Source organism: Paenibacillus plantarum (genome assembly GCF_013141695.1).
GTDB lineage: Bacteria > Bacillota > Bacilli > Paenibacillales > NBRC-103111 > Paenibacillus_E > Paenibacillus_E plantarum.
This window is the reverse complement of the sequence record NZ_WHNY01000004.1, coordinates 115,343-173,013: the sequence shown is the minus strand read 5'-3', so window position 1 is coordinate 173,013 and position 57,671 is coordinate 115,343. Positions and strand designations below refer to the sequence as shown.

Genomic DNA, 57,671 nt, shown 5'->3' with positions numbered 1-57,671 from the left:
ATTATATATCCACCAAAGAGGGAAATCGTCTGGTCAGTTATGGCGTGGAAGGACGGCATTATACGTTAAATGGCGAAAAAGTAGTTCCGACAGATCTATTAGCTAAAGAGGGGGCTTATACTTGGCTCTACCAAGTGACTGGTCGTCCTGAAGCGGAATACTTGCAAACGAAATTTCCAACGCAAGCCCCATTAATTGACTTTGTGCAAAAACAGCCGAGAATGACAGCGTACAATGGTCTTCTAAACCCGCCAGCGGACTTTATGACTGCGGATGCCACTCGATTTATTAAAGAAGAATTGTCTAAATTTATTTACGGTAAAACCTCGTTGGACAAATATGATGAATTCTTGAAGAATTTGGAAACGAAATTCAAATATAATCTGTATTTGGATGGGGCACAAAAACGCTTAAAAGAACTTGGTTATATAAACTAATCCAACAATTTCCAAACGGAGGGGAGAACCTTGTTTCTTCTCTCCGTGCTTGTTCATCGTACATAGAAATTGGAGAGTGGAGAGATTGATAGTAAAAAAACAGGAACAATACGACGTAGTTGTCTGCGGCGGTGGTTTGGCTGGTTTTTGTGCGGCCGTCTCGGCAGCTAGGCACGGAGCCCAAACTTGCATCATTCAGGATCGTCCTGTATTTGGTGGCAACAGTTCCTCGGAGGTGTGCGTGACACCGCATGGAGCGGCTGCTTTTCATGCTTATGCGCGAGAAACCGGCATCATTTCAGAATTGCTCATCGAAGAGCGTGCGCGCAACCACGCACCCATTCTTGAGAATGGCTGGACGAATAGCGTTTGGGATATGACGATGTATGATATGGCGATGAGTACGCCGAATTTGTCATTTCACTTAAATACGTCTATTGTCTCCGTGTTAAAAAGCAGTGATCGTACCATCAGCGCTGTTGTGGCACGGGTGGCTAATGCAGAAACGGAAATTACGATCGAAGGCAAAATTTTCGTCGATTGTACTGGTGACGGTATTGTTGCCGATCAGGCTGGCTGCGAATGGCGGTGGGGTTCTGAGGGCTTTGAAGAATTTAACGAACCGCATGCTCCGCTTAAGGCAAGCAAAGATACAATGGGAAATTCCATTCATTTCAGGGCCAAGGATATGGGGCGGCCGGTTCCGTTCCAGGCGCCGGAATGGGCGGTCAAGCATGAAGATCCGGATTACTTCTACAAGCAGGGCAGGCCTTTTCAAAGTCTGCATGGGGGATACTGGTGGATCGAGATCGGCGTACCGTGGAATACCATCTACGATTCCGAGAATATTCGACACGAATTGACGCGTCATACGCTTGGCATATGGGACTGGATTAAAAACAAGGATCCGGAGATGAAAGAAAAAGCGGCCAATTATGCGCTGGACTGGGTCGGACAGGTGCCAGGTAAAAGGGAGAGCCGCCGAATTATCGGGCAATATTTCATGACTGAACACGATCCGGCTAACAAAACGGTATTTCCAGATGAGATCGCCTTCGGTGGTTGGTTCATTGACTTGCATACACCAGGCGGTTTACTTGCTCCGACAGCAGAACCCGCGAGTGCGGAGGGATACGCGGAAACGAGTGAATATGCGATTAAAAGCTATTGCGGGCCGTATGGTATTCCGCTTCGGATCATGATTGCTAAGGATATCGATAATCTGATGATGGCGGGACGCAACGTAAGTGTGACGCATGCCGCATTGGGGACGGTTCGTGTCATGTCGACGACGGCACTTATTGGGCAGGCAGTTGGAACCTCGGCAGCCATTGCTTTGCAAAAAGGTTTAGCGCTTGCTGACCTGCCGAGTCAGGCAATTCGTGAAGTCAAGCAAACGTTATTGCGCGACGGCTGCTTCCTGCTGAATACGGAGAATGAGGACGAGCTAGACCTCGCACGCAACGCGAGCGTTACAGCTAGCAGCCAAGCGGTTTGTCGAGGCTCTGAAGTGAACAAGGAGTTGCTCCAATCAGGTGAACTGGGGCATCATAAAGAGATTCTCCACCAGCGAAAGGGTCAATGGATTGCGATTTCGGAGGGAGTCTTGAATCGGGTTTCTGTTTGTGTGACGAATATGAGCGACACGCCTCAAATCGTTGAAGCCCAAATTATCCCAGTTGATCATATTTGGGATTACCGTTGCGAAGCGAACCCGCCGATAGCCACAACAGAACTGCACATCATGCCAGGGAAATATCAATGGATTGATTGGGATGTGCAGCTGAGTAAAGCAGATGGGCTGAAGTCAGGAAGCTATGTTCGCTTGGACTTACTTGCGAATCCACAAATTGCATGGCATTGCGGGGACGGGATTGTGCCAGGTCATACATGTGCGTTTGAAATGGGCCAAGGAAAGATGCGTCGGGATTGGAACGGGCCGACACGCAGCTTCCGAGTTGACCCTCCGCAGTACGCGTACAGTCCTAAGCACGTTATCAACGGAGTAACGCGTCCTTATCGTTATACGAACTTATGGCGTTCTGATACGAGTGAACCGCTTCCTCAGTGGCTTGAACTGAAATGGGAAGAGCAACAATCTATTGGACAGATTGAGCTAACGTTTCCAGGTAATATCCTTTGGGAATATCATGGGTATGCTCCATTCCATCGCGATCCGCAGTGCCCGAAAGATTACAGCCTTGAGGCATTTGTAAACGGTGCGTGGGAGCAAGTGCTTGAGGTAAAGGGGAATTATCAGCGGCATCGCAAACACGAATTGAGCCAACAGATAAGGACAGATAAGCTGAGAATTGTCATTCACGCGACGAATGGCGACCCTAGCGCCGCCGTTTACGAGATTAGATGTTACGAATCCTAAAACAGAAGCCACATAGGGTTTCCGTTTGAACAAATTGGAGAAATGAAGAACATGGCGATTTTGGATATGCCGTTAGAGCAGTTACGCCAGTATGCAGGGCGAGACCCGAAACCGCAGATTTTGAGGAGTTCTGGCGTCAAGCGCAGGGCGAAATGAAATCTACCTCAGCGAATGTTGCACTGGTAGAGAGTAAATTTCAGGTTCCGTTTGCGGATTGTTTTGATTTATATTTTACCGGTGTGCGCGGGGTGAGAATTCATGCGAAGTATGTACGTCCGAAACATCATACGCATCCGCATCCGGCTGGCATCGTCATGGACATGCCAGAAGTCGATGCCAATCGAGTCGGGGTCACCGGAGGTTCGCAAGGCGGAGGGATTACCTTAGCCTGCGCAGCGCTGGAACCGCGAATTAAGAAGCTTGCACTTGTCTATCCTTTTTTATGCGACTACAAGCGGGTATGGGAGATGGATCTTGCCAAAGATGCGTATAACGAGCTTCGAACGTTTTTTCGTCATTTTGATCCTCAACATCGGAAGGAAGAGGAAATCTTCACGAAGCTTGGTTACATCGATATACAGTATTTAGCATCACGCATCCAAGGAGATGTGCTGATGGGCGTTGGCTTAATGGACAGCACCTGTCCACCTTCGACTCAGTTTGCTGCCTACAACAAGATAATCGCGAGTAAGCAACTTGAAATTTATCCTGACTTCGGACATGAGGGATTGCCTGGATTGAACGATACCATTCTCAAGTTTATGCTGCAGCTTTAATCTAATGTAATTAATCGCTCTTTTGTTTCTAGACCAAACAAGGTCAACCCCGAAAGTGGGGGGGCCTTGTTTTTTTACTGCTTGCTTATGTGAAATTCTGACAAATTTAGATATTGATGACCTCCCGAATGAGTCACGAAGGAGGATTGGCCAACATTCCACCAACAGAGGGAATCGAATTACGAAAGTTGATGAATGGGATCCCAATCGATATTTCATCTTTTCTGGAAATTTCCCTAACACTCGTGGATGTGGTCTATACTCACCACAAACAGGATACGGTAATCGGGAATTTGAACCCGGCAGTTGTTCAAATTCAGTTTGATAGAAAGCTTGTCGAGCTCATCGATATTCGAATAACCGATTACGCTTCCCTTTCTCCAGAACAAACGGGTAGGATCAATCGTACCCCTGAGAGACGTAGTGACTTGTATTCTTTTATCCATAAATGAATATTGACATGTGTTATAACACGTGTTATTTTGTTCTGGAGAAGGTGATTGAATGGCAAAGCGCGTAACCAGTTTTGACGTAGCTAGACGTGCAGGGGTGTCCAGAAGCATTGTGTCAGCGGTTCTTAACAACACGCCCGGTATCGGAGTCGGCGACGAGAAGCGAAAAGCGGTTCTGGACGCAATTGAGGAGCTGAACTATCGGGTTGATGCGCAGGCAAAGGGAATGAGAACCGGCCGAAGTTACTGTATCGGTGTGCATGGGGATTTAAGCAACCCGATGTTTACACAAATGCTGCAGGGGCTTCAGGAAGCTTGCAAAGAGAGAGGGTACCACGTCCTTCTGTGTGGTGTAGAAAACCGAACTGAGCTGATCGAGCTGTTCATGCACAAGCGAATTGACGGCATCGTGACCAAAGACACGACGGGCTACGCTGATGAGAGTTGGGAGAAGGAGCTGAATGATCAGCAAGTTCCCTTCATTTCGGTTGAAGGATACCCAGAGAGCCCGAATACGACCTCGATTCTTATGGATTATAGACAAAGTGTGCATGACGCGTTGAATGCCATGTGGGCGCTAACTAAACTGCATCCAGTTTATCTGGGGGTTTATAGCGGGTCTGAGTATAAGCCGAATTGGGGAGACCGTGAACGACTGCAAGGTTATCAGGAGTGGATGAGCCAACACGGTTTCGAGGCTTCTATAGAATTGCGCCAGGAAGAGTCTTGGCTTTATACGCCTAAGGATTGGGAGAAGTGGCTGGAGATGCTGCCTAAGCCTGTTTCTATCCTTTCCAATTGGTCGAGAGGGGCTATTTATATATACCGTGCCGCCAATAAGCTAGGTCTGCGCATCGGTGAAGATGTGCATATTATGGCAGCAGATAACACAGAAAGCGTTAATGCTTTCTTGGTTCCCGCACTAAGTGCTGTAGAGGTTCCCTACTCAGATATGGGCCGAGCAGCAGCAAGCCGAATTATCACGTACATCGAGGGGAAGCAAGCGATAGATAGCAAGGAAAAGCAATGGGTACCAGCAAAGCTATCGATGAGGGATAGTGTAATGACAGGTAGGAGCAGGTAGTCCTACCCTTTTTTATCATCTTACATAACACGTGTTATAGGGGGAATAGGCATGTTTTGGATCATGGAAAAGCTGGAGGCAAGACTAAACGAGTTAAGCGGTTACAGGTATCGTGGGGAAAAAACGCTGACACATATTCGCAAGCAGGTAGATCATGAGGGAATAGTGGGAGCTTACCCTTCATGTGAGGGGCAGTGGGAAGAAGTGAGCCTAGGAGATCGTTGGACCGGACGTGATTACTACGTTTGGCTAACGATCGATATTGAGATTCCTTCCGCGTGGGAAGGTCGTAATGTGCTTGGACGATTTAATTTCGGTCAGACTGGAGGAGGCCACAACAGCGGTTTTGAGTCCTTGCTATTTGTGAACGGCAAGCCCTATCAAGGTGTGGATTCCAATCACGAGGAAGTGTTCTTCACTCCCGATTTGATTGGAACGAAGGTAAGCCTTCAATTCCGGCTTTGGTCCGGTTTGAATGGTTATGCTCCTGATGCTCCTATAGAACATACACTGCGCCTCGCGCGTATAGGTTGGTTGGATGAAGCAACTGATGATCTTTTCTTTACTGCTCGCGCAGCTTTAGATACGGTGAGGGGACTAAAAGAGAATTCGCCGGACTATCACGATTTATCGAAGGCGCTAGATCGTGCCTTTCTGCGGATTGATTGGTCCTATCCGGGCTCTGAGGATTTCTATACCTCAATCTCAGAAGCAAGAGATACATTGCAAAGTGAACTAGCGCAGTTAACGAATCGGCACCCCGTAACAGTGCAATGCATAGGTCACACGCATATTGACGTAGCTTGGCTATGGCGCCTAAAGCATACACGTGAAAAGGCTGCTAGATCGTTCTCGACCGTACTCCGTCTGATGGAGCAATACCCGGAATATGTTTTTTTGCAAACCCAGCCGCAGCTTTATGACTATATAAAAACGGATTATCCAGAAATTTACGAACAAATCCGAATGAGGGTGAAAGAGGGACGCTGGGAGGCCGGAGGTGCGATGTGGCTTGAGGCCGATTGCAACCTAACGTCGGGCGAATCAATCGTCAGACAGATGATGTACGGGATGCGTTTCTTCAAAGAAGAATTCGGTGTTGATTGCAAATATTTGTGGCTTCCAGATGTATTCGGTTATAGCTGGGCGCTGCCACAAATTTTGAAGAAATTTGGCATCGATATGTTCATGACGACCAAAATCAGCTGGAACCAATACAATCGAATGCCCCATGACACCTTCCAATGGAGAGGAATTGATGGCAGTGAGGTACTCACTCATTTCATTACAACACCTGACCCAGGTGGTAGTGAGGGTGCCTTCTTCTATACATACAACGGAAAGGTGACGCCTCATTCTGTACAAGGGATTTGGGAAGCTTATCGCAATAAGGAACTTAATCAATCGTTACTGCTTTCCTACGGTTATGGGGATGGTGGAGGCGGCGTGAACCGCGAAATGCTCGAAATGCGACGTAGACTTGAGAATATGCCGGGTGTACCGAAGGTGACGACAGGGCGGGCGGATGCTTATTTTGAACAATTAAAAGAGACGGTCAATCAGACAGATCAATATGTGCACACATGGGATGGAGAGCTTTACTTGGAGCTGCATCGCGGGACTTACACGAGCCAAGCATACAATAAGCGGGCGAATCGCAAGCTGGAGCTTCTATACCGAGAGACAGAATGGTTAAGTGCTTTGAACAGCGTGCTTCGTTCCGATTGGACGGAATATGGACAATCAGATCTTGCCGAAGGTTGGAAAATTATTTTGCGTAATCAGTTTCATGATATTATCCCAGGTTCTTCCATTCGTGAGGTGTATGAAGATTGCAGGCTGGAATATGCGGAAGCATTCGAGCTTGGTCATCGTGTATGGCATCGTGCAGCAGAAGCCATGGCTGATCCAAAGAGTGAACTTGACGGTATCAAGAGCTACTTGGTATTCAACAGCGCCCTTTGGGATCGTGATGGGGTTGTATCTCTGTCAAGCGATTCATTGCCCGCGACGGGTTTATGGACCGACCAAGAAGGCGTGAAGCTCAACGCAACCCATTCGGGTGATCAGTGGTTGATCCCTGTTAGACAAATTCCGTCTATGGGTTACTCTACCATTTATTATTCGACGAGCCCTGCTGCTCTTCAAGATGATCATAAAGATATTTTCGAACATGGTGATGACTGGATGTCGACTCCTTTTTACAAGCTTGAGTGGAATTCCGCCGGTCACCTCACACGGATTTATGACAAGCGTGAGAACCGTGAAGTGCTCGCTGAAGGAGAAGCCGGCAATGTGTTTCAAGTGTTCGAGGATAAGCCGAAGGGGCGTCATGAAGCTTGGGATATTGATTTGTTTTATCAGCAAAAAATGCGCGTGATCGGAGATCTCCAATCGGTTCGTCTAGTCGAAAGCGGCCCGTTTCGTGCTATCCTTTGTTTCGAGTGGCTTTATGGGAGATCGACCATTACACAACAGATGATCGTATATGCCGACAGCCGAAGAATCGACTTCGATACGAAGGTAGATTGGCAGGAGCGACGTCAGCTGCTTAAAGTAGCCTTCCCTGTGAAGGTGCGCAGTACGGAAGCCACCTTTGACATTCAATTTGGTAACGTGAAGCGGCCAACGCATTGGAATACGAGCTGGGATTACGCGCGTTATGAGACAGTGGGCCAACAGTGGGCTGATTTGTCAGAACGCGGTTATGGAGTCAGTTTGCTTAATGATTGTAAATATGGCTATGACATTAAAGACCATGTTATGCGCTTAACGCTAATTAAATCGGCGATGGTTCCAGACCCAACGGCAGATTTAGGTGAGCATTTGTTCACCTATGCCTTATTTCCGCATCGAGGAGATTGGCTTGAAGGCGGCACCGCCCAGGCTGCTTGGGATTTAAATAATCCGCTTCGGGTTGCGCCAGGAACTGCTCATTCCAGGGAGGCTTTGTCCCTGTTCAAAGCTAAGGGTGGACATGTGATGGTGGACGCTGTGAAGAAGGCAGAGGACCAAGATGTACTGATCCTGCGTCTTCATGAATATTCGGGTGCGCGCAATGAGATTGTTCTGGAAAGCGCAATGAAGATCATTTCTTGGCAAGAATGCGACCTGATGGAGCGGCCAATAGAGGAGCCTAACTATGGGGAAGAGCTTCGTTTTGAAATTAAACCTTACGAAATTAAAACATTTATTATTGTAGTCCTTTGATGAATATATGTGAGATAAACCCTTGAAACCGAGGGATCGGATAGTAGCCTGTCATAGTGAATACTTACATATGTCAAAGAGCTTCTACACGGCAGAACAATCTGCCTGTAGAAGCTCTTTCTTTTCTCCAGAATCCCCTTACAAAGGATAACAAATGATCGTGTTATACCTTGTTTTCTCATCTGCGATGTTCTCATAAACATGGGGCTGATCGGCGGAAAAGTGAATGGCGTCTCCGGCCTTCAACTCGTAGGTTTCATCCTGAATACGGAGTCGAAGTGCACCGCTGATCATCAAAATGTATTCTTCCACGCCATCATAATGAGCTTCTGAGGCATGGGTACAGCCGACTTCAATTTCAACGGTGTAGATTTCAAATTGTTTTTTCTGCTCAAAGGGAACGATAGGGAATGCTCGATATTTCCCATCCTCCTCTAGAAAAGGTTCTATTTCATCGAGCTGGATATGGGTCACCTTGGGGACATTGTCCTCGATGAGCGAAGTAAAGGAGATGTGAAGTCCATTTACGATTTTCCACAATATCGAAATTGTTGGATTGGAATCACCGCGCTCGATCTGACCGAGCATCGCCTTGCTGACGCCTGTTAATTCTGCGACCTGATCCAGACTGAGTGATCTTGTTTTGCGTATATTTTGAAGGTTTTTTCCGATCTTCTTATGAATTTGCTCCTGATCCATTGATTTCTCCTCTTCCTACAAGTACCTCAAGTATAAACCCAATTTAGCATAGTTGCGAAATATTTTCAAACAGATATGTACAATATACCATCCGTATGTATAATATATTGTATATGCAAGATAACGCACAAAAAGTCATTATAGTAAACTTTATTCTTATTAATAAGGGGGCATACAACATGAGAGAGACGATGATCGGACTTGTAAAAGAGGTTCGTGGACCTGGTGCGGTTTTACGTGAAGTTCCGATACCACGCTGTGGGCCTGACGAAGTGCTGGTTAAAGTAAAAGCTACCTCGATTTGCGGGACAGATGTCCATATCTATAAATGGGATGATTGGGCGGAAAGCGCAGTCGTAACACCGAATGTATTCGGTCATGAATTCGCTGGCGTGGTCGAAGAGATAGGATGCCAAGTGACCAATGTGAAAGTCGGAGATCATGTATCAGCAGAAGGCCATATCGTATGCGGTGTATGTAAGGCTTGCCGAACCGGCAACGCCCATGTCTGCCCGAATACGGTTAGCTTCGGGATTACAGCGCCAGGCTGTTTTACGGAATATGCGGTCGTTAAGGCATCGAACGTCATTCACAACAGGCCGGATATGCCGTTCGAGCTGGCCTGTTTGCAAGACCCGTTAGGAAATGCGGTGCAGACCGTATTGTCGGGAGAAATCGTGGGGAAGTCGGTCGTCGTCATCGGAACTGGGCCCATCGGGTTGATGGCGGTTGCCGTTGCCAAAGCGAGCGGCGCAGGCGTTGTGATCGCTGTTGACATTAATCCGTATCGCTTGTCACTTGCGAAGCAGATGGGTGCTGACTATACCATTAATAGCCGAGAGGAATCTATGGTAGCAGCTATTCGAGCCTATACCGATGGTGAAGGTGCTGAAGTTGTTCTAGAAATGTCAGGATTTCCCGATGCGATTCGTGGAGGTTTTGAAGCAGCGGCTTCTGCCGCACGAGTATCCTTACTCGGTATTCCTACACAAGAAGTGCCGCTTGATTTATCACGCCATATTATTTTCAAAGGCTTACGTATTGAAGGGATTACCGGTCGGCGTATGTACCAGACTTGGTATCAGTTGAAAGGTTTGCTAGATCAGAAACGAATCGATTTGAAACCGCTTATCACTCACACATTCTCACTGCAAGATTATGAGAAAGCCTTTGAACTGATGATATCAGGGCAATGCGGTAAAATCGTTTTTTTACATGACACGGAAATGAAATTACCCTTAATGAAGGAGTGTGCGATTCATGGCTAATTGGAACACATTGGAGAAAGAACTGGAGCAATTGCAAAAGGAGGGCCGTTACCGTCCACTGACCGTATGGGAGAGTGGTTCTGGTGCATGGATGACATTGAAGGGGCGTTCGGTACTGCAAATGTCCTCTAACAATTATTTAGGACTTACCGATCATCCTGACATGAAGGAAGCAGCTATTCGTGCGGTTGAGAAATATGGGGTTGGCAGCGGATCGGTACGAACAATCACGGGGACGCTTGATATCCATGATCAACTTGAACATGAGCTTGCCAAATTTAAGGGAACCGAAGCGGCGCTTGTATTTCAATCCGGCTTTACGGCGAACCAAGGTGTTCTAGCTTCGCTGCTTGGACCTGATGATGTCGTAATTAGTGACGAGTTAAATCACGCCAGCATTATTGACGGGATTCGGTTAACGAAAGCGCAGCGGAAAGTATTTGCCCATAAAGACATGGATCAATTGGAAGCAGCGTTAAAAGAGAGTGCTGGATTTCAGAAGCGTATTGTTGTGACGGACGGCGTTTTTAGCATGGATGGAGATATCGCCCCGCTGCCAACTATTGTGGCACTTGCTGAGAAATATGATGCCTTTGTCTATGTAGACGATGCCCATGCGAGCGGTGTACTTGGTAAGAACGGTAAGGGATCGACGGATCATTTTGGTTTACACGGTCGCGTGCACATTCAGATCGGCACCCTTTCGAAGGCGGTTGGTGCTGTTGGGGGATACGTAGCTTGTGAGCAAGTGGTCAAAGACTACCTGATCCATAAAGCGCGTCCTTTCTTGTTCAGTACATCTCAAACACCGGCGGTAGCAGCTACTTGTCTCTCGGCCATTCAAGTATTGCAACAAAGCAGCGATCTCATCGCTAAGCTTTGGGAGAACGCTGCCTATTTCCGCTCGAAGGTGCAAGCACTCGGCTTCGACACAGGAGCAAGCGAGACGCCAATTATTCCTGTTATCGTGGGGAATCCGGCAAAGACGATGCAGTTTTCTGATTTGCTCCTGCAAGAAGGTGTCTATGCCCAAGGAATCGTCTATCCGACGGTAGCCATGGACAAAGGTCGCGTGCGTTTCATTGTCACGGCTCAGCATACACGGGAAGATCTTGATTTCGCGCTGCATGCGCTGCATAAAGCGGGGAAACAGCTCAATCTTTCCATGAATTAAGCTGTGGAGACCTTTTTGAAGTAAAAAGTGGACAGTTGAACAGATTAGTATAGTATTTTACATGAAAAACTTCAGTTCTTTCTACAAATTGTGAAGTATACGGGAGAATGGCGGTTCGACTACTATGAAATTAGGTAACCAGTCGTCCTGTGTTATATTCCATTTTGAAAGAAAGAAGGGATTCAATTTTGGCCTATATCTTATCCCAAATGAACCAAATGGGCATTCCACCGCTGTTGAATGGAATTGCGAGTGATGAACAATGGGCAGAAAAACTGTCTGGCATTCGTCGAACCTGGCTTTCGTACATTGGTGAACTGCCTGCCAGGGTACCTGTCCGAGTGCAAGTCAATTCCCAGAGCAAGCAATCAAGCCATACTAGGCTTCATGTCGAATATGATACGGTTTATGGGGATAAAATTACCGCGTACCTGCTTATTCCAGATGACCATGGATCCAATCGTTCGATGAAAGAGGGATACCCGGCTGTTCTTGCGCTCCATTCGACACATGAGCAAGGGAAAGAATTTATTGCCCTTTCTACTGGCGGGAAAAATCGCTTGTATGCTCTCGAATTGGTGGAGCGCGGCTATGTGGTGCTGGTCCCCGATGCACTGACAGCCGGTGAACGGATTTATCCGAGCAGAGCGGCATTTGATAGTACTCCTTTTTATGAAGAGTATCCGGAGTGGTCAACAGTAGCCAAGAATATAACAGATCACATGCAAGGCATTGATGTACTATGCGCGTTGGATTATGTGAATCCGCGCGCTATCGGAGCGATCGGACATTCGTTTGGCGCTTATAACGCTTATTTTCTGGCAGGTATAGATGATCGGATTAAAGCAGTTGTATCCAGCTGCGGGTTCAGTCCGTTTACTGGCGATCCGCATCCGGAGCATTGGGGCTTTCGGTCTTATCCTTACACGCATATCCCGAAAGTTTCTGCGGATTTGCAGCAGGATCGGATTCCCTTTGAATTTCACGAGATTGTGGCTTTGTGCGCCCCGACGCCGTTTTTCAGCTACGCGGGACAGGACGATCATATATTTCCGCATTGGAAATCGGTTGGGGAAGGGAAGCTGGAGCTTTCGAAGCTTTACCGATGGTTGGGCAAAGAAGACTGCTTTCAGTCCTATATGGGGACGGGCGGACATGATTTTCCAAAGGAGCTACGGATGTTAGCCTACCGGTTCCTTGATCAATGGTTGATGAAGGAAGGCGAGTAACGGATGAAACCGCTCAAGATTGTCATGCTTCAGGATGTCGCCTATACGGAGCGTATTTTTAAGCCTGAACATGTGAAGCAAATTCAGCGTCATGGCACTTTAAGTATCAATTCCCGTAAAGGTCCGCCTACGCCGGAAGAAGTCGCGGAGCTGATCGAGGGAGCGGATATCGCCATCACTTCATGGGACTGTCCGCCTTTCGAGGCTGCCATCCTCGACCGCTGTCCGGATCTGAAGCTGATCGCTCATGCGGCCGGCACGGTCAAGCCACTGATGAGCCTGGATGTCATCTCGCGCGGGATTCGCGTCAGCAGCGCGAACCAAGCTTTGGCGCGCGGAGTGGCGGAAACGACGCTTGGCCTGACTATCGTATCGTTGAAAAACATCTGGCAGCTTGCCCGCAACACGCGGGATGGCGAATGGAATAAGCAGCGTGAGCTGGTGAGAGAACTGTACGAAATAACTGTCGGTGTCATCGGCGCAGGTTTGTCTGGTAGATATTACATTCACTTGCTGCAGCAGTTCGAAGTGCAAGTGTTGGTGTATGATCCATTCTTATCCGCTAGTCAGATCCAAGAGATGGGAGCGGTCAAAGTGGAGTTGGACCAACTGCTTCAACAAGCCGATGTCGTCTCGATCCATGCGCCTTCGATTCCAGAAACGAATCATTTGATGAACGAAAGGACACTCCGGCTGATGAAGGACGATGCGATCCTCATTAATACGGCAAGGGGGTCGCTCATTGATGAGGAAGCGCTGGTCGCGGAATTGCGTCAAGGAAGGCTATGGGCCTGCCTTGACGTCACGCAGCCTGAACCGCCAGACGTCCAACATCCGTTCCGTTCGCTGCCTAATGTTACACTGATCCCGCACATTGCTGGAGCGACCAACAACGGCCTGCATCGGCTTGGCAGCTTTATCGCTCGTGAAATCGATCTCTTCGTTCAGCACAGTCCGCTCTTGGGCGAAGTGAAACTATCCGGGCTTCATTCGATGGCTTAATGGTTATAGAACACAAGAAGGCTTACGCTTGCATCATGCTTGCGTAAGCCTTCTTGTGTTAATTTCCGTTATTTCGATATTCGGCTGGCGTAATACCTGTATATTTTTTGAAAACTTTATAGAAATAGGTGCTGTTATTATAACCGGTCTTCTGCGAGATTTCCTCAATGGGAGCATGCGTGGAGAGAAGAAGTTCCTTTGCTCGCTCTATTCGGAATTCGTTCAAATAATCGGGAATCGACTGGTTGGCGAGCTTTTTGAAAATGCGCCCCAGATAGGCAGGAGATAAGTCGAGGATCTCCGCAATTTTAAATAAGGATAATTCCCGGTCGGCGTAATTCTGATGAATGATGTTATCAATGGATGCGATTAGGTTATCGTGTTTTGAGCTTTTCTTGTCTTTGAAGCCTAGACAAAGCTGATCGATCAATTCGCAGAAATGATTGTGAACATCTTGAAGCGTCTCCAGCTTATGCATGTGATGGATAAAGGAACTGAAATCGTAATCCATGGGGATACCCGTATTCTTATCCATTTGGAGTGCCGTCGTACTGAGCGAGAAAGCCAACTGATTAAATAACATGTTATACACGATATAGGATGGCGGGTCGACGGCACGTACAATCTCACCGAACCATTTCTTAGATTCTTCCGCTTTGCCAAGCTTAAGCGTCTCCAACATGTTGTTTTCAAGTCCAGCGGGATGGATGTACGGCGTGAGCGCTTGCGGACGATGCTGATGGCTATGCAACATACAGCGATAACCGTCGGTAAATTTGTATTTCAACTGTTGCAGGGCTTCTAGATATAAGTCTGATATCTCAATTAGGCTATCGCCCGTTCTGCTAATGGAGGCGGACAGCGAGATACCGAGGAATTGCTCGGCAGCGTCTTGCACGTTTTTTACGGTATTCATCCATGCGTGATCACTTTGGAAGCTGCCATTCAGAAGAACCGCAATGGTCTTCTCATCGATATCAATGCACTCGCAGATGCCGATTTGTGAAAACAGTTCAGAAGCGATGTTCATCATGCCGTATTTGAGCAGCACGCGGTCTTCAAAGTGATATTGCTTGGAAAATGAATCGAATCGGTCGATCACGAAAAGAACAATGATAAAATCACTTGTCGGATCCATCGCGATATCGAACTCACTGAGTTGGGTTTCGATATCTAGTGGTTTCCTAAACCCGCTATTATGAACAAGCTGACGCAAGAAATTTTGCTTTAACTTATCGTGATTATTGCGTTTTTCCTTCAACAATGTATTTAATTTGGATGTGACTTTCTCAATCGGCTTGTATAGCGTTCTGGATAAGAAGAAGGAAATGCTCAGTCCGACTAAAAGAATGACTAAACAGATCCAAAGAACGGTTTTCTTGATCGTTTCAACTTTCCCCATAATGGTGTCATAAGGCAATACCCGGATGAAAAGCCAGTTGGTAAATTCATGTTTGGAATACACAACTAACGATTTTACACCCTCTACATCATCGACAAAATAATCGGAAGCTTGATTGGCGGAAGCAGTCATTATTTTTTGTACATAAGGCTTATCCTTCAGATCTGCCAGGAAAGGCATTGAATCGGTACTGGTTACCAGGGTGCCTTTGCTATCAATGATAAACGTTGACCCATTTTTGTTCATATCAAGGCTTGTAATGGCGTCCTTCATCCATCGCTCGGGTACATTAAGCATAATCATATTGTCGAGGTCCTTGGACTGGCCTTGCAGATCATAGAAGACGAACGTATACACATTGGCCATTTTGACTTCCTGAAAAGGGGTTTGAACCGGTATTGCCCGGGGAATAGGGGCTAACCGTTTGTAATTTGTGAAATGCTCCACCAACATGCGCGCGTCGGCATCGTAGAAATCATCGAGGCTCTGAACGGTATTGACGGAGGACAAGGTGGCAGAGTAAACCGTTTTGGAGTTTTTGCTGTACAGATAAATGGAATGGATGAAATAGTTCATATTCAAATAAGCATTTAAGCGATTTAAAGCGGCATTCGTTTCCACATTACCTGGGGATGTATAGTGAAGGAGCTTATCGAGCAGCGGATCGGCGTATATTTGCAGCGCGTAGTTAGTCGAATTTTCAATCATCGATTTGGCGCTGTAGCTCGTCTGGGACAAGCTGCTTTTCTCCGAAGCATAGATGTTCGATAAGGCGATCTTCTCGAAGCTCGTGTAGAGTGCAGAGGACAAGGTTACGATGGTGAGGATGATGCAAACGATGAGCGAAAGAAAGATGTTGGCGTAAAGCTTATTGGATGTGCGAGCCGCTGTGAGTTTCATCGTAATGTCCATGCTCCTTCGTTATTCGGGATCGTTGCCATTATTATAATGAATATTTAGTAAACAGGTAAGAGCACGTACAAAAAGTGTAAGGCTGAACAAATTCGTTTAGTTGCATTTCACAAAAAAATGGAGACTTTTCACCGGTTTGTGAAGTATACGGGGGACTTGATCGTAGTCTACTATGGAATTAGGAAACCGGTTGTCCTAAACAAAGCGAATTGATGGAGGGCTGCATGGAGAGTAAGCATTCTGTAGAGAAATATGTGTTCCAAATCATCGGCTATTTCTTCATATCACTGTTCGCAGTCATGTGTTTGATTCCATTCCTAATGATCGTCATAGGCTCATTCACGGAGGAATCCCAAATTATTAGAAAAGGATATAGCCTCATTCCTAACAAGCTTTCATTCGATGCCTACGCATTTATTTTTAAAAATCCGAAGCAGATCGTATCCGCCTATCAAATTACGTTAATCGTTACAATCGTCGGTACATTAGTCGGGTTGTTCCTAACAGCGATGACAGCTTATGTGCTGCAGCGAAAAGATTTCAAGTACCGAAATGTATTCGCTTTCTATTTCTTCTTTACTACCTTATTTTCAGGTGGACTTGTGCCATGGTACATTATGATCGTCAAGTATTTAGGATGGAAGGATTCGCTATTGGCCTTAGTTGTACCTGCCTTATTAAACGTGTTTTATATCATTATCATGAGAAGCTTCATTAGCTCGACGATTCCAGATGCCATTAGCGAATCGGCCAAGATCGATGGTGCTGGCGATTTCCGTATCTTCTTCTCCATGATACTTCCGCTGACTAAGCCGGCTCTGGCTACGATTGGCTTGTTCATCGGGCTTAATTATTGGAACGATTGGTATCATGCAACCTTGTTCATCAACAAAGAAAATCTGTACCCGCTGCAGTATTTTCTCTATAGAATCTTGAGCAGTATCGCCTTTGCCAACTCATCCGTGGCTTCGCAAGGCTCTGTCGTCATGGATACGCCGAAAGAATCGTTTAAGCTCGCCATGACAGTCATCGCAACAGGACCGATCGTTCTTCTGTATCCTTTTGTTCAAAAGTATTTCGTTCAAGGTATTACGATAGGCTCCGTCAAAGGATGACGCCGGCTGCGGCCGTTGATCATAGATGAGTGAATCACTAAAGGGGAGGATTTATCGATGAAATATGTAAAGACACTGATGACAGTCAGCTTAGCGGCAGTCATGCTTATGGTAGGATGTTCGACAAACTCAAGCCAAGGAACGGCATCACCTAATCCAACGGCAGGCTCGAATACGGCAGCAGCATCGAACAAACCGGACATTTCTAAAGAAGTGAAGTTGAAAATGTACCTGATCGGGGATCAGCCCAAGGACATCGGGCTAGTCTATGACGAAGTCAATAAGATGCTAAAACGTGATATTAATGCAACTGTCGAGCCTATTTTCCTCTCTTGGGGAGATTATCTGCAGAAGTATCCTCTTCTGTTCGCTACAGGTGAAGATTTCGATTTGGTTTTCTCAGCAAACTGGATCAAATATGGCGAGCAAGCAGTTAAGGGGGCATTCCTTGAGCTTACGCCGAATCTGTTAAATAGAAATGCACCGCAGACGATGAAGGAAATGCCGAAAGAAGCCTGGGAGCAGGCGAAGGTACAGAATAAAATTTATATGGTTCCTGCCTCGACCAAAGATTTCTCTATGGCCGTTGTCGGTGTCAGAGGCGATTTGAGAGCGAAGTACAACATCCCTGAGTTGAAAACGATCAATGATTTTGAGAAGTACCTTGAAGCCATTTCCAAAAATGAACCGAACATGGTGCCTTTCGATGAAGGCATTAATGCTTATACGATGTACGACTTCATGGTTGGAACTGAATTAACACCTAAGCTCATTATTGGTAATTCGCTCGTTTCTGTGGACTTAAAAGATAAGTCTGGCAAATTGATTGATATCGCGCAAACGCCGCAATATTTGGAATTTGCGAAGAAAATGGCCGATTGGAATAAAAAAGGCTACTGGTCCCAGAATGCTCTGCTGAATAAGACGCCAATCAAAGATTCGTTTCTTGCTGGCAAAAGTGCTGCGATGGCCGGAAACATTCAGGATATGAGTCTCGGTGTAACGGCAGCGAATCAGAAACATCCAGAATGGAAAGTTGAGCTGTTTGATCTATACAACGGCAAGGCAACCTATGTGAATCCGTATATTGGAAATGGAATGTCGATCAATGCCAACTCCAAAAACCCAGAGAGAGCGTTGATGCTGCTCGATTTGTTCCGGAACAACGAGGACTATTTTAACCTGACGACTTATGGCATTAAGGGCAAGCATTACGAGCTAACGGCGGACAAAAAAATACAGGCGCTAGGCGGAACGGATTCCGGTTACAAGATCGACTCCGGTTCGCCTTGGGGCTGGCGAACAGAAGGATTGATTAAACCGCTTGCGGACGAACCGAAGGAAGTTGCAGCCATTAAGGCTGCATGGACGAAAACCGCGATTACGAATCCGCTGCTCAACTTTGTGTTTGATACAACGAATGTGAAGAATGAATTGGCAGCGATCAAAAACGTCAAGGATCAATATCGGAATCCGATTACGCTCGGTGTCGTGAATGATCCAGCAGATGCTGTAAAGACGCTCAACACCAAAGATAAAGAAGCGGGTCTAGATAAAGTGATCACAGAAGCACAGAAACAGCTGGACGACTATGTAAAGAATAATAAATAACGTTGGTGAAAGGATGAGAGAGGCTGCGGTCATCAAGCAACAGTCTCTCTCTTTTTTATTCCATAGGAGGACAACCGTATGCATACGAAAGGTTTTCTAGGCGATTTGCGAAGGAATCGCACACTATATCTGATGATTTTACCAGCGTTTTTATTTTTTCTGATCTTCTGTTATTTCCCCATGGCGGGAATGGTCGTTGCCTTTAAGTCTTATTCCTATAAGGATGGTATTTTTGGAAGTCCATGGGTTGGTTTCGCTAATTTTGAATTCTTTTTCAATTCAGGGAAAGCTTTTCTTGTAACGAAAAATACGGTCGTGTACAACTTCTTATTCATGATTGTGAATAACCTGCTCGAAATGAGCATTGCGATTGTATTATTCGAGTTGGCAGGTAAATACGTCAAGAAATTTTTGCAGTCGGTCATCTTTTTGCCTTATTTCATCTCGTGGGTTGTAGCGGGAGCTATTGTCTATAATTTTCTCAATTATGAGTTCGGCGCGGTGAATACGTTCTTGAAGTCGTTAGGCTTCAACCCTGTAAACTTTTATAATAATCCGAGTTTGTGGCCTTATATTCTTGTCTTTTTTAGCGCATGGAAGTCGGTAGGGTATGGAACCGTTATCTACCTTGCGAGTATTGCAGGCATTGACTCGGAAATGTACGAAGCGTCCAAAATTGATGGAGCGAATGTGCTTCAGCGGATTGTCCATATTACGATCCCATCCATCATTCCGACCATGATTGTTCTGCTGCTGCTGAAGGTCAGTCAAATCGCAAGAGGGGACTTCGGCTTGTTCTACCAGCTGATCGGCGATAATGGACTCTTATATGATAAAACCGATATCATCGACACGTTCTCCTTTCGGGCACTCCTTGATTTGCAGGAATTCGGCATGGCTGCGGCTGTAGGCTTATATCAGTCCGTCCTTTGCTTCCTCATTATTGTGTTTACCAATGAATCTGTGAAACGAATCAAGAAAGAAAGCGCCTTATTCTAAGAAAAGGAGCGTTGAGCGTGAGGGGGGATGCTCGACAGTAGGAAAAGTTAGCATGAAAGGAAGGGCTGGATAGCGAGTGTCGTCTATGAGCAAGAGACCTTGCGGAAGTGGATGGACGAAATAAGATGACGCAGGACTACTGCGTCTTTTTGTATTTCTTTAATGTGATACATTATATAGTGGTATTGACCTATGGATATCTATATAATACGTTATATATAAATAGTTAAATTATATATTGTGTCATTAATAATAAGATGTTATATTTATGACACACTAAATAATGGATTGAGATTGGGGGGCTTAGAGTTGAGAGTGGGCATAAGTGGAACAGGTAGAATCGGAAGGCTTTGTATTCGCAAAGCATTCACAGAAAAGCAGCTGGATTATGAGGTATTAGTAATCAATTCTACCAGCCCCATTGATGTGCTTGCGCATCTGTTGAAGTATGACTCGGTTCATGGCACTTGGGGAGCGAATATTGAGGTTCTAAATGACAATTTAATCGCAATTAACGGTGAACAGATTTTCGTTACCTGTGAATACGAACCTGATTTACTGCCATGGAGGGAATATGGTGTTGAATTGGTTGTAGATGCAACTGGAAAGTTCAATCACAGGCATGGTGCTGAACGGCACATATTTGCTGGAGCAAAAAGGGTAGTCATAACTGCACCTGGAACGAACATGGATCTGACAGTTGTCATGGGCGTGAATGAAGAAAGATATAATCCGAAAGAGCATAGGTTAATCTCTGCAGCTTCTTGTACAACGAATTGTATCGCACCCATACTACATATTCTGGATGAAGCTTTTCGGATCAAGCAAGGTTGGATGACAACGGTGCACGCTTATACGAATGATCAAAATCATATGGATAACCCCCATAAAGACCTTCGTAGGGCCCGAGCTTGTACGAATTCTATTATTCCTACTTCAAGCGGAGTAGGGAAAGCACTTGTGGATGTCATTCCTCATCTGGCATCCCACATACAAGGCGTTTCCCTTCGTGTGCCGACACAGGACGTTTCACTTTTGGACCTTCAAGTTGTAGTCGGCCGTGATGTAAAAGTGGATGAAGTTAAACTTGCGATTAAACAAGCGATTGAAGGTCAAATTGGATCCTATGTCGACTACAATGAATTGCCGCTCGTATCTGTAGATTATATAGGAAATGAGAAATCTGCGGTTATCGACGGACTCAGCATTATGGTGCAGGAAGACCAAATCAAGTTGCTTGCTTGGTATGACAATGAATGGGGTTATGCAAACCGAGTCATCGATTTAGTATCCTTTATCTCTCGCGAGAACAGGACGCAACCAAAGGGGGAAACGAGATGTCTAACACAAACCATGTAGAATTAGCGGCTATTCACCGTTTTGATTTGGGTATCCTGATCTGCAAATCGTGTAATGAAGTGATTGCTACGTTACCAACTGATGGGTATAAAAAATTCTATGGCTTGTGTAAGAATATGACGTGTATCGAAAAAAATAAGGAGGCTAACAAATGAAGACTCAGAAACAAGTGCTGCTGTTCCAAGAGGGAGACGCTTCAATGAAAACGTTACTAGGAGGAAAAGGGGCCAATTTGGCAGAGATGACACGTGCTGGCCTTCCTGTTCCTCCGGGATTTACGATTACGACAGAAGCTTGTTTAACTTTTTTTAAGGTGGGAAATAAGATCTCAGATGAGTTGCTTGATCAGATTTCAGCAGCGCTCAAAGAGCTTGAGAAACAAAAAGGACAACTGTTCGGGGAGGCTACAAACCCCCTTTTGGTTTCTGTGCGATCGGGTTCTGTAAGTTCGATGCCAGGTATGATGGATACCATATTAAATCTTGGACTTAATGATCTCACCGTACAAGGCCTGGCAGCTCTTACAAGTAATGAAACATTTGCATACGATTGCTACCGTCGCTTGATGCAGATGTTTGGAAACGTGGTTCTGGGCATTGAATCCTACCATTTCGAACAGCTATTGCATCGCTTGAAAGAGGAAGAAGGTGCAGAGCATGATCAAGATATGTCGGCCGTCGGTTGGAAGCTTCTCGTTGAGGATTACAAGAAGTGTATTGTGGCCAAAACGGGTCGTGCTTTCCCGCAGGATGTCTATGAGCAATTGAGAATGGCGATAGAGGCTGTGTTCAAGTCATGGAACAACCCACGGGCTCAAATTTACCGTAAAATAAATCGGATTCCAGATGATCAAGGGACAGCAGTCAATATTCAAAGTATGGTTTTTGGTAATAAGGGAGGGAATTGTGGCACAGGCGTTGTTTTTACAAGAAATCCATCTACAGGTGAGAATACATTTTTCGGTGAATATCTCATTAATGCGCAGGGCGAAGATGTTGTAGCAGGTATAAGGACTCCGCTTGCGATAGCTGCTTTGAAGGAAGAGATGCCGGAGATTTACGAGCAATTATTTGCGGCTTCCAAGCAGCTTGAGAAGCATTACAAAGACATGCAGGATATCGAATTTACGGTTGAAAATAATAAGCTTTACTTGCTGCAAACACGTAATGGGAAGAGAAATGCCCAAGCTGCTCTGAAAATTGCGGTCGATTTGGTCCATGAAGGATTATTGTCAAAGCAGGAAGCAATTGGACGTATAGAAGTGTCTCATCTTGATCAGCTCTTGCACAGAGGAATTGATGAAGAGGCCATTAAGGATGTACTGGCAAAAGGACTTCCAGCTTCACCGGGTGCTGCGGTTGGACAGCTTGTATTTGATGCTGACACTGCGGCAGAGTGGAACCGTGCTGGTAAGACAGTCATTCTGGCAAGAAATGAAACGACTCCTGAAGATATCCATGGCGTGATTGCCTCGGAAGGCATTCTTACAAGCCGTGGCGGGATGACAAGCCATGCAGCTGTAGTAGCAAGAGGAATGGGGAAGCCATGCGTATGCGGCTGTGAAGAAGTCCGAATCATGCTAGATGATAAGCAGATGACGGCTGGAGGCAGGATCATGGAAGAAGGAGATTGGATTACACTCGATGGTGCAACCGGGCGTGTCATTCTAGGTGCCATGCCCTTACGAGAAGCCAAAATGACGGATGAGCTTCTCATTATACTCAATTGGGCGGATGAAATTCGAACACTGAAAGTTTACGCCAATGCAGACAATCCCGAAGATGCCAAAATCGCCAGGTTATTAGGTGCTCAGGGAATCGGATTATGCCGAACAGAGCATATGTTTTTCTCTCCTACTCGCTTGCCTGTCGTTCAACAAATGATCCTAGCGGATACGAAGGAGAAAAGAATGCAGGCGCTTGCGCAGCTGCTTCCCATGCAGCAATCCGATTTTGAAGGCATGTTCGAAGAAATGAACGGTCTTCCAGTAACGATCAGATTGCTGGATCCGCCTTTGCATGAGTTTTTGCCAAACCTCGAGGATCTACAAAAAAGACATATACAGTTGACCTATGAGTTAGATGGGACCGATTCGGAACGGGAAGAAACTGCTGATCTTCTGCGTAAGGTACAAGCGCTCCATGAGACGAACCCCATGCTCGGACAGCGTGGATGCAGACTGGGCATTGTATTTCCAGAGATTTATGATATGCAGATTGAGGCTATTTTCCGTGCGGCTTCTAAGTGTATGAACAAAGGGATTCGAGTTATTCCTGAGATTATGATTCCGCTGGTTGGCCATGTGAATGAACTTAAAGTATTAAGAGAGCTTGTTGATTTCGTTGCCGAACAGGTGTTGGGAAATGACAAATTTAGAGAATGCCCCTACAAGGTAGGGACGATGATCGAGGTACCACGTGCCGCGCTTACTGCTCGTCAAATTGTGGCGTATGCGGATTTTTTCTCCTTTGGCACTAATGACTTGACACAGATGACATATGGGTACAGTCGTGATGATGCGGAAGGGAAATTTCTAACTCATTATGTCGATCGCAAACTTCTTCCACATAACCCTTTTCAGGTATTAGATACAGAAGGGGTCGGACAATTAATTGAGATAGCCGTGAATGGAGGGCGTTCCATAAAGCCTTCTCTCAAAACAGGAATTTGCGGTGAGCATGGCGGTGATAAAGAATCGATTTTCTTTTGTCATTTGACGGGACTAGACTATGTGAGTTGTTCCCCATTCCGCATTCCTTTGGCACGAATAGCTGCTGCACAAGCATTCATCCTACATGGTAATCCTAGTGAAATAAAAATAACTCAAGTAGTTTAATACGAAAGTCTAGGGAGGGGTAGACGATACAACTTACATCCCGTCAAATGGAGATCATTGGAATTGTTAAGAAGCACGCTCCGATAACAGGAGAAAGCCTTGCAGAATTGATCGGAATCGCTCGTCCAACTATTCGTTCTGATCTTTCCTTACTTGTGATGCTTGGTTATTTAGACGCAAAGCCCAAGGTGGGTTATTTCCTCGGTGCGACACTTGAACGAGAGGAAGTTGCTTATAAGAAGCTAGATGATATCTTGGTCAAGGATGTTATGGGGTTACCTATCGTCCTAATGGAAAAAGCTACGGTGAATGATGCCGTAGTTACTTTGTTTCTGGAGAATGTCGGAACCCTGATGGTTGTGAGTGATAAACAGGCGTTAGTGGGTATTGTTTCAAGAAAAGATTTGTTAAAAATAACACTAGGTAATGCGGGTGCTCCTACAATGCCAATTAGTCTTGTGATGACTAGACATCCGAACATCGTGACAATAAACTTGAATGATCATGTCCTGGATGCAGCTCGTAAAATGATTTTTCATCAAATAGACAGTCTGCCTGTTATGAGAACGGACGTTGTGCTTGACCATGAAGAAATTATCGGACGAATAACGAAGACAACCATAACCAAATTACTTTTGGATCTAGCTACGAATTAGGAGGTAAGCAAGGATGGAAGAGAAAGTTCAAACGATATTCGTTTGTTCGGATTCGGTTGGGGAAACTGCGAATACGGTCGTTCAAGCGACAATTCGTCAGTTTAATACTAGCCAGGTTTATGTAAAACGGTTCGGATCTATGCGTTCGGAAGAAGACATTCGAAATATGATGGAAGAAGCTTCGCGAATAGGAAGTTTTGTTGTCTACACGCTCGTTCTTCCGGAATTAAGAGAGATGATGCGACAAGAAGCGATACGCCTAAATGTGATTAGCATAGATATCTTAGGTCCTGTTATGCAAGCTTTTATTGATACCTATAAAGATTCACCTAAAAAGAAAGCCGGATTGCTGCATCAAATGGACGAAGACTATTATAAAAGAGTGGAAGCCATTGAGTTCGCTGTCAAAAGTGATGATGGTAAAGATACGAGTGCTTTGAAACAAGCACATATTGTTCTTCTCGGCGTTTCTAGGACATCGAAAACACCACTAAGCATTTTCTTGGCTCACAAAGGTTATAAAGTTGCCAACTATCCGTTAGTACCAGAAGTAAAGCCGCCGCTGAACTTGTTGACGAACAACAAAAGCAAATTAGTTGGCTTGACGATGAGCGCCGATCAACTAGTTAAGATCCGTACAGAACGGCTGAAAGCAGTAGGTCTGCCATTTGGCGCTAAATATTCAGCATTAGAGAGGGTTGTAGAAGAATTGGAATATGCGTACGGGATGTATAAACAGCTTGGATGTATGGTGATAGATGTTACTGAGAAAGCCATTGAGGAGACAGCTGGGATTATATTGGACGCAATGTAAGGATCTATGATGGCAGGAGAGTGCCTATCTGCACAAACTGCCTCTTTATTTTAAATCATAAATCATGTATGATACATGATATAAAACAAAGAGCAGGTGATGGATTTGAAAAAGAGCTTAAATCGTTCTGTAATAACGGATGAAATCTATACGTTGCTGAAGGAACAAATCATCAACCATGACATACCTTCTGGTGAAAAAATTAACATCGATCAGCTAGCTCGTGATCTTGAAGTGAGTAACATTCCTATTCGTGAAGCACTCACTCGTTTGATGGCAGAAGAACTGGTGTATACGGTGCCTTTTAAAGGCATGTATGTCGCACAAATTTCTCTGCAAGAGTTGGATGAAATGTTCGAAATTCGCAAAGAGTTGGAATCATTAGCGATTCGAAAAGCAGTTTCCCAAATTCCCGAAGATCGATTGGTTCATTTGGAACAGGAAATGAGCAGATGGTCGACAAGCCAACCCGTTAACGATAATGAAAAAATGAATGTCATTGCGGAGATGAACCAGAGTTTGCATGGTTTAATTCTCGACTATTGTGATAACCAATCGCTAAAGGGCTTGATCAATATGTATATTGATCGCATTCAAAGATACTCGTCTCTTTTTCAAAAGGGGATGGAACAGCAATTATTGCAAGACGAATGGGATGAGCACATGTTAGTCGTACGAGGTTTAGTGATAAGAGATGCTGTGATAGCGGAAGAAGCTTTGCTCAAGCATCTACAGAATTCTCACTTAAGGACGAGAAGCTTCATTCAATAAAAATGGAGGGTGTCATACCCATGAATCTATTAGGAAAGACAGCGATTGTTACTGGGGGAAGCTCAGGAATTGGTGAGTCCATTGTACGTTTGTTCGCCGCAAATGGTGCCAATGTGGTCATTGCGGATTGGAACGAGCAAGAAGGAGTTCGATTGGCGGACGATTTGACATCGTCTGGGTATCACGTGGCAGCGGTGAAAGCGGACGTTTCCAAGGAAATGGATGTTAGCGCACTTATCCAAGGAACCTTACACAGGTTTGGTCAGTTAGACATACTTGTCAACAATGCAGCGGTTATTTTGCCTAAGTTTCTTGAGGATGTTGAAGAAGAGGAGTGGGATCGTCTCTTTGCTATTAATATGAAGAGCGTTTATCTGATGGTGAAGCATTCCTTACCCTATTTGAAGGCGAGTCGTGGGGCAATTGTCAACATGGCTTCCCTCAATGGTTTGGTCGGGCAACAGATGAATCCTGTGTATGCTGCTACCAAAGGCGGACTTATCGCATTAACGAAATCGCTCGCATTGGATTATGCGTCTAATGGCATTCGGGTCAATTGTATTTGTCCAGCCGGTGTTTCTACACCACTCTTGCAGTCGTGGATTCAAGAACAAGCTGACCCGCATGCAACCATTCAGGCACTGAATGATATGCATCCTATAGGTCGACCTGCAACCTCAGAAGAGATTGCCCAAGCAGCACTGTTTCTTGCAAGTCCGCAATCCGGTTTCATTACAGGTGTTGCACTACCCGTCGATGGCGGCGCTTCACTTGGTTACTAATACATTCATTAGGGAGATGTGAACGATGAAAATTACAAAAGTAGAAAGCTTTGTTCTGCACGTACCGATTACCCCTCCGATTACGGACGCTATTAATGTGGCTACTCACTGGGGATTAGCTGGTGTTCGAATTTTTACAGATGAAGGCTTTGTTGGATACGGTTACACAGGCACTTGTGCCCATGGCGACGATATGATTGTGGATACCATTGATAAATATTATGCACCTCTTTTGATAGGAAAAGACCCGTTTATGGTAAGGGAATTATGGAATGACATGCGTTTTGGTAAAATGCATTGGATTGGCCGATCCGGCGTGACGCATATGGCGCTTGCAGCTGTGGATATTGCCATTTGGGATATTATGGCGAAAGCATCGAATAAGCCACTTTGGCAGTACCTTGGGGGAGCTACATCTCAACCAATTAAAGCCTACAATACCAACGGTGGCTGGTTGAATTGGTCCAAGGACCGTTTGCTTAAGGATGTAACGGAGATTGTTGAACAAGGCTTTACCGGTGTCAAAATTAAAGTAGGAAAGCCCGATCCACGCGAGGATTACGATCGTTGTAAGGCGGTTCGTAAGGCGATCGGCGACGATGTGATTTTCATGATTGACGTTAACCAACAATGGAATATCAATACGGCAATGACGTGGGGCAAGAAGCTGGAAGAATTCGATCTATTCTGGTTGGAGGAACCACTTAACCCAGATGATATTATGGGGCATAAGAAGCTAGCTGATGAACTGAATGTTCCGATCGCACTAGGGGAGCACGTGTATAATAAATATGCCTTCCGAGATTATATTCATCAAGGTGCAATCGAATATTGCCAAGTGGACGTTACCCGTGTTGGCGGTATTACAGAATGGCTGCAAGTGGCAGGCTTAGCGGCAGCTTATGATGTGCCGATTTGTCCGCACGTTGGTGATATGGGCCAAATCCATCAGCATCTCGTAGCTTCTACGCAAAATGCCATTATGCTTGAGTATATCCCATGGATCAGACATATCTTTGAAGAACCAGCTACAGTGAAGAATGGGCACTATGTGTTGCCGCAAATGCCTGGCGCTTCGACAACCATTCTTCCACGTTATTTTGAAGAATATCGGATTCGCTAACAATAGTAAGCTTACATAGATAGGAGGTGCGGATATGTTACGTAATGGTAGTGTAATTAGAGTCAAGCCTGAGAAGCTGGATGAATATAAAAACCTGCATGCCGATGCATGGCCAGACGTTCTCAACATGATCCATACATGTAACATTCGTAATTATTCTATTTATTATAAGGATGGCTACCTCTTTAGCTATTTCGAATATATTGGCGAAGATTACGAACAAGATATGGCGAGAATGGCACAGGATCCAACCACGCAAGAATGGTGGAAGTTGTGTGAGCCATGTCAAGAACCGCTGGAGTCGCGCCAAGCTGGCGAATGGTGGGCGTCGATGGAGGAAGTGTTTCATACGGATTAGTAATGTAAGATTCGTAGTGGTCTTATTATAGAACCAGATATATAGGGTAACACAAGAGCAAGAAAAGCTAAATGCTGTTCTTGCTCTTGTGTTTATTTTACTTTTTTGTCTAGAATGTACTAACTTTGCTCGTATCTGGACACCAGCGAGAAGAGCGGTAATAGCGGATTAAGATATCTACGGCTTCCGCTGTACGCAGATGGGTGAGTGCTTCCGCTGCATAAGCTCTGACGTAACGGTCCTTGCTATAAAGAGCTTCTGCCAAAGAATTGACAGCTTCACTTACATCTCCAAGATGACCGGTACGAAGTAGTGACAGTGCCGCAGTATATCCAATCTTATTCGTAATGTAACGCTGAGAGCCCACATAAGACGTTCTCGATGCTTGAATACTCGAATCTGAAGTATCGTCAGTCTCACTTCTTAAGGAATCCTTCAGAACTTTAGCTAACGCCGAAACAATGGATTCATCAGCATTTTTAATCATACCTAGTGCTTCGACCGCATTTCGGCGAACCCATTCGCTTTCATCTTGTAAACTTGAGATTAGTGCGGATATAGCTTCACCTGTGGAAGATCCAATCATCCCAAGTACGAATGCTGCTAATGCCCTGCGCTTTTCATCTTCATGCTTCATAACACGGAGCAGATCAGGAATTGCCTCAATACCAGCTGCTTGCAAGCCATATGCTGCTCGTTCCGCAATAAGGGTTGAGCCTTCTGTGAGATGACTGATTAAGGTATGAATACCTTGTGTTTCAAGGTGTCCAAGCGCATAGCTTGCATTTAAAGCTGTGGTTTCGACCGGATCATTTAATAGAATACCTAGCGAAGAAGCGCAAGAAGAAGCTGCTGCTCCTAACTGGCCCAATTCGTCAGCGGCTCTTCCACGAATGGTAGGGTCTTCAGACGTAAGGTTTTGCTGTAATGACAACAATCCCTTCTCGGTGGTACTGTTGTTATCTTGCTTTATTATTCGTTCACCGCGAAGCCAATCCCAGACGTCCTGCCATAAATTTAAGTGGATAGCCGGTGTTCCTTCCGGTACAATCATCTGCTTGTTTTGATGATTCCAGGTTGGAAACTCCGGTGCACGCAATCTAAGGAATTGAAACTTAAGCATATATCGATCTAATTGTGATACATTAAGCGATGCTCTATGCCATAAGTCAAAATGCACGAGCACCATAGTACCTGCTTTACCTGTAGGTAACAGAGTTTCACCCTGCGCGTCGATAAATTTTTCGTAATATTGCGTTCCTGGCATGATCGCAGTAGGGCCTAAATCTTCTGTTATATCGTGGGTGTAGTAGAACATCATTGCCCACCACGGACGGTGGCTCCGCATAGAAGACCAATAGCCATCTTTGTGCCATTGTCCGCCCCCAGGAGTTTCATTTCCAGGTTGATTGTAATGACAGTGGCGATGAGGATGCATGTAATAATCAGGACCTAGTACACTGCTTAAAGCGCCCTTGACGGTCGGCGTATCGAACAGTTGTTGAATGTCTGGGACGCGTGGCAGAATGTTGTTTCCTGGATTTCCCTCATTGTGCATCACATGATTAATCTGGTTCATAATGCTTTGATGAAGCTGATTAGGTAATTCGTTCTGAAGAACAAGATAGCCTTTCGTTATAAAGTGTAACATTTGCTCATCCGTCAACAAGTAATTGGAGTCTATCATTCTAAACCCTCCTAGATAATGTCGTCTTCACTTAAAAATACTACAAGATTTGAATTATTTTGTATTTGCAGAATCGTCAAATATTTGTACAATCGTCATATCAATTATTGTTGATGTAGTCATTAGGAGGTGTAGATAATGGTGCTGGATTTAGCTGAATTTCATCCTTACGTGTACTATGCAACCAAGTATCCTTTCTCAAAGTCTCAGGCTAGTAACAATCGGATTTGTTATACGTCCTCGCTATACTTAATAAGCGAAGGAAGAGGTACCATTCAAACTGGTGGTCGTACTTATGAAACCGAGGCAGGTTCTCTCGTGTTCATTCCTGCTGGGCAGCTCCATCATTGGGTTGCCGACAGCCAAGAACCAATGGTTCACATCTGTTGTTATTTCGATTGGTCATATATTGCCCGTCGAGTCGATTTCACGGATCCGAGCAGAATTTGTTTTGATGTTAACACACTGACTCCCTCCTTGATCGGTCCCCAATTTCCATATTCTTTACCCGAGCATGTGAAAGTAGAGAAGCTGCAAATATGGATGGATTTTTTTGAGAAATTTTATACAGATAACTGCTATACCAACGAGAAGACTTATATTCGTAATTTAAGAATTCAGAGTAGTTTTCAACAGTTTATTGAGTTTTTTCTAACCTTTGCTCTGAAAGAAGAGCATATTCCTAATCTTCGCATGTCCAAGTTACTTGATCGATTGGATCAGGATCTGGTACTAGGTAATCTACAGTCGCTGGAAACGTATTACAGTGAATTAGGCATAAGTCGCGGTTATTTTTTTGATTTGTTTAAACAAGTAACTGGAGTATCACCTACACAATATGTCATTCAATTCAGAATTAACCGTGCGAAAGAGGATCTCCTCTATACAAATCTGAACATCACTGAAATTGCTGAAAAACATGGTTTTTCATCTATCCATTATTTTTCGAAGCTATTCCGTAAGATATATGGTCAATCACCACGGGAGTACCGAGAGGAGAAGAATGTAAGACCTTACCATTGAATGCAGAAGCCTTCGAATCGGCGAAGACACCAGATACCGTGTATCATGGTTTATTTTGCACCTTATCCAATTTGTTATCTTTTCAAACCAAGAACAGTTGGTGTACCATGTAGGTATACATCCTTTCTTTTTGGGGATTAACTCGCGCGTAAGCATCTGGGGGAATACATCATGTTGACAAGCATTTGGAGGAAAAGACGAAGCGTTATCATAACCTGGCTCTTTTCGTACGTGGCCATTTTGCTTCTGCCGATTGTAATCGGTATTTTTGTTTATCGCGAATCAAGCGCAGCTTTGGAAGATGAAATTCATAGGGCTAATGATGCCTTATTAAAACAAGTCCGAGAAGTCATTGACAATGAATTAGAAAGTGTTTTAAGACTGAATACAGAGGTTACTTGGAATACGAGACTTCAAGAACTCATGTTTACGAACATACGGGGGCAGGATAGCTACCAGTATTCCTTGTACCAAATAGCGATGGATTTTAAGATGTATAAGACCTTTTATCCACAAATTACTGACTTCTATGTCTATTACTCGCCGGATGATATCGGTCTAATGCCAGGATTTGTTCGCAGTGGCAAGGAAGTGTATGAGGATGTCCACAATAATCCTGATTTCAGCTATAATGACTGGCAGGCTATGATGACTTCAAGTAAAAAGCCAAGTTTTGTTCCACTCGTATACAGAGGGTTAAATGGCGGTTTCCATCAGTCTATTGCTCATATAAGTTATCTAACTTCGGACCTTAATACGAAACCTGAGGGAGCTGTTGTAATCCTAATTGACGACTCAAAGCTGTTAAGTGCTCTCCAAAACGTTCAATTATTCAGTGGAGGCGAAGTACTGGTTTTGAATAAAGAGAACCAGATACTTTTATCCACTTTGGAAACGAATCAGCATCCGGTATTAACGAATCGGGTACTTTCCGATGATTCTGGCTTTTTCAATGAAAAATACAAGGGACAAGACTCAGAGTTTTATTATATTGCATCCAAAAAATCTGATCTTAAAATTGTGACCATCATGCCGAGCGCCATAGTATGGCAAAAAGCGATCTATGTGAGGTGGTTTACCTACATGAGCATCGCTTTGAGTATTCTGGGGGGGAGTTTGTTAACGTACTTCTTCTTGAAAAAAAACTATAACCCGATTAAACAATTAATTCATTCCTTTGCAGGTGAGTCAACAGTTCGGTTAAATGAAGGGAATAATGAATTTCAATTTATTCAGCACATGATCTCCAATACCTTGAATGAAAAGGAGGAAGTTAATTTTCGACTCAAGCAGCAAAATTATTTGCTGCGATCTAATTTTATGACCAGGTTATTAAAAGGGAGGTTAGACAACCAAATCCCAATTGAGGATGCGTTGCCTGCTTTCGAGATGCACTTTGACAGTGACCATTTTGCCGTGCTTTTATTTTATGTTGAAGCAAATGAGCAGTTTTATTCGAGCATTAATGGAAATAGTGAGAATGAAAAGACTAAACTGCTGCAATTTATCATTGCGAATGTGGTTGAGGAGATTATGAATGCGAAACATATTGGGTATATGACGGAGATTGATGACATGCTCGCCTGCATCATTAATTTCCGTGACACGGGGCAGGCAAGTAACTTGATCGAACTTCGTCAAATGGCCAGTGAAGCGCAGCAATTTTTGAAAAATAAATTTCAAATCGAGCTTACGGTTTCAATCAGCAATATTCACACCTCCATTGTCGATCTGTCGATTGCCTACAATGAGTCCGTTGATGCGATGGAGCATAAGCTTATCATGGGTAGAAAAGAAATTATTTCTTTCCATGAAATTCAGAAAGAAGCTCTTAATGAAATCCCGCAAGGCTATTATTACCCTCTACAAGTGGAGCAGCAGCTCATTAACTTTTTGAAAATTGGCGAATATGACAGGGCAAAGGAAACGTTGGATAACGTCGTAGACAGGAATGTGAAGATCAATCAGATTTCGTTACCCCTAGCTCGCTGTCTGATGTTTGATTTAGTGAGTACGATGTTGAAGGCGCTTCATGAAATTGGCGACACACAAGAGGAATCATCTGGCGCTAGTTTGAAAGAGCTCGAGAAGCTGACGGCATGCGAAACCATGCAGGATATGCATGAACAGCTCACAGAGATGTTGAAAGAAGTATGCAGCAACAACTTGGCCAAAAGAAAATCAGCGCTGATTCAAGTCAGACATCAGGATTTAGAAACATTAGCGAAAAATATCGTCCTTTTTATTCAAGAAAATTATCAGGACCCGGATATGAATATCTCCATGATCGGTCTTCGGTTTGATATGAAATCAACCTATTTATCCAAGTTGTTCAGAGAGCAGACGGGAGAAGGGCTTCTCGATTACATGAATAAAGTTCGTATTGTGAAAGCAAAGGAATTGATTGAAAGTCAGAACATCACCCTGAATGAAATATCAAGCCTTGTTGGTTTCAGCGATGTCAATGCTTTGATCCGGATATTTAAAAAGTATGAAGGAGTTACACCCGGCAAATATAAAGAAATGTATTTGAAGTAACTGAAGAAGGCTGCTGCAAAGCGGTCTTTTTTTCTGTTTTGGCCTATTTTGGCCGTGTAAATGAAAAATTTAATATGCGATTGTACAAATTTCAGATCGATTTTATGTTTTTTTTGATGCTGTTGGAGGATTTTAAGATATTCAAAGCGGGTGTATAGAAGCATAATAAAGAGGCGAAAGGGAATCGCCCGAAATCGTACACATTATAGGGAGGCAAACACTGATGCAGAAGAAAATGAAACTTATATCAAGTACCTTATCCATTATTATGCTGAGTACACTGGCAATCGCTTGCAGTGACAAGACGGATAAACAGCCAGCAGCATCGTCCGCTCCAACTGAACAAACTGCAGTAACCTATCCATTGAAAACAGACAAAACTCTCTCGTTATGGACAGCTGATGCTAATAACATCTTGCAGATCAAGCCTACTGTAAAAGATATTCCATTTTATCAAGACTGGCAAAAGAAGACAGGTGTTGCGATCAATTTTATCAACCCTGTTATGGGCCAAGAAAAAGAACAGTTAAACGTCACACTGGCTTCCGGCGATCTGCCTGACATGATCGAATACAATTGGAAGACGAGTTTTCCTGGCGGTCCTGAAAAAGCGATCAAGGACGGAGCGATTTTAAAGCTCAATGATGTTATTGATAAATACGCTCCTAACTTGAAGAAATATTTAAAAGAACATCCCGAGATCGATAAAATGGTAAAAACAGATGATGGAACTTACTATGCATTTCCATTCATTCGCAGTGATGATTCTCTGATGGTTTTCCAAGGACCTATGCTGAGACAAGACTATTTAACTGAACTGGGTCTTGGAGTGCCGACCACGATGGATGAGTGGTACACGGTGCTGAAAGCGTTCAAAGAGAAAAAAGGGATGGAGGCTCCGCTGACGTTCAGAAGCAAACCAAGAGCGCTAGATGATATCTATAATGGAGCTTTCATCGGCGCCTACGGAATCAACCGTACATTCTATCTGGATAACGGCCAAGTGAAGTTCGGACCAGCACAACCAGCTTATAAGGATTTCCTTGCTACAATGCGGAAATGGTATGCGGAAGGGCTGCTCGATAAGAACATTGCTACCGCAGACCAAAAAATCCAAGATGCAAATATGACTTCCGGCAAGTCCGGTGCCACGGTCAGCCAAGCTGGAAGTGGAATCGGCAAATGGATTGGCGCTGGTACGGCAAATGATCCGAAATATGATCTTGTAGCTGCACCTTATCCGGTTTTAAACAAGGGAGATAAGCCGAAATTCGGTCAAAAGAGCTTTGCATTTGGCTCGGAGCCAAGTGGAATGATTGCGATTACGGGATCAAGTAAGAATGTAGAGCTTGCCGCTAAATTTCTTGACTACGGTTATAGTGAGGAAGGACATAACTTCTTTAACTTTGGTACAGAGGGAGTCAGCTACAAATTGGAGAACGGGAATCCGAAATATACGGATTTGATTATGAACAATCCCGAGAAGTTCTCCGTTGCTCAATCGATGATGCTCTATATCAAAGCAAGCATGAGCGGCCCATTCGTTCAAGATAAACGCTATCTCGATCAGTACTATACGATGAAGCAGCAAAAAGACGCCATTGTTACTTGGCAAAATACAGATACTTTGAAGTATGTACTTCCTCCAATTACGACTTCACCGCAAGAAAGTACGGAATTGGCTAAAATTATGAATGAAGTGAATGCGTTGGTGGATGAAACTACGCTTAAAATTATTCTTGGAGCTTCACCGCTCGACGAGTTCGACAAGTACCAAGCAAAGCTGAAAACGTTGAACATTGACCGAGCGGTCGAGATTCAAAAAGCTGCTTTGGACAGATACAACAAACGATGAAAAGTTATTGATGAGAATGGGGAAGGGTAGTCCTTCCCTTTCTATCCAACAAACAGATCTTACAATTTGAAAGAAGGAAACCTTATGACTACTAAGAAAGATATATTCGTGAAGGACTTTCTTCTGAATAAATCCTTATATCTTATGATGCTTCCAGTCCTTATCTACTATGCTGTCTTTCATTATGCGCCTATGTATGGAGCCATCATTGCTTTTAAGGACTTCTCCCCAGTGAAAGGAATTATGGCGAGCGATTGGGTTGGCTTACAAAACTTCAAGGATTTTATGAACAGTTTTTATTTCTGGCGCATTCTTAAAAATACACTTGTCCTTAGTCTATATTCCATTCTTTTCGAGTTCCCAGCTCCAATCTTGTTAGCTCTATTCATGAATGAGTTAAAGAACAAATTTTTTGGCAGATTTGTACAATCTGTTTCTTACATGCCTCATTTTATTTCAATGGTTGTCATTTGCGGAATCTTAACGGATTTCACGAATAGTGGTGGCTTTATTAACTCTATCATTGCTCATTTTGGCGGTGACGGGCAGGCCTTACTGCAGAAGCCTGAGTATTTCCGTCCTATCTATGTTATCTCTGAAATTTGGCAAAAAATTGGATGGGAATCCATTATCTATATGGCCGCTTTAATGGGGATCGATCAAGAGCAATACGAAGCCTCACGGATTGACGGGGCCGGCCGGTTGAAGCAGATGCTATACATTACATTACCAGGGATTGCTCCTACAATCGCGATTATGTTCATTATGAGGATGGGTAATTTGCTTAATGTCGGTTTTGAAAAAATTATTTTGCTTTATAATCCCGTGACTTATAGTACGGCAGATGTGATTTCATCCTTCGTCTATCGCAAAGGTTTATTGGAATTTAACTGGGGATTCAGCGCTTCTGTAGGGCTATTCAACTCCGTGATTAATTTGATTTTATTAGTAGCAGCTAACCAGATCAGTCGTAAAATCAGTAAAAATGGATTGTGGTAAGGAGGAGGGACGACATGAACCGAATGAGTCGGTCCGAAAAGGTTTTTGATGCGGTTAATATAATGGTCATGCTTGTACTGGTTATTGTTACCTTATATCCCTTGGTTTATGTAGGATTGGCTTCGATTAGTGATGCCAGCTCCCTTATTGCCCATAAAGGTATACTTCTAAAGTCGTATGGATTTCATATCGATGCCTACAAGCAAGTATTAAGCAATCGAAGTATTCTAACGGGTTACAGCAACACGTTTATCATTATTGTCTTGGGGGTATTTATAAATTTACTCCTGACTTCCCTAGGTGCTTATGTTTTGTCGCGTAAGAACGTATTATGGAATCGCGTGTTCATCTTTATTGTTTTATTCACGATGTTCTTCCAGGGTGGCTTAATTCCTCTCTATTTGGTCATTAAAGGGGTTGGACTTTACAATTCTTTATTGGCGCTTGTACTTCCATTTGCAGTAAATACCTTTAACTTGATTATTATGAGAACTTCCTTCTCGGCGATTCCAGATAGTTTGGAAGAATCGGCAAAAATAGATGGAGCCAATCATTTTGTCATCCTGTTTCGGATCATTATGCCATTATCCATGCCCGTCATAGCCGTTATGATTATGTTTTATGCCGTAGAGAAATGGAACGGCTGGTTTTATGCCTCGATTTTCCTGAAAGACAGGGATTTATTTCCGCTGCAGCTCGTTTTACGCGAAATATTGCTTGCCAACTCGACAGAAAGCATGACAAGTGGATCCGATCAGGGCTTTCAGCTTGCTGAAACGATTAAATATGCCACGATCATGGTTGCGACTTTACCGATCCTGTTCTTCTATCCGATTGTTTCCAAATATTTTGTTAAGGGAGTCATGGTCGGAGCATTAAAAGGCTAAGATCAAGCGGGGGGATGAACCAATGAGTATACAACAATGGCTGAAAGAGCCGATTTCCACAACAGTGTTACTGGTCAATTTGCGTTCCCGCTTAGAGCGGATGGACGTAAAGAGTGCTTATATCGCTAGTCATTTGCCTGAAAGCGCAGAAGAGACGATAGCCAAGGCGGAGCTTGCTTATCAAGGAATGATCATGCTTCCCGGAACTGGCGGAATAAGGGAGTTTGTAGGCAATCCTCCTCGCTGGCTGGAACACAGACACAATGATAACGAGTATTTGTGGCAGCTTAACCGTATGAACGATTGGCAGGATTTATTGCAAGCCTATTCCTTGACGAAGAATGAGAAATATGGCCGCAAAGTGATTGAGGAAATGCTGAACTGGATCGAAACGGTAGAAATTACCGAAGACATGATCGATCTTCCGCTCAGCTATTATTCGGAATGTCATCCGCTTCGGGCTCTGGAACTGGGCATACGCAATTATAAGACGTGGCCGCTTGTCTTAGAGCATTTGGGCCATTCCGAACTGTTTACGGAGGAAGTGCTGGAGCGGTATGTAACTGCTGTCTATAAGCAAATCAAAATCTTACGCAAAGTATCGCCGCAGCTATGGCCCAAAGCGGATCATAACCATTATTTGATGGAATGTTTAGGGATATTGACCACAGCACTTTATTTCCCCGAGCTCAAGGAATCGGAGGAATGGAAAGACTTTGCGATCGATGCCATCGAGAAGTGCTGTTTCGCTCAGCTGACGGAGGATGGGGGACAGATTGAAGGGTGCCCCTCCTATCACAATGGCTGCATGTTCTGGTTCGGCCTGGCTGTTGTGCTTGCCAAGCGTTTTGGCTTTCAGTTCTCAGAGCCATATATGGAACGTTATAAGCATAATCTGGATTACTCCATTTATTCGCTAAGGCCAACAGGAAAATGTGTGCCTGTGGGGGATTCGCATGCGAACAATCTTGCGATTATGGGCGGCGTATACGGCTATTTTGCCTTGGGGGATATGACTTGGCTGGGTCTGTCTGCTAACTTGATGGATATGAATGAGATTATGGAGGAGGCAAGCAGACATGTATGGCGCGCGCTAGACGTGGAGCAATTCGTAAGCGATTTGCATGCCTTAAAGGGAAAGCGATATACATGCGATAAGCAAACCACATTTTGGAATCGCACGCTTCATCAAGCCATTATTCGCAGCGGTTGGGATCGCGAGGCGCTTAGCTTTCTGTTTACATGCCGCAGCCCGATTCAAAATTTACACGCCCATATCGACCTGATGAGCTTTGATTTCACGGCGCTAGGTAAAGAGATGGTTTGCGATCCTGGTCTTTTTTGCTTCAGGAATGATGAAGACCGCAAGCAGTTCAAGAGCTCGAACTTCCATTCCACGCTTCTTATTGATGACCGTGATCACTTCGAATATAAGAGCACCTGGGAATATGGTCCGCAAAAAAAGGGAGAGATCTACAATGTGGAAAATAGAGGCTTCTACCAGCTCGCAAGCGCTTGCCATCTGAATTATGAGCCGATTGTCCATCATCGTCATATTTCTCTCGTCCATGACAAGTTCGTTGTCATTGCGGATCGGGTTGAGGGTTTGGAGCAGCATAGCGTGCAGCGTTATTTCCATCTTGATTTCACAGATGTGCAAGAAGCAGCAGGCGGTATCATCGCAGCGAGCGACATCGCGAATCTGGCTATTTATACAAGTGAGCAAGGACATGTGGAGTTCTTGCCAGGAAGGCTATCGGATATTAATGATGTCGCAAGACCTTCTACTAGAGTGAAATTTCAGGGTCGTTATAATGGCTCAAGGACCTTTTTGACGGTGCTTGTTCCTTATAAAGGGGAGCAGCAGCCTGCTGTTCAAATCAAGGAGGTGAGGGACGGCGTTTTCGAATTCGGTTATGGGGAGCGTTATCTGGTTGACGTTAGGGATCAGGATATGGTAATTAGTTCCTCTTGATAAAGTCAGGCGTGCAATGGTAGTATGAACAGATTTCACAACCTCGCTGGATGGCGTTATGGTCGAAATAGCCCATCCAACGAATGTGAATTGGTCTCATCATTGAATGATTAATATTCGTATTATAAGGAGGCAGTATGATGAAAAATATAAAGACTTTACAGAAAAAAGCAGTGTCTTGTTTACTCATTGCTTTAATTGTTTTTGCTCAAGTGTTCGTATCTGTATTCACTAACCCCCCAATTGCAAGCGCTTCCTCTGGGGCAAGTAACATGTCAGATGCAGCTTTCTTCGGGGTTTGGGATCCAACGGGGCAACGGTGGACAACGCCGAGCAAGCTGAACTACGATGGATTTCCTGGATTAAGTAACGTACAATCTGATGTGAAAGCTGGCAATTACGATCAGGCTCAAACGGATTTACTCGACTATTATAAGAATCGAACCACCCGAACGATTCCGACAAATTTCGTTTCAAATCCAACGATGGTGCCGCTCTTGATGGACCAAATTGCAACGCCGCTCAAAGAATTCTATTTGACTACGTTTAGCGTTGAACATACACCTACAGTGTACAACATGGATATGCTTACTACGGTGCAAGGCGCTATCGGGTCCAATCTTAGCTTCATGCTGATGGGACGTTACAAGGGAACGAACCGAGCGAATATTTACAGTCGTGAGCAAGTTTGCTCGCAAACTCCGCTCACACAGTGCAATCCCACGCTTGAGATCCAATATACGGATGGAACGGGCGCTCATACAGCCAACTTGATGTCCACGAAGGATACCTACATTCGTAGCAATGACACGGCTATTCACGCCAGCGAGCCCCTGCTTCAGGTACAGGAATCCGGTGTTCCCTATGATTCAAATTCGCGTAAAGCTTATCTGAACTTTGATTTATCGTCGATTAAGGGAACGGTAACTTCGGCAACACTTAAGTTGTCCGGATATGCCGAGTTAAATGAAACGACAGATGTGATGATCTATAAATCCGGCGATACGGCTTGGGATGAGAATACGCTCACTTATGCCAACCATAATGGCAAAACATTTTCCTGGCAAGGTGTGCCTTCCGGCACGGACTGGGCCGGCCCTGCAACCACCATTGCAGACATCGAATATCATTATCAGATTATCCGATTTTATTGGCTTGCTCCTCTTTTAGCGGAGTACATCAATACGGGGAATGAAAGCTATGCAGCGAAATATATCGACTACATGGTCGATTTTATCGTTGATGGCGATGCCTCGACGAGTGAATATGGCGCAGGATCATTTCCTAGAAATTTTGATGCTGGCATTCAGGCCTCCACTTGGGTGAAAGCTTACCATGTGCTGAGAGAGAGTGCCTCCATGAGTGCCCAATCGAATACGGATCTTTTGAAAACGTTCTGGAAAAAAGGTACCTATTTAAATACGCCTGGCGGCTTTAGTCCCGATGGAAACCATGGAACGGTTGAAACAGAGGGGTTATATACCCTTGGTATTTATTTCCCTGAATTTACCGATTCTGCTACCTGGTTGTCCACAGCCTATTCCCGATATGACTTTTTGATGTCGACGCTGATCTATAAAGATGGTTCGTATATGGAATCCAGTGATACCTATACGACGGTAACAACCGATCCTATGATTGCCATCAAACAACTGGGAACGATGAATAATGTGCCTTTCCAAGGATCATTTGATAATAATTTGAAGAATTTAGGCAAATACCTGGCCGATATTTCGTTCCCTAACGGTTACTCCGTCAATTTCGGAGATAGTCAGTATACGGACCTTAAAGGTACGATTAAGCAAATAGGTGAGCTTACTAGCGATGACAACTTACGTTATGTAGGAACTTCGGGAGCGGAAGGCACCAAGCCTTCTCACACATCAGTTCTGTATCCGGACAGCAAAAGCGCCATGATGCGCAGCGGATGGTCACCAAATGACCGCTATTTGTTTACGAATGTGAAACAAGCGGCACCACACAGACATCCAGATGATAACGCAATTACTTATTATGCGTATGGTAGACCTTTATTAGTCGATCCAGGTGCATATTCCTATAGCAATGATCCAATTTCCAACTGGCTGCGATTCTCGACTGAATCGCACAATACGATTGAAATCAACGATACACCTCAGAATCTGTCTGAGGGCTGGTTTCAAGATTGGACGGATAATAGCAAGTTCAACTTTGTTACGGGTGTTACCCAAAATGTGCCTGGATTTAAGCATTCACGTGAAACGCTTTTCCTGAAATCGTCCTTCTCGATTGTTTCAGATGTTGTGGAAGCGCCTTCCGGAACGAATAAGTACCAACAAACATGGCACTTTCTGCCAACAGCCAGTCCGAAGTTAGATGCGTCTACCCAAAAAGTAAGTACCGTCTTTAACGACACTTACGGCGATATTCAAGTCATTCCGGCTGACCCGGAACAATTTACAGCTACGCTCGATCATGGTTATTATTCGAATGCTTTTTATTCCGTGTCCGACGCCACATATGCTTCCTATACGAAAAATGTGTCTGGAAACACGACATTTGACACGGTCTTGTATCCGACCGCAAGCGGAGAGAATCGCGACATCAAAGTCAGTCGAATTGGCCTTTCAGTTCCAACTACCGTAGCCAGTTCGCTGAAGGTTGACAACATCGGAGATGCTGGAACTTCGGGATACTATTATGTGTCTCACGAGGAACACCCGCAGTTCCGACGCAACTTTGATACCTTTTCATTTGACGGGAAGCTAGCCTATATCGAGAAGACGAACAACGGTAAAGTCAAATCAGCCATCATGAAATCGGGAACGACGCTGGAACAAAGTGGGTCAAATCTGATTGCTTCTAAAATGCCAGTGACCGACATTGCCGTTGACTGGAATGGCACGACCTTAGAGATTACCGGATCGAATCTGGTCGCTGCCAATGATCCTAACGCCGCTTCGGCCGTTGCGATACGAGCTTCCGGTGCTACTACAGTGAAATTGAACGGCACCCTGATTTCCGATTACACTGTATCCGATGGTTATATCTATGCGGTAGGCGTCCCTTCATGGTCATCTTCCTCCGGCTATCAGAATAGCATCGATTTGGGGGCAGGACATTCAGGGGTTCAATCCATCGAATTCGACCTGGTTCCGACAGCGAACCAAATTGGAGGCATAGTTGGCTATACGGGGCAAACATCCGCCACGAACAGCGAGACTGATTTGCCAATGATTCTCCGGTTGAATGCCGAAGGCTACTTCGATGTTCGGAATGGTAATAGCTACGGGCAAAATGTCAAACTCGACTATAAAGCGAATGAGCTTTATCATGTTACCTTACTTGCCGATTCGGACTCGAAAACGTATAACGTTTATGTCGCTCCGCATGGCAAGCCGGAAATTCAGATTGCGGACCACTTCGCGTTTCAAACAGGAGCTCCTGTCATTTCGAATATTGGCAAACTGGTGATGAATAGTCCAGTTAACGATCAGTATCGGATAACCGACCATACGCTAGGACATCCGGATTTCTTCGAATTGGATGTGAACTCAGATGCCTATGTGTGGTCAGGAAATCCAACTTTGAACTATGGAATCGGTAAGAAATTGGAAGTAAGAAACTCAACGAGTTCAACGGTTTATCGCCATTCGTATCTGCGATTTGATTTAGGGAATGTGCCGGCAGATTCAAATGCATTTGCTGCGAAGCTGCGGCTGACATCGGCATCGGCAGGAACGTTTACCGATCAAGCGCAGTTTGTTCAGGATGATTCTTGGGGGGAGACGTCAATTACCTATAATACCAAGCCTGTAGCAGGAGCGGTTTTAGGGGTATGGAGCATGCCATCGGCTGAGAATTCGGTGGAAGTTGATATCAGTTCTCCTTATAAAACCGAACTTGCTGGCGACAAGCAGTTGAGCTTGGTTATCACATCTCAGACGACAAACAACGTTTCTCACTATTATTATGCGAAGGAGAACGGGGGCGGCAAACCGAAGATCGTGGTTTACACGAAAAAGTCTTCAGGCAGAACGATCGGCGCAGAGGCAGACACGATGGTGAGTGGAAGCGTACCAACTGCGAACTATGGTAAAAATACGAATCTTGAGGTAAGAAATTCGGCTTTTGTCCCACGCGAAACATTCATTCGCTTCAATTTATCGGGTGTACCGAGTAATCTAACATCTGCTAAGCTTCGCCTAACATCGTCTATTGTTGGCGGGACCTTTACAGACAAAGTTCAGTTTGTAAGCGATGACAGTTGGGATGAAGCGACAACTACTTATAATAATAAGCCAGCAGGAGGCGCGGATCTGGGCACATGGGAGATGCCTCCAGCCCAACAATTCGTGGATATCGACGTAACGTCGCAGGTGTTGACCGAGCTTGCTGGGGATAAGAAGCTTAGTTTGGATATTTCCTCCCTAACAGCGAATAATATTTCCCACTATTATTTTTCTAGGGAAAAAGGCAGCTTAGGACCGCAATTGTTGATCGAAACGGCAGAAGAGTCCTACCAAAAGGACGACAACACTATCGTGTACCCGCCTTTAGGGCCGGAAGTAGTGAGTGTTCACCCTATTACTGTTACAACGACTTCTGGTACTGCCCCGGAACTGCCAAGTGTCGTAACGGCTGTATATAGCGATCAAACGACTGCGCAGCTTCCAGTCGTGTGGATCAGCCCGGATTCGTCACAATATTCGCAAGCAGGAACGTTTCAGGTGTACGGCACCGTGGTGGGAACGAATGTACAGGCAGAAGCAAGTGTTATTGTTCTGCCTAGCACTGACGGGAACACCGGTGGTGGTACTGGCACCGATGATAACGCTGGTGGTAACACCGGTGGCAATACTGATGGTAACACCAATAGCAACACCAATAACAATACCGACGGCAACACCGAGGGTAACACCAACACAGGACCTTCGTTGCCGTCGGCAACAAACGGTACGGTTGTGGTGGAAGCAACAACGGATGCAAATGGAAAGGCGAGCGTTCAACTCGATGCCGATTCGCTTGCTGAAGCGATGAAAAAGGCAGAAGATCATACCCTCATTATTGAGGTGAAGTCAGTTGGATCAGCGCAAGCGGTAACGGTCAACTTTCCGGCGCAGCAGCTTCTGGCGTCCGATTCCAACGGGATCCAACAAATTGAAGTTAAGTTGGGATTAGCAATCATTTCAGTCTCAACGGAATTGTTGAGAAGTCATATTGGAGCATCAACTTCGAACGTACATCTCTCCGTGTCTGAGGTCAAACCATCCGAATTGACCGAAGAAGTGAAGAAGAAAGTCGGAAGCAACCCCGTGTACGATTTTGACTTGAATGTCGATGGGGAGAAGATCAGTACCTTCAGTGGAGAACGTCCGATCAAGGTAGCCTTGCCCTACAACCTGCAGCCAGGCCAAGATACTGAGAAAGTCATCATGTACTATATTAACGATTCAGGAACTGCACAAACGGTGAAAAATGGCAAATATAATCCATCGAACGGCATGGTTGAATTTTATCCGAAGCATTTCAGCCAATATGCGGCTGCCCTTGCAAGCGCCACGTTCCAAGATCTTTCAGACGTATCTTGGGCGAAGTCTAGTATTGAGGGACTGGCTATAAGAGAAGTGGTGAACGGGGTCGAAGAAGGACGATTTGGTCCGAACAGCAAAGTGACACGGGCACAGTTTATTCAGATGCTGATAGGAACATTGGAAATTGAGGATGATAAAGCAGTTGCGACTTTTGCCGATGTCAGGGCGGGCGCATGGTATTACAAGGCAATCGCTTCAGCTCAAGCACTCGGTATTGTTAACGGCAGGGAAGACGGGAACTTCGGCATCGAGGATCCCATCAGCAGACAAGAAATGGCCACAATGATGTTCCGGGCCGTAAAAGCAAAGAAAATCGTCTTGCCGAACCAAGAAGAGGCAGCCGCATTCAAAGATCAGGATACGATTGCCGCTTATGCCGTCGATGCCGTTGCGACGATGCAGCAAGAAGGCATTATCAATGGTTTCGACAATGGCACATTTGCGCCGGAAGAATATGCGACAAGAGCGCAAGCGGCTGTCATGGTTTACAGGTTGTTCAAACAAATGTAAATTTAAACAGAAGATATGATCGAGCAGCATTAGCTGTTAACTGAGGTGGCGAAGCCACAAATAGATGATTCCTGTATGCGAATTGCACAGGGGTCATCTTTTTTTATCCCCCAAGATACCTATTGTTGATATGAATAAATTACCAAAGGTTTAATCATAATACGAATACAAACATTTACTAAACGACGGGGAAAAGTGGAGGGAGATCTCATGAATCCTGTTCACTTGGAGATCGATATTCATACGAAGGAGCAAGCGTTAAAAGAAATCTTTCGGAATTGTTCAGATGTTAGATTCCGTCAAGTTCAAATAGATGATGAGGTCGTCATCATTCTGGTATACATTGACGGGCTTGTAACTACCGACATTCTGGATAACGCCTTGCTTAAGCTCAGTTTTGAAGGCGTTCCACAAGGTTTAGGTGATGTTGAAACTAGCGGAGAAGCGCTTATACAACAGATCTCGGCTATCGCTGAGACGAATGTTGTAACCAGTCTGCAAGCAATTGTTGATGGCGTTTTGAATGCGAACATTGCCATTTTAATTGATGAAGAGCCAGGCGCCCTGCTTGCCAAATTACATGGTTTCAGTACACGGGCTATTCAAGAACCGAGTATCGAGTATTCGATTCGCGGACCTAAAGAAAGCTTTACGGAAACCTTGCATACGAATACAAGTTTGTTGCGGAGGAAAATTCGAAGTTCAAAGCTCAAATTACAATGTCTAACGGTGGGAGAACTCACACAAACTGACGTAATAATTGCCTATATGGAAGGGATTGCCCAGGATTCAATTGTTAAAGAAGTTATCAATCGGGTGGAACGGATTTGTACCGATGGTATATTGGACACGAGCTATATCGAAGAATTTATTGAGGATGCCCCATTTTCTCCTTTTCCGCTCATCCAGAATACAGAACGTCCTGATATTGTGGCGGCTAGCTTATTGGAAGGTAAAGTAGCGATTATTGAGGATGGAACGCCATCTGTGTTAATTGTGCCAATGACGCTTTGGTCAGGCTTACAGAGTCCGGATGATTATTATGAAAAGTTTATTTATATGAGCTTCATTCGCATGCTTCGCTTGTTTATGGTTTTAATCTCGTTGTTCCTTCCTGCATTTTACGTTGCGGTATCCACCTTCAATCCTCAATTAATCCCGTCCAATTTATTATTCAGCATTATTAGCGCCAGAGAGGGGATCCCTTTCTCAGCTGTAGGTGAAGCACTAATTATGGAAGTGATGTTTGAAGTACTGCGTGAAGCAAGTCACAGACTTCCTAAACAGATTGGTTCAGCTGTTAGTATTGTAGGCGCGCTAGTCATTGGACAAGCCGCTGTGCAAGCCGGTATCGTATCTGCTCCGATGGTTATCATTGTTGCAGCGACAGGCATCGCTTCCTTTACGATCCCTCGATATAGCATGGGGTTTGCTTTCAGGCTGCTGCGCTTCCCGATACTCATTTTGGGAAGCATTTTCGGCCTTTATGGCGTAGTCCTGGCAGCACTTGCAATGGTTATTCATTTGGTTACCCTTCAATCCTTTGGGGTACCGTACCTATCTCCTATTGCACCGCAAGTGTTATCCAGTTTACAAGATACGCTGATTCGCGCCCCCCGTTGGACGATGAATAAGAGATTGCCATTCATTTCAAGCAGGAATAACCCCCGCATATCGAAAGGCGAGAAACGGGGAAAACGGAGCTTTCCAAAAAATGATCAAGAAAATTAGATGTTTCTTAGTCCTCTCCTTGTGTATAGCTTTAACGACCGGATGCTGGGACCGATTGGAATTAAATGATGTTGCTTTTGCAGTAGGCACAGGTCTTGACCTGTCCAAAGATGGAGATATCATACTAACGAGCCAATTTAAACTGCCGAAAAGAAACACATCGGGGGAATCAGGTCAGAATTATTTTACGGCAAGTGCTAGCGGAAAAAATATTCTCAATGTTATGCGTAACTCGCAGGCTGAAATATCCAGACGAATATTTCGCGGACAAAGGCAAATTGTTTTTATTGGCGAAGATTTGGCGAAAAAGGGCGTTTCTCACGTATTAGATGCTTTCACGCGGGATTCAGGATCCAAGATGAGAATCGATATTATGATTGTTAAAGGGGGGACTGCCGAAGAAGTGCTCCAACAAAAATATCCGTTAGAGCCTATCCCCATTATTGCTGCTTCAAAAGAACATTTGGCTATTGGGCTAGAGGGAGATACGGCGTTACGGGATTTTCTAATTTCAGCGTCTACGGATGGAAGCAGTCCTACATTAGAAACGATAGAAACAATTAAAAAACATTCCTCATACTACATAGAGTCGGGGGATGTGAAATCGGGATTTCGAATTACGGGTTCTGCCATTTTTAATAATGAATTAAAATTGGTCGGATTTTTAAATTTGGATGAGAGTCTGATTCTGAATTGGATTAAGCAAAAAATGAAAAGACAAATCATTACGATAGACAAATCTGATTTTGGAACTTTTAGTTATTCGGGTGCCCATATGAAAAGTAAAATTCAACCCGAACTGATAGGGGATCACATACGATTTCATTTAACTTTAGAAGGGAAAGGTTCGATTTTAGAGACGTCTACGGCACTCGACCTCTTGCAAACTAAGAATCTAAACTTGGTCCAAGATATTCTCAACAAGGAGATGGAAACTCAAGTTCTTAAGATGATTAATAAAGTACAGAAAAGATACAAAACGGATATTTTTGGTTTCGGTGAAACCATTCATAAAAAATACCCGCAAGCTTGGCAAACCTTAAAAAGTGACTGGGAGCGTAAATTTGCTACTGCGGAGGTTGACGTGAAGGTGAAGCTGAACGTGGAACAAGTGGGGACAACCGGGCCATCTTTATATTTGAAAAAAAGTGAGATCCAAAAATGAAAAAAATGAACCTGACAGGTATTCAAATTTTCTGGATCGTCTTTTCATTTCAAAGCGGAAATACACTTCTTCTTACGATATCCCCCACTATTAAAGAGGCGCAGCAGGATGCATGGATAGGAGGGATCATTGCCGGGGTCTTGGGTTTATTTATTGCCTATGTATCGACGAAGTTGAGCCTCCTATTTCCAGGTCAGACGATTGTGCAGTACAGTCAAGTTATTTTAGGTAAATGGGTAGGAAAGCTCATTATGATCCCCTATTTCATCCAATGGTATTCGGTACTTGGTGTGATCCTTAAGGAGTTTAGCGATTTCACGATTGCAACGCTTCTTCCTAGAACACCGGTATGGATACTTACAATTACAATGGTCCTGTTGCTCATTTATATTACCTATATAGGGGGGATTGAAGGCATTGGGAGATGCGGCGAGCTATTGGGTCCCTTTATTGTTATCATGCTCATTCTTATATTGCCATTAAATATCCCTGTCATGGATTGGACGCGCATATTGCCGATTTACGAGGATACTGGCATCGGTCATATTTTCAAAGGGGCTTTATCTCCACTATCGTTTTTCGGGGAGGTTTGTATGCTGACCATGCTTGTTTCCTTTATGAAACAACCTTTGGAAGCCCCTGTTCGAGCGATGTTGGGACTTGGCGCAGCTTGCTTCTTATTCATTGTTTCCACACTTTTTGTCATTATGGTATTTGGGCCAGGGTTATCAGCAAAAATGACGCATCCTTTTTTTGATATGGTTAGATTTATTTCCTTTGGCGGTTTTATCGAAAATATCGATGTTGTTATTGTGTTAATTTGGATCATAAGCGTATTTATTAAAATGTCTATCTATTTTTTTATTAGCTGCTATGGGACTGCGCAGTGGCTGCATATGAAAGATTGGAGAAAGCTGATTTGGTTTGTAGCACCGATCGTTCTCATTCAGTCATGGATGTATCCCAACATAACTGTATCAGATATCGAATATGTCACCAGATATTGGATTCCCATCGTATTACCAATCAATATGTTCGGAATTCCCTTGTTTCTATGGATTGTGGCAAGTATTCGTAAGAAGGTTGCGAATGCATATTGAGCGAACAACGCAATAGAACAAACTTGGCCTCTGAACCAAGGAATGTGTTATAAACATTCCTTGGTTCAGAGGCTTTTTATTATAGATGTATTGGTCACAAATAAGTAGTCGTATAATTCGCCGTAGGCAGATTTTCTTCATCGTTCTGATTGCGGAACTGGTGTGGCGTCAGCCCCGTCCACTGTCGGAAATGTTGGCAGAAGTGACTCGCAGAAGAGAATTGGAGCTTATCCGCGATCTGTTCGATAGATAACTCGGATTCGGTTAGCCACTTCTTGGCTTCACGAGTGCGAGTTTGTGCCCAATAGGACCGAAGGGAAAGCCCGTATATCTTTTTAAAGCATTCGGATAAATAAGAACGATTTACATTTAATCTTTCTGCTAGTTCATGAATTTTAAGAGGTTCATGTATGGCGGCCTCCAGCAATGAAGCCGCCTCGTGTGCGAGCGCGAACTGCGTGGAAGTGCCAGTTCCTGAGCTCGTTTGCTTGGATTGTTCGAAGAAGAAGCGGCATAGGTCGGTAATAAATTCGAGCAACTGAGCCTGAATTGACAATTCTGCCAGGGAGCGGTCGAGAGAAGAGACGGTCTCTGACGGATCGCTTAGCGGCCTATCTTGCAGGGAGCGAAAAGCATGAATCAGTTGTTCCACGGCAGTGGTGATGGATCCATTCTTGGACCACTTCGTCTTCGATGAAATAAGCGGCAGGACGGCATTCTGCAGAATGCCGACTGCCGCTTTCATTTCGACGTCGAAATGAAAACCAAAGTAAACCGCAGGCTTGGCAGTTCGAGAAGCGTGTGGCGAGCCGGCTTTCATAACAATGGCATCTCCAGAGTGCAGCTCGTAGATCGTACCGCCGACGGTTTGTTCAATGACCCCTTCAACGCAATACAGAAATTCGAAATACGTATGCTTGTGCTTGGGATAAGACCAATCTATATCGGTGCGGGCATAGTTCATGCCGATCATTCGAAAAGCACTATACATGTTAGGGAACGTGAGGAAATACTCCATATAGATTCTCCTTGGAAAAACGACATTTTTGACATTTTTCATAACAATCACAAATCGTTTCAATCCTTATACCATGGTAAAATCAAGTTAATAAACGAGATATACTACTGATTATAAGGAGTGAGTGTCGATGGCACAAGCGTTAATAATGGGGAACCCGGGTCGTATGACAGTTGATTCCGCATCTGAAATGTTAAAAATGTTGTATTACGTCGAACGCGAACTTATGCGTTTGTTGGGTGGATATTTGTTAAACGTGTCGGATTGGGAGTTGAAAAAAACGATTCCTCGCCATATGTGGCAGGATTCACTTCGCGCGAATGCTTTGCGCTCTAGGGTGCTTGAGCTTCGCTATCCGCGTAGAGACGTTGATGAAGGCCATGATCAGCAACTTACAAATTTCCTGAATATTCTTAGCAAGTGTGCCAATGAAAGGGAATTCATTGAAGGCGTTTACTTCGTGACGAAAGAATTCTTAAAAACACGATATGAAAACTATTTGCAGATCGCAGAGCCGATTGACGATGCGCCTACCATCGCTTTCATGAAACGATTTCCAGAAGAAATAGCCGAGCAGCTGCTTGATGTTCAACGATTATACCCGCAAATCACGCGACGTTTTGTCGCGGCGGATGAATGGATATCCTATCTGGAACGATATGTAGCGGATTTCAGTGGAAGAGAGGAGAAGGGGCAGTCAGCACAGGACTTATCTATTAGCGCAGAAATTACGGCGAGACCTGCCTATGTATTGCCCGAAATTCCCGCTCGTGATCCTAAATTCGAGAAAGCGCTCTATCATCTGCCTCCTAAATTTTTCACACCGGCAGAAAGCTCAATGAGCTTCATCGAGCGTCAAGTGTGCATGGCAATTAACCATGTGAATGAGATGTGGGCATGCGAAGCAATTGGAGCCATGGTGTGGGAGTGGGATGATATGCCATGGGAGTTCTACTTGGATACGGCCCGGTGGTGTTATGACGAGCTCCGGCATTGCTTAATGGGTGAAAAGCGGCTAAAGGCGTGGGGATTCGAAATCGGCGTCGACCATGCCATGGTGGCTGATCACTACATTTCGCAAAACGGCCATGGAGCATTGTCGTTATTGGCTATGATACACAAATTCGAGAATAAAGCGCCTGTGTGGAAAAGCAGCTTGGTCACGGAATTCACGGCACAAGGGGATACGGCAAGCGCGCAAGATTTCGATTACGACTGGGCAGATGAGAGCATTCATATGCAGTATGGTCATAAATGGCTCAGTTACAAACTTAATAACGACATTGATGCGATTGAAGATTTAATGGAAGAATCAGCCGAGCGTTGGGATGACTGGCATGCGAAAGCGAAGCGTCAATGGGATTATGAGCCATTCCTTTCACGCATTACGGCCAAAATCGCCCTTATCGAGAGTGAAAACCATGAATAATTCAATCAAGGTGTTGAACGAAGGAAACGAGCATGTATTCGAGGTGGAAGACAAAGAATTAATTCTCGACGCGGCGATCCGCCAACAGGTACCCATTCCTTATACATGTCGTAATGGGACATGCCGAACCTGCCTTTATCAAGTAGTTGAGGGAACGGTCATTCAGGAGGACGCGGACATTTGCATGATTTCGGAGCAAGAGCTGGAAGCGGGTCGTCGATTACTATGTATGTCGACTTTGCAAGGAGATGCGGTCATTGAGAAGGTCGTACGCAAACGTAGAAGACCAGAAGGAGAGGTGACGAACCTTGGAGCTACGGCTATATAAATCGTTGTGGGGGATGGAGAATGGTACCCTCAGAGAGAATTTCAGGAAAATTGCCGCTGCTGGATATACAGGAGTCGAAGCGGGAGTACCGTCAAAGGAACAGCGCAGCGAGTTCACAGAGCTCTTGGAGGAGCACGGATTAACCTACATTGCCTTGATCGGAACATCGGAAGACCATGATCATACGTTCGCCGAGGGAGTGGCTGATGCTGCAACTCTCCGGCCGCAGTTGATTATTTCGCATAGTGCCCGCGATGCGATGGATGACGATACGCAATTGCGGTTTTTCGAAAGTGCCCTAGAAGTGGAGAGACACCATGGTATTCCGATTGGTCACGAGACGCACCGTCACAGGGCTATGTTCACCCCTTGGACGACGTCAAGGCTGCTGAGTGCACTACCGGATCTGAAGATTACGGCAGATTTCAGTCATTGGTGCTGTGTTTGCGAAACGTTACTGGAAGATCAGGTGGATCATCTGAAGATCGCCTTTGAGCGAACGATTCATATTCATGCCCGCGTAGGTTACGCACAAGGTCCGCAAGTTCCACACCCTGGTGCGCCGGAGTACGCCGCCGAATTAGCAGCCCATGAATCGTGGTGGCGGCAAATCCTGCAAGCCCGCGCCGAGCAGGGCTTCACGTTCACGACACTTACACCTGAATTCGGACCTCCAGGCTACATGCCTACATTGCCATACTCGAATCAACCGGTTGCGGATTTGTGGAGCGTATGTGAGTGGATGAAGGAAAGATTGCAAACGAATAGGTAGTAACACTCAGGGTACAACAAACTCGCTTTGTTGTACCTTTGTGGTATATTCGTTTAGGACAGGGCGAAACTGTTAACGGTAATGTTTTCGGGCAGGTGTCAGAGGAATCGTCTATAATTTGGTTATGTATCAAGAAAGGGGCACTCATTCATGGGGCATAACATCAACGCACCTCAGCGGCTTTTCGTGAAAATGGTGGCTTCCATAACACTTCTGGTTGTCGTGGTCATGATGCTGCTATCGTTCATTTTGTACCTGAATTTCGAGAAAATCCATTCCCGGCAAGTGTCGGAAGCGAATCTAAATGTGCTATCGCAAATTAGTTACAGTGCTAACTACATGTACGAAAATGCCAAAAACTTTGCCGTATCACTTTACGTTGATGAGAAAAACGTTCCCCTGATGTACAGTGAGACGGAGAATTACGATTTAGTAAGCTCGCAAATCAAATATTTGAACACGCTCGTCGAGCAATCCCCGTTCGTTCATTCCGTTTATGTATATAATAACAAGCTGGACAAGTACTATTCGACGTGGAAATCTCCGATAAATGATGCCAAATCATTTTTCGATCAGGATATCGTGAATGTGGTTAGTGAGATGAAATTTAGCCCGGAGACCAAGTTTGCGCCGATTCTCAGGAAAATCCCTGTCAGTTTAGCAGGTCAAACGGAAAGCAATCCGTCTATGGACGTTATTTCCTTCATTCTCTATGATCTCCCGGCAACGGATAATAAAGTTCAAGGCGCTATTATCATCAACATCAACGTGGATTATTTGAACCAGATGATTCATTCCTTAAGCAAGAAACAAATTTCAACCATTTCGGATATTGTCATTCTGAATCAACAAGGGCAAATCGTTACGACAACCTCGCCTGATTATCGATTAATTGATTGGACGAGCCAACCCTACACAAATATCCGCCAAGATCAATCTGGATATCTGCTGCAAAAGATTCATGATGAGAAATTTATGCTGTCTTATGCAACCTCGGACATTCTGAATTGGCGTTTCATCAGTATCGTACCCTATAAACTTATCGTCAAAGATATTAATACAATGAAGCGTATTACATTTCTGGTCTGTGCCATACTTCTGGCTGTTGGGCTTTCCTTGGCATTCATTCTGAGCAGGTACTTATATGCCCCTGTTGAGGTTCTTTTCGGCAAAATGAAATCGTTAGAGAAGGTAAATCGAGAAACGGTCTATTCTAAAAAGATGGATGTCCTCCGAAATTTACTTTCGAATAGGGAGAACGACATTGCCTATTTGCAGAGGATGTTCAGCAGCTATCATATCCCTTTGGAACCAGGCAAAAGTCACCAGCTGTTTATCCTAAGTATCGACCGGTTCAATGAATTCACGCGGAATTATAACAATGGGGACCAGAAATCATTAAAGTTTGCCATCGGCAATGCAGCCAGTGAAATTGCGTCTCGTAAGTTTACTAACGTTTTTGTTGACACGGAAGTAGATAGTATCGTCATCTTGTTTGAAGTTGGGTCCGATACGTACGAGTACAACCGGATACAACAGTATGCGATTATACGTGACATTCAGCAATGGACAGCAGACAATTTGAAGCTATCTTTATCGGCGGCCATTAGTTATGTCGCTTTGGATCTATCGGATATATCCCGGTCCTATTCGGAGGCTCAGACGATTCTAAAGTACCGGATGTTCTTCGGGTGGGGATGTATCTTGACGCCGGATTCACTTGCGCATATTAATGCCGATTATTTCGAACCTCCGGTGAAGCTGGAAGTGAAGCTAGAGGAGCATTTGCTTTACGGCCGGTTGGAAGAGGCTAAGGAAGTACTTGGGGAAATCCATAGCTATATTGGCGAATATGCCTATGATACGGCGATGTCTTATTTATTTTCGTTTGCGTATACGTTGTTTAAGAAAAACAATGAACTACGACCTAATGGGAGCAGCAGGAAGCTCGACATCGATTATTACTCCTTTACCAAAGAATTAGGTTCACTCGAAACCATGGATCAAATTTTCATCAAATTTACGGAATTATTTGCGATGATCTGCGAGGTGAACAACCAATCCAAGAACAGCCGCAAAACTGTTATTATTAACTCGATCGTAAAGATTATGGAAAGTAACTATACAGATAAGTCGTTGTCTCATGAAGGGATCGCCAATACCTTGAATTTATCACGGGATTATATCGGTAAATTATTTCGGGAATCCTACGAGATGTCCATTGCGGATTATATCAATGAGATTCGCTTGAATAAAGCGAAGGAACTACTTGAACAGGATAGCCGGACAGTCTCCGACATTATGGAGGCCATTGGCTGGGAGAACAAAAACTATTTCTATAAAATGTTTAAATTAAAGTTCGGTGTAACAACTAGCGAGTATCGACTGCATAAGGTTGCCGAAGCGGCAGAAAAAGTGGATGATTAATCGTGCCGCTTGGTACCTGTCTGGTCACGAACGGCAAGAGGTCAATTTTCCGTGAATTGGCCTTTTTGGCATGCCCAAATGGCAGAGTGCAATATTCCGAACTTCATGTAAAATTCCGTACAATAAGGAAAAGACGGGCTTTTTACTGAATTGTGTGGTTTACGCTCAAGGGAAAATCGGGGTAGGCTGTAGATACGAAAGCAAACCTAACAGAATGATTAAACAGAACGGAAGTGGTGAAACTAACATGGAAACAAACACAGCCAATACGCTCAGCGGTGTATTAAGAAAGAGGAAGAGCCGAACGAGAATACAACGTTTTATGTATGCGATGCGTCAGAACAAATGGTTGTTTGCGATGGCGGCACCCGGTGTGCTTTTCCTTCTTATTTATGCCTACACGCCAATGTTGGGACTTGTAATCGCATTCAAGCGGTATAAGTTCGACGAAGGAATTTTCGGCAGCAAATGGGTTGGCTTTCAGAACTTTGAATTTCTATTTGCTACACGTGATGCCTGGCAAATAACACTGAATACGTTGTACTTGAATGCACTATTTATAGTAATCGGAACGGTAAGCTCCATGTTTGTTGCGCTGTTACTCAATGAAGTTCGGAAAAAAGGACTCCTTAAATTTTATCAGTCAGCGCTATTCTTTCCTTATTTTCTGTCTTGGGTCATTGTCGGGTACTTTACCTACGCATTGCTCAATTATGATAGCGGAACGATCAATAAACTGCTGGAATCCGTTGGTTTCTCCAAAATTCAATGGTATGCCAAACCGAATTACTGGCCTTTCATTTTGATTATCGTGTACGTCTGGAAAAATATTGGGTATTTCAGTGTTATTTATTTGGCATCGATGATGGGGATCAGTCATGAATATTATGAAGCTGCCAAAATAGACGGAGCAAACAAATGGCAGCAAATCACCAAAATCACGATTCCGCTGCTTATACCTGTCATTACGATTATGACATTGCTCCAAATTGGACGTATCTTTTATGCTGATTTCGGGTTGTTCTATCACGTCCCGCAAAATACAGGGTTACTTTATTCAACGACAGACGTCATCGATACGTATGTATTCCGCTCTTTACGTATGCTGGGGGATGTAGGAATGGCTTCAGCGGCGGGATTCTATCAAGCGGTTGTAGGGTTAATTCTGGTATTGCTCTCCAATTGGATTGTTCGCAGAATTAATCCAGACAATGCCTTATTTTAATGAAGAGAGGAGGTTGAATATGGAATCCCGGCAAATTCACAACGCAGAAATCGTCCAACGTTTCATCGTTAATGGCATTTTAATACTCGTTAGTATACTCTGCCTCATCCCGTTATTATTAGTACTGTCGGCTTCCCTATCGGATGAAACGGCTATTTCGGAATATGGCTATACGCTGATCCCCAAAGTCTGGAGTCTATTTGCTTATAAGTATGTCTTATCAGAACCGACACAGATTATGCAGGCTTATGGTGTGACGGCTCTAGTAACCCTATTAGGTACGGCCATCTCCTTGCTTGTTTCTTCCTTACTTGCGTATACCTTATCGCGTCAAAGCTTTGTATTACGCAAGCCGCTGTCGTTTTACGTATTTTTTACCATGTTGTTTAATGGTGGAATCGTACCGACGTATATATTGGTTACGCAATATTTGCATCTCAAAAACAGCATATGGGCGCTCATCATCCCCTATATCGTTATTCCGTGGTTCGTTCTGTTGTTAAGATCGTATTTCACACAAATTCCAGAGTCATTGATCGAAAGCGCCAAGATAGAAGGTGCGGAGGAATTGCGGATTTTCTTCCAGATTGTGATTCCCTTATCGCTTCCAGCCATGGCGACAATCGGATTGTTTATCATCCTGATGTACTGGAACGACTGGTATTTGGCACTGATGTATGTCGATACCCCTAAAATTTATCCGTTACAATACTTACTGTACTCCATCATGGAGAACATTAATGCGATCTCGGCTAACCCACAGACGATGGGCATAGCCCTACCTGGTCAAACGGCACGTATGGCCATAGCTGTATTGGCGACAGGACCTATCTTGTTTGCTTTCATGTTCGTGCAACGGTTTTTCGTTCGAGGGTTAACGGTAGGAGCAGTGAAAGGCTAAATGTAGCTATAGCCGATGATTCGGATTAGCATAGATCATACACATGATTAAGGGGAGGCAAAAAAATGAAAAAACGCAA

General features: G+C 44.4%; 41 protein-coding genes and 1 pseudogene (2 of these 42 running past the window's edge). 38 read left to right on the top strand and 4 right to left on the bottom strand.

The genetic code is table 11. The features are described from left to right. The 6 genes and pseudogenes from GC096_RS00615 to GC096_RS00590 all read left to right on the top strand — a co-directional run. On the top strand, positions 1–437 hold the final stretch of the coding sequence (locus GC096_RS00615; RefSeq protein ID WP_171628365.1) for a type 2 periplasmic-binding domain-containing protein. It extends 1,117 nt beyond the left edge of the window; 437 of the gene's 1,554 nt are visible here — the last part of the coding sequence; its start codon lies off the left edge, out of view; it ends in the stop codon at positions 435–437. Between the two features lie 85 nt (positions 438–522). Then, positions 523–2,817, top strand: a complete 2,295-nt coding sequence (locus GC096_RS00610; protein WP_216625992.1) for an FAD-dependent oxidoreductase — start codon at positions 523–525, stop codon at positions 2,815–2,817. A gap of 51 nt (positions 2,818–2,868) precedes the next feature. Next, positions 2,869–3,593 (top strand): annotated as a pseudogene (locus GC096_RS00605) (acetylxylan esterase). A gap of 128 nt (positions 3,594–3,721) precedes the next feature. After that, a complete protein-coding gene (locus GC096_RS00600; protein ID WP_171628364.1) occupies positions 3,722–4,045 on the top strand; it encodes a hypothetical protein in 324 nt (107 codons plus the stop codon). 52 nt (positions 4,046–4,097) lie between these two features. Beyond that, entirely contained in the window at positions 4,098–5,129 is a 1,032-nt protein-coding gene (locus tag GC096_RS00595) for a LacI family DNA-binding transcriptional regulator (protein ID WP_171628363.1), read from the top strand. Between the two features lie 51 nt (positions 5,130–5,180). Further along, positions 5,181–8,339, top strand: a complete 3,159-nt coding sequence (locus GC096_RS00590) for an alpha-mannosidase (protein ID WP_171628362.1) — start codon at positions 5,181–5,183, stop codon at positions 8,337–8,339. Positions 8,340–8,477: 138 nt separating this feature from the next. Here GC096_RS00590 and GC096_RS00585 read toward each other — a convergent pair whose 3' ends face one another. Then, positions 8,478–9,038, bottom strand: coding sequence for a helix-turn-helix domain-containing protein (locus GC096_RS00585; RefSeq protein ID WP_171628361.1), 561 nt, complete (start codon positions 9,036–9,038; stop codon positions 8,478–8,480). A gap of 179 nt (positions 9,039–9,217) precedes the next feature. Here GC096_RS00585 and tdh point away from each other — a divergent pair, with 179 nt between their 5' ends. From tdh to GC096_RS00565, 4 genes are all read left to right on the top strand, one after another. Next, positions 9,218–10,306, top strand: coding sequence for an L-threonine 3-dehydrogenase (gene tdh / locus GC096_RS00580; protein ID WP_171628360.1), 1,089 nt, complete (start codon positions 9,218–9,220; stop codon positions 10,304–10,306). After that, positions 10,299–11,480 (top strand): glycine C-acetyltransferase, encoded by a 1,182-nt coding sequence (locus GC096_RS00575; RefSeq protein WP_171628359.1) that lies wholly within the window; start codon positions 10,299–10,301, stop codon positions 11,478–11,480. The genes tdh and GC096_RS00575 overlap by 8 nt, the downstream gene beginning before the upstream one ends. Before the next feature lie 188 nt (positions 11,481–11,668). Further along, positions 11,669–12,709, top strand: a complete 1,041-nt coding sequence (locus GC096_RS00570) for an alpha/beta hydrolase family protein (RefSeq protein ID WP_171628358.1) — start codon at positions 11,669–11,671, stop codon at positions 12,707–12,709. A 3-nt stretch (positions 12,710–12,712) separates the two neighbouring features. Continuing rightward, a complete protein-coding gene (locus tag GC096_RS00565; RefSeq protein ID WP_171628357.1) occupies positions 12,713–13,711 on the top strand; it encodes a hydroxyacid dehydrogenase in 999 nt (332 codons plus the stop codon). A gap of 58 nt (positions 13,712–13,769) precedes the next feature. Here GC096_RS00565 and GC096_RS00560 read toward each other — a convergent pair whose 3' ends face one another. After that, positions 13,770–16,013 (bottom strand): AraC family transcriptional regulator, encoded by a 2,244-nt coding sequence (locus GC096_RS00560; protein WP_171628356.1) that lies wholly within the window; start codon positions 16,011–16,013, stop codon positions 13,770–13,772. 236 nt (positions 16,014–16,249) lie between these two features. Here GC096_RS00560 and GC096_RS00555 point away from each other — a divergent pair, with 236 nt between their 5' ends. The 11 genes from GC096_RS00555 (at position 16,250) to GC096_RS00500 (ending at position 28,449) form a co-directional block, all read left to right on the top strand. Continuing rightward, the gene (locus GC096_RS00555; protein WP_171628355.1) at positions 16,250–17,140 is read left to right on the top strand and encodes a carbohydrate ABC transporter permease; all 891 of its coding nucleotides are present in this window, start codon (positions 16,250–16,252) and stop codon (positions 17,138–17,140) included. 57 nt (positions 17,141–17,197) lie between these two features. Continuing rightward, positions 17,198–18,751, top strand: a complete 1,554-nt coding sequence (locus GC096_RS00550) for an ABC transporter substrate-binding protein (protein ID WP_171628354.1) — start codon at positions 17,198–17,200, stop codon at positions 18,749–18,751. 78 nt (positions 18,752–18,829) lie between these two features. Beyond that, positions 18,830–19,750, top strand: coding sequence for an ABC transporter permease (locus tag GC096_RS00545; RefSeq protein ID WP_171628353.1), 921 nt, complete (start codon positions 18,830–18,832; stop codon positions 19,748–19,750). Between the two features lie 309 nt (positions 19,751–20,059). Beyond that, positions 20,060–21,109, top strand: a complete 1,050-nt coding sequence (gap, locus tag GC096_RS00540) for a type I glyceraldehyde-3-phosphate dehydrogenase (RefSeq protein ID WP_246302493.1) — start codon at positions 20,060–20,062, stop codon at positions 21,107–21,109. 151 nt (positions 21,110–21,260) lie between these two features. After that, complete coding sequence (gene ppdK, locus GC096_RS00530) at positions 21,261–23,945, top strand: pyruvate, phosphate dikinase (protein WP_171628350.1); 2,685 nt, start codon at positions 21,261–21,263, stop codon at positions 23,943–23,945. A 47-nt stretch (positions 23,946–23,992) separates the two neighbouring features. After that, complete coding sequence (locus tag GC096_RS00525) at positions 23,993–24,601, top strand: helix-turn-helix transcriptional regulator (RefSeq protein WP_171628349.1); 609 nt, start codon at positions 23,993–23,995, stop codon at positions 24,599–24,601. Positions 24,602–24,614: 13 nt separating this feature from the next. Then, positions 24,615–25,415 carry a pyruvate, water dikinase regulatory protein gene (locus GC096_RS00520; protein ID WP_171628348.1) on the top strand — a complete coding sequence of 267 codons (801 nt, stop codon included), beginning with the start codon at positions 24,615–24,617 and terminating at the stop codon, positions 25,413–25,415. A gap of 105 nt (positions 25,416–25,520) precedes the next feature. Then, positions 25,521–26,186, top strand: coding sequence for a GntR family transcriptional regulator (locus GC096_RS00515; RefSeq protein ID WP_171628347.1), 666 nt, complete (start codon positions 25,521–25,523; stop codon positions 26,184–26,186). A 20-nt stretch (positions 26,187–26,206) separates the two neighbouring features. Then, a complete protein-coding gene (locus tag GC096_RS00510; RefSeq protein ID WP_171628346.1) occupies positions 26,207–26,968 on the top strand; it encodes an SDR family NAD(P)-dependent oxidoreductase in 762 nt (253 codons plus the stop codon). Positions 26,969–26,993: 25 nt separating this feature from the next. Further along, positions 26,994–28,091 (top strand): mandelate racemase/muconate lactonizing enzyme family protein, encoded by a 1,098-nt coding sequence (locus GC096_RS00505; protein WP_171628345.1) that lies wholly within the window; start codon positions 26,994–26,996, stop codon positions 28,089–28,091. Positions 28,092–28,125: 34 nt separating this feature from the next. Beyond that, positions 28,126–28,449, top strand: a complete 324-nt coding sequence (locus tag GC096_RS00500) for an L-rhamnose mutarotase (protein ID WP_171628344.1) — start codon at positions 28,126–28,128, stop codon at positions 28,447–28,449. Between the two features lie 109 nt (positions 28,450–28,558). Here GC096_RS00500 and GC096_RS00495 read toward each other — a convergent pair whose 3' ends face one another. Further along, entirely contained in the window at positions 28,559–30,136 is a 1,578-nt protein-coding gene (locus GC096_RS00495) for a HEAT repeat domain-containing protein (protein ID WP_171628343.1), read from the bottom strand. Between the two features lie 138 nt (positions 30,137–30,274). On the opposite strand from GC096_RS00495, the gene GC096_RS00490 reads away from it, so the two are divergent. The 10 genes from GC096_RS00490 to GC096_RS00445 all read left to right on the top strand — a co-directional run bounded on the left by GC096_RS00490 (position 30,275) and on the right by GC096_RS00445 (position 49,492). Then, complete coding sequence (locus GC096_RS00490; RefSeq protein WP_246302492.1) at positions 30,275–31,159, top strand: helix-turn-helix domain-containing protein; 885 nt, start codon at positions 30,275–30,277, stop codon at positions 31,157–31,159. 171 nt (positions 31,160–31,330) lie between these two features. After that, positions 31,331–33,697 carry an AraC family transcriptional regulator gene (locus GC096_RS00485; RefSeq protein WP_171628342.1) on the top strand — a complete coding sequence of 789 codons (2,367 nt, stop codon included), beginning with the start codon at positions 31,331–31,333 and terminating at the stop codon, positions 33,695–33,697. Between the two features lie 223 nt (positions 33,698–33,920). Next, positions 33,921–35,552: a type 2 periplasmic-binding domain-containing protein gene (locus GC096_RS00480; RefSeq protein ID WP_171628341.1), complete on the top strand. Its 1,632-nt coding sequence runs from the start codon at positions 33,921–33,923 to the stop codon at positions 35,550–35,552. Positions 35,553–35,636: 84 nt separating this feature from the next. After that, positions 35,637–36,551, top strand: coding sequence for an ABC transporter permease (locus GC096_RS00475; protein WP_171628340.1), 915 nt, complete (start codon positions 35,637–35,639; stop codon positions 36,549–36,551). A gap of 14 nt (positions 36,552–36,565) precedes the next feature. Continuing rightward, positions 36,566–37,438 (top strand): carbohydrate ABC transporter permease, encoded by an 873-nt coding sequence (locus GC096_RS00470; RefSeq protein ID WP_171628339.1) that lies wholly within the window; start codon positions 36,566–36,568, stop codon positions 37,436–37,438. Positions 37,439–37,460: 22 nt separating this feature from the next. Further along, positions 37,461–39,413: a heparinase II/III family protein gene (locus GC096_RS00465; RefSeq protein ID WP_171628338.1), complete on the top strand. Its 1,953-nt coding sequence runs from the start codon at positions 37,461–37,463 to the stop codon at positions 39,411–39,413. A 137-nt stretch (positions 39,414–39,550) separates the two neighbouring features. Further along, entirely contained in the window at positions 39,551–45,496 is a 5,946-nt protein-coding gene (locus GC096_RS00460) for a CBM96 family carbohydrate-binding protein (protein ID WP_171628337.1), read from the top strand. Positions 45,497–45,706: 210 nt separating this feature from the next. Next, positions 45,707–47,227 carry a spore germination protein gene (locus GC096_RS00455; RefSeq protein WP_171628336.1) on the top strand — a complete coding sequence of 507 codons (1,521 nt, stop codon included), beginning with the start codon at positions 45,707–45,709 and terminating at the stop codon, positions 47,225–47,227. A gap of 55 nt (positions 47,228–47,282) precedes the next feature. Next, positions 47,283–48,392, top strand: coding sequence for a Ger(x)C family spore germination protein (locus GC096_RS00450; protein ID WP_246302491.1), 1,110 nt, complete (start codon positions 47,283–47,285; stop codon positions 48,390–48,392). After that, positions 48,389–49,492, top strand: a complete 1,104-nt coding sequence (locus GC096_RS00445) for a GerAB/ArcD/ProY family transporter (protein WP_171628334.1) — start codon at positions 48,389–48,391, stop codon at positions 49,490–49,492. Before GC096_RS00450 ends, GC096_RS00445 begins: the two co-directional genes overlap by 4 nt. Before the next feature lie 94 nt (positions 49,493–49,586). Here GC096_RS00445 and GC096_RS00440 read toward each other — a convergent pair whose 3' ends face one another. Continuing rightward, positions 49,587–50,510: an AraC family transcriptional regulator gene (locus tag GC096_RS00440; protein WP_171628333.1), complete on the bottom strand. Its 924-nt coding sequence runs from the start codon at positions 50,508–50,510 to the stop codon at positions 49,587–49,589. Positions 50,511–50,640: 130 nt separating this feature from the next. Here GC096_RS00440 and GC096_RS00435 point away from each other — a divergent pair, with 130 nt between their 5' ends. From GC096_RS00435 to GC096_RS00405, 7 genes are all read left to right on the top strand, one after another. Further along, on the top strand, positions 50,641–51,939 hold the full coding sequence (locus GC096_RS00435) for a DUF455 family protein (protein WP_171628332.1): 1,299 nt from the start codon (positions 50,641–50,643) through the stop codon (positions 51,937–51,939). Further along, positions 51,932–52,267 carry a 2Fe-2S iron-sulfur cluster-binding protein gene (locus tag GC096_RS00430; protein WP_171628331.1) on the top strand — a complete coding sequence of 112 codons (336 nt, stop codon included), beginning with the start codon at positions 51,932–51,934 and terminating at the stop codon, positions 52,265–52,267. The genes GC096_RS00435 and GC096_RS00430 overlap by 8 nt, the downstream gene beginning before the upstream one ends. Next, positions 52,248–53,039, top strand: coding sequence for a sugar phosphate isomerase/epimerase family protein (locus GC096_RS00425; protein ID WP_171628330.1), 792 nt, complete (start codon positions 52,248–52,250; stop codon positions 53,037–53,039). The genes GC096_RS00430 and GC096_RS00425 overlap by 20 nt, the downstream gene beginning before the upstream one ends. A gap of 150 nt (positions 53,040–53,189) precedes the next feature. Beyond that, positions 53,190–55,466 (top strand): helix-turn-helix domain-containing protein, encoded by a 2,277-nt coding sequence (locus tag GC096_RS00420; RefSeq protein WP_171628329.1) that lies wholly within the window; start codon positions 53,190–53,192, stop codon positions 55,464–55,466. Positions 55,467–55,713: 247 nt separating this feature from the next. Continuing rightward, positions 55,714–56,691: an ABC transporter permease gene (locus tag GC096_RS00415; protein ID WP_171628328.1), complete on the top strand. Its 978-nt coding sequence runs from the start codon at positions 55,714–55,716 to the stop codon at positions 56,689–56,691. A 19-nt stretch (positions 56,692–56,710) separates the two neighbouring features. Beyond that, positions 56,711–57,592, top strand: coding sequence for a carbohydrate ABC transporter permease (locus GC096_RS00410; RefSeq protein ID WP_171628327.1), 882 nt, complete (start codon positions 56,711–56,713; stop codon positions 57,590–57,592). Between the two features lie 65 nt (positions 57,593–57,657). Then, on the top strand, positions 57,658–57,671 hold the 5' portion of the coding sequence (locus tag GC096_RS00405) for an ABC transporter substrate-binding protein (RefSeq protein ID WP_171628326.1). Its footprint extends 1,540 nt past the window's final position; only the first 14 of its 1,554 coding nucleotides appear in the window; the start codon lies at positions 57,658–57,660; its stop codon lies off the right edge, out of view.

What these genes read in the sequence shown, in the direction of transcription:
- GC096_RS00545 (WP_171628353.1), top strand. Translation starts at nt 18,830, where the DNA reads ATGCATACGAAAGGTTTTCTAGGCGATTTGCGAAGGAATCGCACACTA.
- GC096_RS00565 (WP_171628357.1), top strand. Translation starts at nt 12,713, where the DNA reads ATGAAACCGCTCAAGATTGTCATGCTTCAGGATGTCGCCTATACGGAG.
- GC096_RS00420 (WP_171628329.1), top strand. Translation starts at nt 53,190, where the DNA reads ATGGGGCATAACATCAACGCACCTCAGCGGCTTTTCGTGAAAATGGTG.
- GC096_RS00415 (WP_171628328.1), top strand. Translation starts at nt 55,714, where the DNA reads ATGGAAACAAACACAGCCAATACGCTCAGCGGTGTATTAAGAAAGAGG.
- GC096_RS00430 (WP_171628331.1), top strand. Translation starts at nt 51,932, where the DNA reads ATGAATAATTCAATCAAGGTGTTGAACGAAGGAAACGAGCATGTATTC.
- GC096_RS00460 (WP_171628337.1), top strand. Translation starts at nt 39,551, where the DNA reads ATGATGAAAAATATAAAGACTTTACAGAAAAAAGCAGTGTCTTGTTTA.
- GC096_RS00555 (WP_171628355.1), top strand. Translation starts at nt 16,250, where the DNA reads ATGGAGAGTAAGCATTCTGTAGAGAAATATGTGTTCCAAATCATCGGC.
- GC096_RS00410 (WP_171628327.1), top strand. Translation starts at nt 56,711, where the DNA reads ATGGAATCCCGGCAAATTCACAACGCAGAAATCGTCCAACGTTTCATC.
- GC096_RS00455 (WP_171628336.1), top strand. Translation starts at nt 45,707, where the DNA reads ATGAATCCTGTTCACTTGGAGATCGATATTCATACGAAGGAGCAAGCG.
- GC096_RS00495 (WP_171628343.1), bottom strand. Translation starts at nt 30,136, where the DNA reads ATGATAGACTCCAATTACTTGTTGACGGATGAGCAAATGTTACACTTT.
- tdh (WP_171628360.1), top strand. Translation starts at nt 9,218, where the DNA reads ATGAGAGAGACGATGATCGGACTTGTAAAAGAGGTTCGTGGACCTGGT.
- GC096_RS00505 (WP_171628345.1), top strand. Translation starts at nt 26,994, where the DNA reads ATGAAAATTACAAAAGTAGAAAGCTTTGTTCTGCACGTACCGATTACC.
- ppdK (WP_171628350.1), top strand. Translation starts at nt 21,261, where the DNA reads ATGAAGACTCAGAAACAAGTGCTGCTGTTCCAAGAGGGAGACGCTTCA.
- GC096_RS00595 (WP_171628363.1), top strand. Translation starts at nt 4,098, where the DNA reads ATGGCAAAGCGCGTAACCAGTTTTGACGTAGCTAGACGTGCAGGGGTG.
- GC096_RS00600 (WP_171628364.1), top strand. Translation starts at nt 3,722, where the DNA reads ATGAGTCACGAAGGAGGATTGGCCAACATTCCACCAACAGAGGGAATC.
- GC096_RS00465 (WP_171628338.1), top strand. Translation starts at nt 37,461, where the DNA reads ATGAGTATACAACAATGGCTGAAAGAGCCGATTTCCACAACAGTGTTA.
- GC096_RS00525 (WP_171628349.1), top strand. Translation starts at nt 23,993, where the DNA reads ATGGAGATCATTGGAATTGTTAAGAAGCACGCTCCGATAACAGGAGAA.
- GC096_RS00510 (WP_171628346.1), top strand. Translation starts at nt 26,207, where the DNA reads ATGAATCTATTAGGAAAGACAGCGATTGTTACTGGGGGAAGCTCAGGA.
- GC096_RS00550 (WP_171628354.1), top strand. Translation starts at nt 17,198, where the DNA reads ATGAAATATGTAAAGACACTGATGACAGTCAGCTTAGCGGCAGTCATG.
- GC096_RS00490 (WP_246302492.1), top strand. Translation starts at nt 30,275, where the DNA reads ATGGTGCTGGATTTAGCTGAATTTCATCCTTACGTGTACTATGCAACC.
- GC096_RS00575 (WP_171628359.1), top strand. Translation starts at nt 10,299, where the DNA reads ATGGCTAATTGGAACACATTGGAGAAAGAACTGGAGCAATTGCAAAAG.
- GC096_RS00485 (WP_171628342.1), top strand. Translation starts at nt 31,331, where the DNA reads ATGTTGACAAGCATTTGGAGGAAAAGACGAAGCGTTATCATAACCTGG.
- GC096_RS00435 (WP_171628332.1), top strand. Translation starts at nt 50,641, where the DNA reads ATGGCACAAGCGTTAATAATGGGGAACCCGGGTCGTATGACAGTTGAT.
- GC096_RS00590 (WP_171628362.1), top strand. Translation starts at nt 5,181, where the DNA reads ATGTTTTGGATCATGGAAAAGCTGGAGGCAAGACTAAACGAGTTAAGC.
- GC096_RS00480 (WP_171628341.1), top strand. Translation starts at nt 33,921, where the DNA reads ATGCAGAAGAAAATGAAACTTATATCAAGTACCTTATCCATTATTATG.
- GC096_RS00520 (WP_171628348.1), top strand. Translation starts at nt 24,615, where the DNA reads ATGGAAGAGAAAGTTCAAACGATATTCGTTTGTTCGGATTCGGTTGGG.
- GC096_RS00500 (WP_171628344.1), top strand. Translation starts at nt 28,126, where the DNA reads ATGTTACGTAATGGTAGTGTAATTAGAGTCAAGCCTGAGAAGCTGGAT.
- GC096_RS00585 (WP_171628361.1), bottom strand. Translation starts at nt 9,038, where the DNA reads ATGGATCAGGAGCAAATTCATAAGAAGATCGGAAAAAACCTTCAAAAT.
- GC096_RS00440 (WP_171628333.1), bottom strand. Translation starts at nt 50,510, where the DNA reads ATGGAGTATTTCCTCACGTTCCCTAACATGTATAGTGCTTTTCGAATG.
- GC096_RS00470 (WP_171628339.1), top strand. Translation starts at nt 36,566, where the DNA reads ATGAACCGAATGAGTCGGTCCGAAAAGGTTTTTGATGCGGTTAATATA.
- GC096_RS00445 (WP_171628334.1), top strand. Translation starts at nt 48,389, where the DNA reads ATGAAAAAAATGAACCTGACAGGTATTCAAATTTTCTGGATCGTCTTT.
- GC096_RS00475 (WP_171628340.1), top strand. Translation starts at nt 35,637, where the DNA reads ATGACTACTAAGAAAGATATATTCGTGAAGGACTTTCTTCTGAATAAA.
- GC096_RS00560 (WP_171628356.1), bottom strand. Translation starts at nt 16,013, where the DNA reads ATGAAACTCACAGCGGCTCGCACATCCAATAAGCTTTACGCCAACATC.